Annotated in this window: 41 protein-coding genes; 24 read left to right on the top strand and 17 right to left on the bottom strand. The window is 48.5% G+C overall.

Going from position 1 to position 43,444, the window contains the following annotated elements; genetic code table 11:
• Positions 1–289 precede the first annotated feature (289 nt).
• On the top strand, positions 290–868 hold the full coding sequence (locus ACMQ5W_RS09195; RefSeq protein ID WP_419024920.1) for a manganese efflux pump: 579 nt from the start codon (positions 290–292) through the stop codon (positions 866–868).
• Between the two features lie 130 nt (positions 869–998).
• Here the strand turns inward: ACMQ5W_RS09195 and ACMQ5W_RS09190 are convergent, their stop codons facing one another.
• Positions 999–1,259, bottom strand: a complete 261-nt coding sequence (locus tag ACMQ5W_RS09190) for a TIGR04076 family protein (RefSeq protein ID WP_419024919.1) — start codon at positions 1,257–1,259, stop codon at positions 999–1,001.
• 118 nt (positions 1,260–1,377) lie between these two features.
• Here ACMQ5W_RS09190 and ACMQ5W_RS09185 point away from each other — a divergent pair, with 118 nt between their 5' ends.
• The 5 genes from ACMQ5W_RS09185 to asrC all read left to right on the top strand — a co-directional run bounded on the left by ACMQ5W_RS09185 (position 1,378) and on the right by asrC (position 5,673).
• On the top strand, positions 1,378–2,040 hold the full coding sequence (locus ACMQ5W_RS09185; RefSeq protein WP_419024918.1) for a Crp/Fnr family transcriptional regulator: 663 nt from the start codon (positions 1,378–1,380) through the stop codon (positions 2,038–2,040).
• 100 nt (positions 2,041–2,140) lie between these two features.
• The gene (locus ACMQ5W_RS09180) at positions 2,141–2,908 is read left to right on the top strand and encodes a formate/nitrite transporter family protein (protein ID WP_419024917.1); all 768 of its coding nucleotides are present in this window, start codon (positions 2,141–2,143) and stop codon (positions 2,906–2,908) included.
• Positions 2,909–2,910: 2 nt separating this feature from the next.
• Positions 2,911–3,924 (top strand): anaerobic sulfite reductase subunit AsrA, encoded by a 1,014-nt coding sequence (gene asrA / locus ACMQ5W_RS09175; RefSeq protein ID WP_419024916.1) that lies wholly within the window; start codon positions 2,911–2,913, stop codon positions 3,922–3,924.
• Entirely contained in the window at positions 3,917–4,711 is a 795-nt protein-coding gene (gene asrB, locus ACMQ5W_RS09170; RefSeq protein WP_419024915.1) for an anaerobic sulfite reductase subunit AsrB, read from the top strand. Before asrA ends, asrB begins: the two co-directional genes overlap by 8 nt.
• Complete coding sequence (asrC, locus tag ACMQ5W_RS09165) at positions 4,711–5,673, top strand: sulfite reductase subunit C (RefSeq protein ID WP_419024914.1); 963 nt, start codon at positions 4,711–4,713, stop codon at positions 5,671–5,673. The genes asrB and asrC overlap by 1 nt, the downstream gene beginning before the upstream one ends.
• 45 nt (positions 5,674–5,718) lie before the next feature.
• Here the strand turns inward: asrC and ACMQ5W_RS09160 are convergent, their stop codons facing one another.
• Positions 5,719–6,504, bottom strand: coding sequence for a hypothetical protein (locus ACMQ5W_RS09160; RefSeq protein WP_419024913.1), 786 nt, complete (start codon positions 6,502–6,504; stop codon positions 5,719–5,721).
• Between the two features lie 397 nt (positions 6,505–6,901).
• On the opposite strand from ACMQ5W_RS09160, the gene ACMQ5W_RS09155 reads away from it, so the two are divergent.
• Positions 6,902–7,402: an HD domain-containing protein gene (locus tag ACMQ5W_RS09155; protein WP_419024912.1), complete on the top strand. Its 501-nt coding sequence runs from the start codon at positions 6,902–6,904 to the stop codon at positions 7,400–7,402.
• 4 nt (positions 7,403–7,406) lie between these two features.
• On the top strand, positions 7,407–9,410 hold the full coding sequence (locus ACMQ5W_RS09150) for a hydantoinase/oxoprolinase family protein (RefSeq protein WP_419024911.1): 2,004 nt from the start codon (positions 7,407–7,409) through the stop codon (positions 9,408–9,410).
• Positions 9,411–9,500: 90 nt separating this feature from the next.
• Here ACMQ5W_RS09150 and ACMQ5W_RS09145 read toward each other — a convergent pair whose 3' ends face one another.
• Both ACMQ5W_RS09145 and ACMQ5W_RS09140 read right to left on the bottom strand, forming a co-directional pair.
• A complete protein-coding gene (locus ACMQ5W_RS09145; RefSeq protein WP_419024910.1) occupies positions 9,501–10,532 on the bottom strand; it encodes an ArsR/SmtB family transcription factor in 1,032 nt (343 codons plus the stop codon).
• Between the two features lie 217 nt (positions 10,533–10,749).
• Positions 10,750–12,426, bottom strand: coding sequence for an ABC transporter ATP-binding protein (locus ACMQ5W_RS09140; RefSeq protein WP_419024909.1), 1,677 nt, complete (start codon positions 12,424–12,426; stop codon positions 10,750–10,752).
• A gap of 156 nt (positions 12,427–12,582) precedes the next feature.
• Here ACMQ5W_RS09140 and ACMQ5W_RS09135 point away from each other — a divergent pair, with 156 nt between their 5' ends.
• A complete protein-coding gene (locus tag ACMQ5W_RS09135) occupies positions 12,583–13,056 on the top strand; it encodes an N-acetyltransferase family protein (protein ID WP_419024908.1) in 474 nt (157 codons plus the stop codon).
• Positions 13,057–13,071: 15 nt separating this feature from the next.
• Here ACMQ5W_RS09135 and tsaA read toward each other — a convergent pair whose 3' ends face one another.
• Positions 13,072–13,752 carry a tRNA (N6-threonylcarbamoyladenosine(37)-N6)-methyltransferase TrmO gene (gene tsaA / locus ACMQ5W_RS09130; protein ID WP_419024907.1) on the bottom strand — a complete coding sequence of 227 codons (681 nt, stop codon included), beginning with the start codon at positions 13,750–13,752 and terminating at the stop codon, positions 13,072–13,074.
• A 131-nt stretch (positions 13,753–13,883) separates the two neighbouring features.
• Between tsaA and ACMQ5W_RS09125 the strand changes: the two genes are divergently transcribed.
• Complete coding sequence (locus ACMQ5W_RS09125) at positions 13,884–17,537, top strand: response regulator (protein WP_419024906.1); 3,654 nt, start codon at positions 13,884–13,886, stop codon at positions 17,535–17,537.
• A 1-nt stretch (position 17,538) separates the two neighbouring features.
• Entirely contained in the window at positions 17,539–17,700 is a 162-nt protein-coding gene (locus ACMQ5W_RS09120) for a hypothetical protein (protein ID WP_419024905.1), read from the top strand.
• Positions 17,701–17,845: 145 nt separating this feature from the next.
• Here ACMQ5W_RS09120 and ACMQ5W_RS09115 read toward each other — a convergent pair whose 3' ends face one another.
• From ACMQ5W_RS09115 to ACMQ5W_RS09075, 9 genes are all read right to left on the bottom strand, one after another.
• On the bottom strand, positions 17,846–19,222 hold the full coding sequence (locus ACMQ5W_RS09115; protein ID WP_419024904.1) for a TrpB-like pyridoxal phosphate-dependent enzyme: 1,377 nt from the start codon (positions 19,220–19,222) through the stop codon (positions 17,846–17,848).
• A gap of 532 nt (positions 19,223–19,754) precedes the next feature.
• Positions 19,755–20,546: a ZIP family metal transporter gene (locus ACMQ5W_RS09110; RefSeq protein WP_148492573.1), complete on the bottom strand. Its 792-nt coding sequence runs from the start codon at positions 20,544–20,546 to the stop codon at positions 19,755–19,757.
• A gap of 60 nt (positions 20,547–20,606) precedes the next feature.
• Positions 20,607–21,848 carry a glutamate-5-semialdehyde dehydrogenase gene (locus ACMQ5W_RS09105; RefSeq protein ID WP_419024903.1) on the bottom strand — a complete coding sequence of 414 codons (1,242 nt, stop codon included), beginning with the start codon at positions 21,846–21,848 and terminating at the stop codon, positions 20,607–20,609.
• Positions 21,849–21,856: 8 nt separating this feature from the next.
• Positions 21,857–22,654 carry a glutamate 5-kinase gene (gene proB / locus ACMQ5W_RS09100; protein ID WP_148492575.1) on the bottom strand — a complete coding sequence of 266 codons (798 nt, stop codon included), beginning with the start codon at positions 22,652–22,654 and terminating at the stop codon, positions 21,857–21,859.
• Positions 22,647–23,876, bottom strand: a complete 1,230-nt coding sequence (gene hydF / locus ACMQ5W_RS09095; protein WP_419024902.1) for a [FeFe] hydrogenase H-cluster maturation GTPase HydF — start codon at positions 23,874–23,876, stop codon at positions 22,647–22,649. Before hydF ends, proB begins: the two co-directional genes overlap by 8 nt.
• Positions 23,851–25,281, bottom strand: coding sequence for a [FeFe] hydrogenase H-cluster radical SAM maturase HydG (gene hydG / locus ACMQ5W_RS09090; RefSeq protein ID WP_419024901.1), 1,431 nt, complete (start codon positions 25,279–25,281; stop codon positions 23,851–23,853). Before hydG ends, hydF begins: the two co-directional genes overlap by 26 nt.
• A gap of 58 nt (positions 25,282–25,339) precedes the next feature.
• Positions 25,340–26,380 (bottom strand): [FeFe] hydrogenase H-cluster radical SAM maturase HydE, encoded by a 1,041-nt coding sequence (hydE, locus tag ACMQ5W_RS09085; protein WP_419024900.1) that lies wholly within the window; start codon positions 26,378–26,380, stop codon positions 25,340–25,342.
• Positions 26,373–26,618: a TM1266 family iron-only hydrogenase system putative regulator gene (locus tag ACMQ5W_RS09080; protein ID WP_419024899.1), complete on the bottom strand. Its 246-nt coding sequence runs from the start codon at positions 26,616–26,618 to the stop codon at positions 26,373–26,375. The genes hydE and ACMQ5W_RS09080 overlap by 8 nt, the downstream gene beginning before the upstream one ends.
• A 76-nt stretch (positions 26,619–26,694) precedes the next feature.
• The gene (locus ACMQ5W_RS09075; RefSeq protein ID WP_419024898.1) at positions 26,695–28,092 is read right to left on the bottom strand and encodes a sigma-54 interaction domain-containing protein; all 1,398 of its coding nucleotides are present in this window, start codon (positions 28,090–28,092) and stop codon (positions 26,695–26,697) included.
• A 168-nt stretch (positions 28,093–28,260) separates the two neighbouring features.
• Between ACMQ5W_RS09075 and ACMQ5W_RS09070 the strand changes: the two genes are divergently transcribed.
• The 3 genes from ACMQ5W_RS09070 (at position 28,261) to ACMQ5W_RS09060 (ending at position 29,994) form a co-directional block, all read left to right on the top strand.
• A complete protein-coding gene (locus tag ACMQ5W_RS09070) occupies positions 28,261–29,064 on the top strand; it encodes a DAPG hydrolase family protein (RefSeq protein WP_419024897.1) in 804 nt (267 codons plus the stop codon).
• A gap of 17 nt (positions 29,065–29,081) precedes the next feature.
• Complete coding sequence (locus tag ACMQ5W_RS09065) at positions 29,082–29,291, top strand: hypothetical protein (protein ID WP_419024896.1); 210 nt, start codon at positions 29,082–29,084, stop codon at positions 29,289–29,291.
• Between the two features lie 100 nt (positions 29,292–29,391).
• Positions 29,392–29,994 (top strand): glycosyltransferase, encoded by a 603-nt coding sequence (locus ACMQ5W_RS09060; RefSeq protein ID WP_419024895.1) that lies wholly within the window; start codon positions 29,392–29,394, stop codon positions 29,992–29,994.
• 85 nt (positions 29,995–30,079) lie between these two features.
• Here the strand turns inward: ACMQ5W_RS09060 and ACMQ5W_RS09055 are convergent, their stop codons facing one another.
• Positions 30,080–32,497, bottom strand: a complete 2,418-nt coding sequence (locus ACMQ5W_RS09055) for a leucine-rich repeat protein (RefSeq protein WP_419024894.1) — start codon at positions 32,495–32,497, stop codon at positions 30,080–30,082.
• 216 nt (positions 32,498–32,713) lie between these two features.
• Between ACMQ5W_RS09055 and rihC the strand changes: the two genes are divergently transcribed.
• The 8 genes from rihC to ACMQ5W_RS09015 all read left to right on the top strand — a co-directional run bounded on the left by rihC (position 32,714) and on the right by ACMQ5W_RS09015 (position 40,372).
• Positions 32,714–33,631, top strand: coding sequence for a ribonucleoside hydrolase RihC (gene rihC / locus ACMQ5W_RS09050; RefSeq protein WP_419024893.1), 918 nt, complete (start codon positions 32,714–32,716; stop codon positions 33,629–33,631).
• A gap of 8 nt (positions 33,632–33,639) precedes the next feature.
• Complete coding sequence (locus ACMQ5W_RS09045; RefSeq protein WP_419024892.1) at positions 33,640–34,545, top strand: ribokinase; 906 nt, start codon at positions 33,640–33,642, stop codon at positions 34,543–34,545.
• A gap of 2 nt (positions 34,546–34,547) precedes the next feature.
• The gene (locus ACMQ5W_RS09040; RefSeq protein WP_419024891.1) at positions 34,548–35,081 is read left to right on the top strand and encodes a cysteine hydrolase family protein; all 534 of its coding nucleotides are present in this window, start codon (positions 34,548–34,550) and stop codon (positions 35,079–35,081) included.
• A gap of 12 nt (positions 35,082–35,093) precedes the next feature.
• The gene (nadE, locus tag ACMQ5W_RS09035; RefSeq protein WP_148492586.1) at positions 35,094–35,855 is read left to right on the top strand and encodes an NAD(+) synthase; all 762 of its coding nucleotides are present in this window, start codon (positions 35,094–35,096) and stop codon (positions 35,853–35,855) included.
• Positions 35,856–35,911: 56 nt separating this feature from the next.
• The gene (locus ACMQ5W_RS09030) at positions 35,912–36,841 is read left to right on the top strand and encodes a cation diffusion facilitator family transporter (RefSeq protein WP_419024890.1); all 930 of its coding nucleotides are present in this window, start codon (positions 35,912–35,914) and stop codon (positions 36,839–36,841) included.
• A 118-nt stretch (positions 36,842–36,959) separates the two neighbouring features.
• Positions 36,960–38,387 carry a UDP-N-acetylmuramoyl-L-alanyl-D-glutamate--2,6-diaminopimelate ligase gene (locus ACMQ5W_RS09025; RefSeq protein WP_419024889.1) on the top strand — a complete coding sequence of 476 codons (1,428 nt, stop codon included), beginning with the start codon at positions 36,960–36,962 and terminating at the stop codon, positions 38,385–38,387.
• A 58-nt stretch (positions 38,388–38,445) separates the two neighbouring features.
• On the top strand, positions 38,446–39,678 hold the full coding sequence (locus tag ACMQ5W_RS09020; RefSeq protein ID WP_419024888.1) for a BTAD domain-containing putative transcriptional regulator: 1,233 nt from the start codon (positions 38,446–38,448) through the stop codon (positions 39,676–39,678).
• 262 nt (positions 39,679–39,940) lie between these two features.
• A complete protein-coding gene (locus ACMQ5W_RS09015; protein WP_148492589.1) occupies positions 39,941–40,372 on the top strand; it encodes a DUF2383 domain-containing protein in 432 nt (143 codons plus the stop codon).
• Positions 40,373–40,378: 6 nt separating this feature from the next.
• On the opposite strand, the gene deoD is transcribed toward ACMQ5W_RS09015, so the two are convergent.
• Entirely contained in the window at positions 40,379–41,083 is a 705-nt protein-coding gene (gene deoD, locus ACMQ5W_RS09010; RefSeq protein WP_419024887.1) for a purine-nucleoside phosphorylase, read from the bottom strand.
• A 116-nt stretch (positions 41,084–41,199) separates the two neighbouring features.
• The gene (gene rpsT / locus ACMQ5W_RS09005) at positions 41,200–41,472 is read right to left on the bottom strand and encodes a 30S ribosomal protein S20 (RefSeq protein ID WP_419024886.1); all 273 of its coding nucleotides are present in this window, start codon (positions 41,470–41,472) and stop codon (positions 41,200–41,202) included.
• A 115-nt stretch (positions 41,473–41,587) separates the two neighbouring features.
• On the opposite strand from rpsT, the gene gpr reads away from it, so the two are divergent.
• Positions 41,588–42,475, top strand: coding sequence for a GPR endopeptidase (gene gpr / locus ACMQ5W_RS09000; RefSeq protein WP_148492592.1), 888 nt, complete (start codon positions 41,588–41,590; stop codon positions 42,473–42,475).
• A gap of 31 nt (positions 42,476–42,506) precedes the next feature.
• Positions 42,507–43,361, top strand: coding sequence for a stage II sporulation protein P (gene spoIIP / locus ACMQ5W_RS08995; protein ID WP_419024885.1), 855 nt, complete (start codon positions 42,507–42,509; stop codon positions 43,359–43,361).
• Positions 43,362–43,444 lie beyond the last annotated feature (83 nt).

The following is a 43,444-nucleotide window of genomic DNA, read 5'->3' as shown; positions in this document are numbered from 1 at the left end:
TGTGGTCCAAGCCGACTGAAGGAGGAGGCGCAGGACGGCGGATTGCGAAGCAAAACGCATAAATCCCACCGTCTCCGCCAAAAACAACAAATCCCCGCCTGGGGATTTGTTGTTTTTTTGATGGTGCAGGGATTCGAACCCGAAAGGGTACAGCCGCCAGGAAGCGGCAGTCAGTGATCTCCATTCACGCCTGCCCATCCCTTACATATCCAATAGGAACAGAGACATCCCCGTCAGCAATATAATAATTGATAAAAAGGAAATTCTCTTCCTTGTTGGAAAGGGTGTTATGATGCAAATACATTTTTTATCAACCCTGCTGTTCGGTGTATCCTCAAATGCGGATAATCTGGTAGTAGGGATGTCTTACGGTATCAAGAAAATGCCGATCAGGTGGAAGGAAAACTTGATTGTAGCATTGATTACTTTTACAGGGACTGTTCTGTCCATGATTATGGGCAAGAGTGTGCTGCTATTTTTACCACAGAAATTGGCAGGCATTTTGGGCAGCGTAATCATTATTTTGATCGGGGTAATCGGTCTGGTGCAATTCTTCATTAAAATCAGGAAGGCCAAAGAAGAAAGCGAGGAGGAGACCGAACTCGCCTTGCAGACGCTCACGCGGACAGAGGCTCTGATTCTCGGTCTAGCATTGACCTTGAACAACATCGGTCTGGGTATTGGTGCCAGCATTACAGGCCTGCCGGTGCTCTCTACAGCGCTTTGCTCCTTTCTCTTCAGTCTGGTTTTTCTCTACATAGGGAACTTGGTTGGGCGATCAAAGCTTGCAGACCTGGTCGGTGCGTTTGCAGAACCGTTGGCTGCACTTTTGATGATCGGCCTGGGCATATACGAGATTTTCATCTGACCTGAGACTTATCATTGAATACAGTAGAAGCCATAAAGTATTGAAAAAGATCCGGTACATAGGTCATCCCTAACCTTGTTTGTACCGGATTTGCAGGAACCACTGCTGCTCAATTGTCCAATCATCCGCGCTATTCTTCCACTTCCAGCTTGAAGATATTGATCACATCTGCATCTGGACAGCAGAAGCGGAAATCGCCTGCTTTCCCGGTTGGCAGAGTGCCGCCATAGCGCAGGATATCGATATAGGGGAAAGCTGCGTGCATGGCCATAGGGCAGAGCTGGCCTCTTTGGGTATCGAAATCAAAAGAATCGCCGACTTTGTGACCGCGGTGACAGCCGCAGGTTCCTTTCTGATCCACCAGGATAATTTTAATCTTCGGTTTTTTCATTGTATCGCCTCCATTACTTCTATAGTATACAGCATAGCAGCTAGAAAGAAAATAAGCTGTTGCCGTTGCAACACGTTCTGCAAAAGATTATAATACTAGTAGATTGTGAGGTGAGGCCATGAGAGATTACATAGACGAAATAAAAAACCTGCCGCTGTTTACAGGCATCAAGTACGACGATTTGGAACCGATGCTGACCTGTCTGGGCAGCTATATGAAAACTTATAAAAAAGGCGAGTTCATTTCTCTGGCAGAAGAGCCGCTGAAGTGTGTCGGGATTGTCCTTTCGGGCAAGGTCCACATGATCAAAGAGGATCTTTGGGGAAATAAGACAATCCTCGTATTGATTAAGAAGGGCGGCGTCTTTGGAGAAACTTTCGCCTGCGGCAGCGATATGGTTTCCACCGTAACTTTTGCAACAGCGTCAGAGTGCAAAATACTCTTTATGCCCTTTGACAGGATTTTGCACTCCTGCAATCTGTCCTGTGTATTCCACCACCGGCTCATAGAAAACATGGTCAGACTCATCGCCGACAAGAATGTGCAGTTTCTAGAGCGGCTGGAAGTGGCATCAAAGAAAAATCTGCGGGAAAAAATCTTGTCCTTTCTGTCGGCACAGGCAGAACTGCACGAGGGGAGGACATTTGAAATTCAGATGGGACGCCTGGAACTTGCAGATTATCTCTGCGTGGACCGCAGTGCACTGACCAGGGAGTTATCCAATATGAAAGCCGACGGTCTCATAGACTATGAGAAAAATAAATTCAATATCCTCAGATAAAAGTGCCCTTATGTTGCCAGTGCAACATAAGGGCACTTTTTTGTTTGTTAATATACAAACAAAGGTACCCTCAGTGAAGGGAAATACAGGAGGAAAACGTATGTACAGAGAAGAAATCATTGCAATCGGTAATGCTGCAAAAGCGAAGATCGAGTTTCTGAAGAAGAGTCCTTTGGGATATCTGCTGGCATCTGTTTTGGCAGGCATGTTCATCGGATTTGGAATCTTACTCATCTTCACCATCGGCGGACTGCTGGGAGGAGCGCCTTACACGAAAATCATCATGGGCGTGTCCTTCGGTATCGCTTTGAGCTTGGTGGTCATCGCCGGTGCAGAGCTTTTTACGGGCAACAATCTGGTTATGACCATCGGCATGCTTGAAAAACAGGTGAAAATCGGCGAAGCAGTCAAACTATGGGTCTTGTGTTGGATTGGGAATTTGGCAGGTTCCGTCGTACTGGCCTTGTTGTTCACCGGAGCAGGCTTTGCAGAGGGAGCCGTGGGAGAGTTTATCGCAGGCAGTGCCTTGACAAAGATGACCCTGCCGATTCTGCCCCTGTTTCTGCGGGGCGTACTGTGTAATATTTTGGTATGTCTGGCCGTGTGGTGTGGGTTCCGCTGCAAGAGCGAGAGTGGGAAATTGATTATGATTCTCTGGTGCCTCTTTGCATTCATCACCTGTGGATTTGAACACAGCATCGCCAACATGACGCTGCTGACTATATCGCTGCTGTCACCTTGCGGTGCGGCTGTAACTGTAGGCGGATATTTTTACAATTTGCTTGTTGTCACTTTAGGAAATATGGCCGGCGCTATTATTTTCTTAGGGATTCCATACTTCATCATGGCGAAGAAAAGAGAGGTGTAATCATGGGATTGAAACTATCAAAAGAAGACTTTGATGCTTGTCTGGCGCAGATGTCTGCGGACTACGACATCTACGCGCCAGTCAGAATGGCAGGCGGCAATCCTTTTTCTGATACGGACTGTATCAGATACGGCAAAATCGAGAGCATCGAAGAAGTGGTCTTCGAAGAGAAATCGAATTATTCCTACAAGGAAGTTCTGCTGCCCCTTTCAGAAACCTTGTTCTATTTTACAGAAAATCAGGTCAAAGAGGCTGACGGAAAGGAAAAGGGCGGAATCATCTTTTTGCGCAGCTGCGATCTGCATGCCGTGAAACGGATGGACGATATTTATTTAGAGAACGGCTTTGAGGACTATTATTACAAAAGACTTCGTGAAAAGGTGAAATTTGTTCTCATGGGCTGCAAGGAATCTTTCAAAAACTGCTTCTGCGTTTCCATGAACACCAATGCATGCAGTGATTATGACCTGGCCGTGGAGCCGGCAGAGGATGGATATCTGTTGGACTGCAAAGCAGACGCGTGGCAGGATATCTTTACTGCCACGGGAGAGCCGACCGCCTATGAGCCGTCCTGCGTGAAGGAAAACTCTGTCAAAGTGAGCATTCCTGACAGTCTTACTGCGGAAGTTGCAAAGTCGGAAATGTGGAGGGAATACGACGGCAGATGCGTGAACTGTGGAAGATGCAACTTTGCCTGTCCAACCTGCACCTGTTTTACTATGCAGGACATCTTCTATACCGATAACGGCAAAGCAGGAGAGCGGCGCAGAGTCCAGGCTTCCTGTATGGTTGACGGTTTTACCGATGTGGCAGGAGGAGGCTGTTACCGCAGCAAGAACGGCGACCGCATGCGCTTTAAAGTCCTGCACAAGGTTCTCGATTATAAACAGCGCTTCGGTTATCACATGTGTGTTGGCTGCGGCAGATGTGACGACATCTGTCCTGAATACATTTCTTTCTCAGGGATTGTGAACAAATTGGATCAGGCTATGACGGAGGTGGAAACAGATGAATAAAAACGAATATGTACCTTTTCTCTCTGAAATCAAAGCGGTCAAAAAGCATACGGAGATTGAATATACTTTTACGATGGATTATGACGGGCCAGTCCGACCGGGGCAGTTTTTCGAAGTTTCGCTGCCCAGATATGGGGAGGCTCCGATTTCTGTCAGTGGGATTGGCAAGGGTACTGTCGACTTTACCATCAGGAAAGTGGGAAAAGTGACAGGGGAAGTATTTGAACAGTATATCGGTAATAGGCTGTTTCTGAGAGGCCCTTACGGCAACGGCTTTGATGTGTCTGCTTATTGCGGCGGCGAATTGGTCATCGTAGCCGGCGGCACGGGACTTTCTCCAGTGCGGGGCGTGGTGGAGCATTTTTATGAGAATCCGTCAGAAACGGAGGGCCTGACCGTGATTACCGGCTTCAAATCACCGCAGGACGTTTTGTTCAAAGAGGATCTGGCAAAGTGGTCCCAGAAGATGAAGCTGATTGTCACTGTGGACAAGGCGGAGGGCAGTGAGACTTATCCACAGGGGCTGGTTACTGCGTACATCCCGGATTTGACAATCCGCGATTTTGACAGCGCAAAAGCAATCGTAGTGGGACCGCCGATGATGATGAAATTCTCTGTTAAGGCTTTGCTGGAACGGGGCTTTAAAGAAGAAAATATCTGGATTTCTCAGGAACGCAAGATGTGCTGCGGTATTGGCAAATGCGGGCATTGTAAAATAGGAGACAGTTACGTCTGCTTGGATGGTCCGGTGTTCAACTACACAAAGGGAAAGGAGCTGATTGACTGATGGATGTGAATACAAAAGCAATAAAGAAGAACGCATTTCGTGTAACAAAGGAACGGGGAATAACGGCTTCGAGAGTCAGGGTGCCTGGCGGTCATATGGATGCTCGTTTACTGGGGATGGTCCAGGGAATTGCAGAAAAGTACGGCAACGGAACGGTGCACATTACCAGCAGGCAGGGTTTTGAAATCCCCGGCATTCCTTTCGAAAAGATGGCTGCGGTGAATCAGGAACTACAGCCGGTCATAGAAGGACTTTCTATCAATCAGACTGCGCCGGGCAGTGGCTATCCAGCTTCTGGCACTCGCAACGTGACGGCCTGTGTAGGTAATCGGGTATGTCCATACGGCTGTTACGATACAACAGCGCTGGCGCAGAGAATTGAAAAGGCGATTTTCCCCAATGACCTGCATTTTAAAATCGCGCTCACAGGCTGTCCCAACGACTGCGCCAAAGTGCGCATGCACGATTTTGGCATCATGGGCATGACAGAACCGCAGCTTGAGCCTGACCGCTGTGTGAATTGTGGCGCCTGCGTCAAATACTGCCGGAAAAAGTCTGTGGAAGCCTTGCGGGAAGTCAATTACCGACCGCAGCGCAACACAGAGAAGTGCATTGGCTGCGGTGAATGCGTCATCAACTGCCCAACCCGGGCTTGGACCAGAAGTGAGGAAAAGTATTACCGCCTGACGCTGCTGGGCAGAACGGGCAAGAAAAATCCAAGACTTGGCGAGGACTTTATCAAATGGGTGGATGCGGACAGCATCGTCAAGATCATTCTCAATACTTATAAATATGTAGGGCGTTACATCGACAAAAACGCGCCGGGCGGCAAGGAACACATTGGCTATATCGTTGATCGTACAGGCTTCGAAGAATTCAAGAAGTGGGCCCTAGACGGTGTGGATCTGCCAGATAAAGCTGAAGTCTATACGCCAATTTACTGGAACGGCGTAAAATATTAGGTTATCGAAAGCGGAGGAAAATTTTTCTCCGCTTTTCATGTGGCCTTAAAAGCAGAATTGATCGATGATCCAGCCTATAGTCTGGGCATCGATACCTCCATCCTGCGCCTCAAAAGTAAAGATGATGTCGTCCCATGGGACGTATTTATGGCTGAAATATAACCGCAGTTTCCACAGACATTCCTCCAGATATTTGGAACTGCTGAGCATGCCAAAGTGTTCAAGCCTTCGAAACCTGCGCTGACTTGCCACTGCCACCTTGAAGTCGGGCGCAATGGTCTCAGCACCAAGGGTGAGATTTTCTTCGTAATGATATTCGACCCCTTTTAAAAACAAAATATCTGCGATGATGACTTCTGACTTTGATCTGACACGTTCACCCTTGAGTGTCCTGTGAATTAACTTTTCGGGATATTTGGTATTTTTATCGTATTTAGCGCGGCCCCAAGCCCGCGGATCAACCCAATCAGTGAAGTGATAATCGATTTTTTGTGAAAGCTGATAGGCCTTGGGAACTTTGCCGTTGATGATGTCTGGTTCAACACTTTCATACTCTTCCAGAAGATGGTGCAGCGCAATACAATTTTTTTCTATGCGCTTTAGGGCTTCGCTCAGATGCGCCCTGGTCTGCAGAAGCTTCACCTCTTCGCAATCGGCTTTTCCCAGATACAGCTTCTTGCCCTGGATTAATTTATAATAGTAGGCGGTGCCTTTTATGGTGGATGTAGACAGTTTTCCTTCCGGTAATTGCTGTAATCGGTAGCGATATTGCTTGGCAAGAGCTTCCTGGCTTTCTAAGTCGGCGAGGATATAGGCGATGCTGTTATACATTTTACTTCTCCTTCCTTTATTTACATTATTTTACAGTGAATTGGCGGAGAAAGCAAGCTTTTTTTGCATGTCACTTTGATTTGACCCATATAGGCGATGCGCAGTTACGCATATACAGGCTTCTAGCCGCAGACTGCTTAACAAAAACGGGCAAATCGAGCAAATCTGCGTAACACACCCTTTGCAAAGAGGGGGTCAGTTACGCATATACAGGCTTCTGGGCACGGACTGCTTAACAAAATCGGGCAAACCAGCCGAATCTGCGTAACCGTCCTCTAGATTCCGGCTCTTGGGGCCGGCAGCTCCAAATAAAAATACCAAGTTTTCTGTTGCTGGTGCAACAAATGAACGTAGTTCCTGTGCTATACTGATAACAAAGAAAAAAAGGAGTCTTCACATGAATCGGTTACATCAGTTATATATGGAAATGATTCGTTATTACCAAGGCGATGCCGCCCGCATCCAACACTTTGTCAAGGTTCATTCATTTGCTAAGTACATCGGTGAGGCGGAAGGGCTTACAGAAACGGTACAGATCACCTTGGAAGCAGCGGCGTTGGTACACGATATCGGCATCAGGGCAGCAGAGAAGAAATACGGATACAGCAACGGCAAACTGCAGGAACAGGAGGGTCCCCCTCTGGCTCTGGAAATGCTGGAAAACCTTGGTTTTGACGCGCCTGTTATCGAGAGGGTCTGTTATCTGGTGGCTCATCACCACACCTATGAACCGGTGGACGGACTGGACTACCGAATTTTGCTGGAGGCAGATGCTTTGGTGAATCTCTATGAGGATGCTGTCCATGAAGAAGGCGTCAAGGCCGCCTATGAGCATATTTTCAAGACCGAAACAGCCAGAAATATCTGCAGAATGATGTTTGAAATAGAAAAGAGGTAGACAAATGATCGGAATCGGAATTGATACAGGCGGAACCTGTACAGATGCTGTCATCTTTGATACGAAAAGCCATGAGGTATTGTCACAGAGCAAGACTCTGACCACCAAGCAGGACTTAAAAATCGGTATTTTGACCGCTTTGAGCGGATTAGACCAGGATTTGGCTCGCGACGCCGCCTACATTTCACTATCTACCACACTGGCTACCAACGCCTGTGTAGAACACAAAGGGGGCAGGGCAAAGCTGGTGTTTATCGGTGTTAATCCGGCAGCGGTCAAGAAGATGGGCAGCGAATATGGACTGCCGCCAATGGGGGATATTTATTTCATGCAAGGGGATGCAGGGCAGGAGGATAGCCAGCAGCCTGACTGGAAGAAATTCGAAGAAGATATAGAAAAGGACTTTTTGGAGTATGACAGTGTAGCTATCGTTCAGATGAACCCGAAATATAACGATGGGCAGTATGAGATCAAGGCGGAAAAGATGATCAAGAAAAAGCTGGGTCTGCCCTGTGTGCGTGGTTACGATCTTTATCAGGAACTGAACGTACAGAAACGAGGGGCGACGGCGCTGCTCAACGCCAGGCTTCTGCCTGTCATGGAGGACTTTTTTGACTCCATCGAGCGCTCTCTGACAGAACTGGGGTTGGATTTACCCATTGTCATTGTCAAAAGCGACGGCAGCATCATGAGCCGTGAATTTGCCATGAGCAGGCCGGTAGAAACTTTACTCTGCGGTCCTGCCGCCAGCATCATCGGCGCCATGGAATTGTCAAAATACCAAGATGCGCTGATTGTGGATATGGGCGGCACCACCAGCGATGTGGCCATGGTGAAAGACGGTATTCCTGTCACCAGCGAGTCCGGCATTTCCATCGGCGAATGGAAAACCATGGTCAAAGGCGTCTCCATAGATACCTTTGCTTTGGGCGGCGACAGTGCTGTAAAATACAAACGAGGGCAGCTTTATCTCGACAACAGACGCTGCGTACCGTTATGTATGGCAGCCAGCCAGTATCCGAAAATGCGGAAAGCGCTGAAGACGCTGGTACTGATGGATCGGCCTTTCGATTATCCTGCCCACGAGTTTTTTATGTTGGTGAACAGCCCGGCAAATCTGGACAAATACACACCGTCAGAACGGAAATTTATCAAAGCACTGGAGAACGGGCCGCTGATTTACAGAGATGCGGCTGCGGCCATTGGCACCAGTCCGCACATTTTAAACATGAAGCGGCTGGAGGATGAGGGCACCGTCATCCGCATTGGAATGACGCCTACCGATGTCATGCACGTTTATGGCGACTATGCGGAGTTTGACAGCGAGGTGTCTGAACTGGGAGCTGCATACTTGGCTACAGCGACAAAGGCGGCTCCTCAAGAAGTCTGCCGGGAAATTTACGATTTGACAAAATGCAGGCTTTACAGCAATCTGGTCCGCATCTTTATGAAATACGAGACGGGCAGAGATTTGAACCTTCAGGAGTGTGAAGATCTTGAAAAGCTGACTGCTTATACTTTCCGCCATGCCGGTCAAAGCCTGGCTGACTTTGCCATACGCCCCGGTTTCATTACTGCATCGAAGCTGATCGGTATCGGCGCCCCGACCAAGATCTTTCTAAAAGACGTGGCAGAGCTGCTGGGAACAGAGGCAGATTTTCCGCAGGACGGGAAAGTTGCTAACGCCATCGGCGCGGCAATGGGTAATATCAGCACGGAATGCATCGTCAAAATAGAACCGTATAAGGGCATCAAAAGTTCTTATCTGACCTACGTCATCAGCGGCGGTCACGAAACCTTTTCTCTGCCTGATTATGATGATGCTCTGGTGGAAGCGAAGAAAACGGCTCGCCAGGGTGCCATTGAACGTGCTCATCAGCAAGGAGCTGTAGGGGAAGTAGAAGTAGAAATCGAAGTGAAAGAGAACACTTATCAGAGAAACAAATATGCATCTGCCGAGATCATCGAGACTCTGGTCATCGCAAAAGCTGTATCAGAAAAAGAATAAATTACAAAAGGGTGGATCTGCTGATTTCGGCAGATCCACCCTTTGTTCATCATGCAGGGAAGGGCGACATGTGAAAATAAGAATCTTTAATTACATCAAAAACTGCTTTTCAAGCAGCTGAATCAATTGGCGGATTTTTTCTGGGATGAAGTGGTAGTAGACCTTGGCATCCTGTTTTTCGATGGTGACAAATCCATTTGACATCAGTAGATTCATGTGATGTGAAGCCGTTGGTGCACCCAATTGCAGTTCTTCTGCGATTTCCAAATTATATTTAGCACCCTTTTTGAGCAGGGCGAGGATTTCAAAACGGCTCTTATCAGAAAGCATTTTCAAGCTAGACAGCAGAGCGGCTTTTTCCTGTTCCTGCAGGCTGCCGTAGCCATAAGACTTATTGACGAAAACACCGTAAAACCCCACAGTGGAGAGACCCCATTCCAGCACTGGAGAGATGATGGATGGATAGATGGTCTCGATGCCGGGGAACTTGCTCATGATATCCTGAAAGGCGGCGTGCTGAAATCCTTCAACAGAGAGTCTTTCCACCAGTGCCTCGATCGCGGGCTGGTTTTTGGAGAAGGCATAGGAAAAAGCCGGCAGGTTTTGCTGATAAATTTCCACCATGGATTTGACATAGCGTTTCGGTTCGCCCAGCAACATCATGGTTTTCCACTTTGATGAATCAGAAATTTCTGGCTGGCGATTGAGAAAATCGATACGGCTTTCTAAAGTAGTAAGATCCGGCGCCATACCGTCCCCGTTCATCTCATCTGCGAACATCTCTGAGAAGGTTTGCAGAATCTGGTCTTCGCTGATCTGATCCACCTGGTCGATCCAATGGGGATTTTCGACGATGCTGGCCATGACGATGTAGGTCGTGTCCATGTCCATATCCATGGAACCGAACAAAGCTTCTTCATCTGCATGAGGCGTATATTTTGCAGCAAAGTCATCGGCATATTGATTGATCAGAGGGTAATTGTGATCGTAGAAAAGCTGTCCATCCACACCGAGGTGATTGAGGGCTTCGATGGTTTCTTCACGGATATCTTTCTTGTATTTGATATAGCAGCACAATCCGATTGTCTCAAAGACAGGATTGAGTTCTTTCTTAAGCTTCATGTTGCAGCTCCTTTCTTGCGTTAACTATACCATGACGCTTCTTTTGGACATAGAATCGAACGTCATGATTCAATGGACGCTTCCATGCGGCAACGCCGTTAGATCGATGCGTTCATTATACCATGACGCTTCCTTTGGACATAGAATCGAACGTCATGATTCAATGGACGCTTCCTCGCGGCAACGCCGTTAGATCGATGCGTTCATTATACCACAATTATACCCCACAGAAATTACGGAAGGAAGGATTATTTTCCAGTAGCTGCTCGTAAGCGGCCATGTCTTTTACAGCGCCATCTTCCATATAGATCACTTGATCGTATTGAGAAAGCAGGGCGGGATTCAGGGAATGGGTGATGGTGATCAAAGTCAGGTCCTGCCGTGTCAGTAAAGTGCTTTCAATTTCCAGCGCGGTTTTTGGATCCAGAGCGGAAGTCCCTTCGTCTAAAATGATGACTTTCGCCTTTCTGATCAAAGCTCTCGCCAGAGCCACTCTCTGCCGCTGGCCGCCGGAAAGACGATTGCCGTTTTCGCCGACTGGACTGTTCAGACCCTTTTCCAGCAGAGCCATGAACTGACTGACGCCGCTGGCTTCTAAGGCCTGCTCCCATGTGGCTTTATCAAAATCTCCTTCCAGAGCGATGTTGTTTCTGACCGTATCATTAAAGAGGTATACACTCTGATGGAGAATGGAGAGGATGGAACCCAGATTTTTTGTATCCAGCAGACTGAGAGGGTCTTCGTCATAAAAGATTTCTCCCTGATAGTCCTTGTAATAGCCAGATAGAACCTTGATCAAAGTGCTCTTGCCACAGCCGCTGTGGCCGACGACAGCGTATTTTTTTCCTTTTGCAAAACGCAGGCTGATGTGGTTCAAAGCGTTCAGACTTCCGTCATAAGAGAAGGTCAGGTCACTGACTGCGATCTCTCTGTCAAAGGACGGTACTTTGCCCTGTTCTGCTTCAATTTCTGTATCGGCTAAGCCACACAGGCGCTGTACAATGGGCTTGACACTTTTGATCTTCGGCAGATTTTCCATAATCAGCAGAACTGGCGTCAGAAAAGAACCACTGAGCTGAAGGAGCGCCATCAGGGTGCCCATGGTGATGGAACCTTTGATGACAAAGAACGCGGAAGTGAAGATGACGACCACGACGCAGAGATAGGACAGGGTGTCAGACAGACCTTCGTTGAGAGCAGTTACCTTGTCAGCGGCGAACTTACAGTCAGCTGTCCGCTTATTCTCTTCTTCAAATTTCACTCTCATGTTTGGCAGCAATTGGTAACTTCTGATTACCTCAAAACCTGAGAGAATATCTTTCGTCTTTTCTGTAAATTTGGCAAGCTGACGTGATACGGCATCCTGCCTTTTTTCTAACAGCTTTCCCATCAGAGCCGGCACGGCAAACATCAGCAGCAAGGTCACTAACAAAATACCAGTGACGGCGGGACTCAGAGCTAATAGCAGCACCAGAGTTGACACAAACATGACGACGACTTCAATGCTCTGCAAAAGTGGCAGTATGTAATTTTCCTCGATAATCTTCACATCATTTATTAAACTGGAGATGTAATCTGCTGTATTCGTCTTGTAAAATTCACCTGGATACTGGTGCATCACACCTTCATAAACATCGCTGCGTATCTGTCGGGTCATCCTCTGAACCAGAAGCTTAGACGCCAGCGAACCGAAGTAATTCATCAAACACAGCATGATCATATAGCTGACGGCAAAGAGCAGCAGTTTCTTGAAAAGCGCCATGTCACCAGAAACAGCGGTGTCAGTGACCTGTTGCAACAGCAGAGAGACAAAGGTAGTCATCAAAGCCGCTGCAGTGCAGAGCAGCAGGGTAACTGCCAGTATCAACTTATTTCTCTTCCAATACCTTTTCATCATTACCTCCTGAATTCTATATAAATCTAATAAGTTTTATTTTTATAGAATATACCATATAGTTCTATGAAAGTCAAATTAATTCTATGAATGACTAACTATATTTTTCTCCTGAGTGCAGAAAAATATGGTAAAATATAAAAAGGAGGCGCAGACATGAAGATAAGAACAGCAACGACGGCAGACATGGATTCCATATGCCGATTATACGATACGTTATTTTGTGAAATGGCTGATTTGCAGAGAGACTACTTTCAGATGACCAGCCAGAATCGTGATTTTCTCTCGTCTGTCATCGAGGGAGAAGCAGGAGATGTTCTATTGGCGGAAGAAGAGGACGGCTTGATCGGGTTTGCCTTAGTACAGGAAAGCAGTACGCCGCCTTTTGGCTGCCTTGTACCACATCGATATGCGTATTTGATGGATGCCTGTGTGGCAGAGGAACAGAGGAGCAGGGGCATCGGCAGACTGTTGATTGAGGCCGTAAAGACCTGGGCAGAAGAGAGAAAACTGGACTATGTAGAACTGAACGTGTTGAGCAACAATACCCGAGCCATCGCACTCTATGAGCGAGAAGGCTTTGCAGAAGAGATGCGAACAATGCGCTGCAAATTGAAAAAGGACGGCTGAGGCCGTCCTTCTGTGTCAGATGATTTCTACGACTTCCAGGTCTTTGCCGACAACGCGGAACTTAATTTCAAAGCCGGCAAAACCGAATCCGTAAATTCTATCAGGGTCTTCCTGATAAGAGGGTCTGGGGTCCTGGGACAAGATGGAGAAAAGCCCGTCTTGCAGAGCCTGGGGAATCTTTGACAGCAACAGGGGCGGAATCGTGACGGCCAAGCTGTACCCACGGGTTTGATCGGCAAAACCGCAGACAGCCTCGGGATGGCAGTCTGCAGGGATATACGGTTTGAGGTCGTAAATGGGTGTGCCGTCCATCAAATCGGCCCCGCAGACAGAAATGACAGGCCCCAGCACAGGGTCTTTTTTGATTGCCTCTATTTTCACGGAGGAGAGACCTAAGGGGTTCGGTCTGAAGGGTGACCTGGTAGCGAATACGCCCATTCGCTGATTGCCTCCCAGGCGAGGGGGTCTGACTGTAGGCGACCAACCGCTTTCTGCGTTTTCCGAAAATCCCCAGATGATCCAGAGATGGGAGAAATCAGATAATCCACGGAGAGCCTCCGGACTGCGAAACTCCTCTTCAAAGACGATTTCACTTTTCAACGTTTCTGTCAGTCCGCTTTGGCGGGGAATTCCAAACTTTGATGGAAAAACGCTGCGTATATGGGCAATGGGCCTCAGCTTAAGATCTGTTGTCATAGGGCACCTCTTTTCTGAAATGATAGGTACTATTATACTGAATCTCTATTGAAAATTCAAATCATTGTGTTAAACTGATAAGGAGAATTATGCGTACTTAGGCGTATTTATGTCACTGAAGAGGAGAACGAATGAAGAATTTGAAGGAACACAATGATATGCAGTCAGGGACACAAAGTCATCAGGAAGAAATAGAATATCTCAAAGAACTGGCAAAGCGAAAAGACAAGGAACTGGAAGGAATTATCGGTGCGGCGGCCGACGCAGTGGGTAAGTTTATCTGCAATCCTGAATTCACAATCTTGTACTATACAGAAGGCTTGGCGAATTTGGTGGGAACGACGAGAGGACGCATAGAAAAAGAAGGCTTTGACAGCAGTCGGTACATCCATCCTGACGATTTGGAATATGTCATGGGCAAGACTGCCAAAGCGATCGAAAATGGAAAACCCGTCACGCTGACGTATCGATTAAAGCATTTGAGTGGCAAGGATGTTTGGGTAAAGGCGAGAGTCATTTTTATGGAAGAACTTTATGAAGACAAATATCCGATCGCTTTTTTTGTCTATACGGATATCACAGAACTGAAGGAAGCCAATGCAAAAGCTGAGGAGCGATATCAGAGCTTGATTGAAACCTATGACGAACAGCTCTGCGGCATTATATGGTTCACCATAAGCCAGAGGCCGGTTTTACGATATATGAATCTGAAATCTTTAGAATGCCTGGGTTTTCAGTCTAAAGAGGACTTTGAGGAAAAGAATCAGTATGATGTACTTTCTTACATATTTGAAGAGGATCGAGACAAGTTTACTGGTGCTTTGATGACCTTGAAGGCGGAAGGCGATGTGACGAGCCTGGACGTGCGCTTTCAATCGTCTACAGGTAAGACTGTTTGGGCGGCCTGCAACATCATGATGAAACGTGCCATGTCCGGGACGCTCTTGTATTATATGGTGTTTACCGATATCACCCGTCAAAAGGAAGAGGAACTGAACCTGCGGGCGGAACAAGAGAAAATCAACATCGCCTTAGAAAATACAGATATGCTGATCTGGCAGTATGATATTGTGGAGAAAAAAATGCAGTATCAGAGAAACTCCGCCAGATATTTTGGCACGGAGGATATTGTCTATAATGTACCACAATCCTTTGTGGAAGCGGGTTATGTTCACGACGATTCCATCAGCGATTATTACAAACTTCATCAGGCTGTAATTGATGGAGAAGCATACGCCCAGGCGGATATTCACTTTCTGGACGAAAAGAACAATGATCTGTGGCTGCGAATTACGCTGAGAAGAATTAGTGACAGAGGCAGTGCTTTCAATCAGGTTATCGGCTGCGGTGTCAATATTACGGAAGAAAAGGTCAAAGAAGAACGATATGTAGAAGAACTGGTATATATGAGCGGCCTGCAGAGTGAAGACCTTTTGGCAAAGTTTCGCGCAAATCTGACACGCAATATCGTGGTGGATTATGTGGGCAGCAGTGATGTGCTCATCGCGGACGACTGCATGACTTATTCTGGTGTCATCGAAGAGGTTGCTTCCAATATGGTAGCAGAAGACATGAAAGAGAAATTCAGAGAAGTCCTGAGTATCGGCTCGCTGATGTCGCTCTATTATGAGGGAAAAAACGAGTATGCCATAGAGTACCAGAGACGTATGATGAACGGTACCCTCTGCTGGGTGAAAACTTATGTGAAGATATTTAAAAGCCCGGAGCAAAACGATATCATGTGCTTTTTATACACCTACAACATCAACGGCTCTATGCTGAGCCAGATTGCCTTGCAGGCCATTGTAAATACGACTTATGATTACGTGGGCATTATAGATCGGGAAATGAACCGGTTTTACTGTCTGGCTCGGTCTGATCAGGATTATCTGCCAGAGGAAAGCGACGACTACAATGCATCCAATGTCGCCTTTGCCGAAAAATATCGGGAATATTTCCCCAGCGAGGAAGAATACCTGATTGTCAGGGATAATGCGCAGATGGAGACGGTGGTTAAGGCGCTGGAGCAGAAGAAAGTCTACGAATTTAACGAAAAGATATGGAACAGAAAGAAAACGGTGCTTCATACCTATAGATTGAGCTACAGCTATATCGATGGGGAAAAATCCCAGATTTTGGTGCGGCGTGCCGACATCACAGATTCTATCTTAGAAGAGCAAAAGCAGCAGGATCTGCTGCGAAACGCTTTAGCGCAGGCAGAACAGGCCAGCAATGCCAAATCTGACTTTTTGTCCCGGATGAGTCACGAAATCAGAACCCCGATGAACGCCATCATCGGCATGTCCGCTCTGGCCGCACAATGTGTAAACGATCCGCAGCAGGTCGCCGACTGCATCTCAAAAGTAGGGATCTCTGCCAGATTTCTGCTGGCGCTGATTAACGACATATTGGATATGAGCCGCATTGAAAGCGGTAAGGTTGTCGTCAAGCGGGAAAAGATTCCTTTTGAAGAGTTTATCAATGGGATTAACACCATCTGCTATGAGCAGGCTGAGGAAAAGGGCATCGACTACGAGTCGATTTTGACCAGTTTTACAGAGGACTACTATATGGGCGACGCCATGAAGCTGCAGCAGGTACTGATTAACATCATTTCTAATGCTATTAAATTTACTCCTTCCGGCGGGAAAGTGCAGATGATCATTCATCAGGGAAAAATCAAAGACGGCAAAGCGAGGATGATCTTTACAATCAATGATACTGGCATCGGCATCAAAGAGGAATTCATGCCCCATCTCTTTGACCCTTTTGAGCAGGGGAATGACAATACGGCACGCTACAGTGGCACTGGTTTAGGCCTGGCCATTTGTAAGAATCTGACCAACATGATGGGCGGCCATATTTCAGTCAACAGCATCGAAGGGGTTGGTTCTGAATTTACGGTGGAAGTGGATTTGGAACTGTGTGAAGAAACAAAACGAATTAGCCGCGGCAAAACGAAAATCAATTTTGCGAAACTATCGGCTTTGATCGTGGACGATGAAATCACGGTCTGCGAGCACACGAAGAACATTTTGTCCGATATGGGCATGAAAGCGGAATGGGTTGACAGCGGGGAGTGCGCGGTTGATATTGTAAGGAGAAGGTGGGAAAAGAACACCTACTTTGATGTGATTTTCATCGATTGGAAGATGCCGGGCATGGACGGTATTGAAACAGCCAGAGAGATACGCAAGATCGTCGGACCAGAAGTGACAATCATCATCATGACCGCTTATGACTGGGTTTCCATCGAGCAGGAGGCCAGGAAAGCCGGCGTCAACATGCTCATATCAAAACCGCTGTTCAAAAAGTCTCTCACATCTACATTCCAGAAAATCTATACGGAAAGAGAACAGAAGCAGGAAGCAGCAAAACCGATAGAGTATGACTTTACGGGCAAGACCATTCTGCTGGTAGAAGACCATGTCCTCAACATAGAAGTTGCCAAACAATTGCTGATGAACAAAGGCGCCAAGGTGGAGGTTGCTGAAAACGGCCTGGTTGCCATCGAGATGTTCGCCACTTCAGCAGTGGATTATGACGCGATTCTCATGGATATCCGCATGCCGGTCATGAATGGCCTGACGGCTGCCAGATCCATCAGACAGCTGAAAAAGAAAAAAGCGAAGACGGTACCGATTATCGCTATGAGCGCCAACGCCTTCGATGAAGACGTGGAGAAATCCCGAGCTGCCGGCATGAACGCCCATCTGGCAAAACCGATCGAGCCCCAGCTGCTCTATGCAACACTGCAGGAATTCATATTTCCAGAAGAAGAATAAGATGAAAAAGAGAGAAACAAGCTTTCTCTCTTTTTTTATGCCCCGATTCGGTGTCTTCCTCCTCGATTTTTGCCAAAATGACGATTTTTTGCCGAATTGGAAAAAAGTTTTTGAGCAAGTGATTGCAAGGGTTGCAGAGGTTCTTTTGAAGAAATTCTGCTGAATTTTTGTCAGAAATGGCTGAATTCCAATGACTAAAAGAGTTTTTCCAAAATGGACTTTTTTGGTGATTTTAGCAAAAAACAGTGCAGCGCAGTAGCAGTGCAATAGGAAAGAGGAAGACGAAAAGCCTTCCCCTCTGCTTTGTATTATACTCTTGGCAGTCCGGCAAAACCGGCGGCAAGTTCCTCATCGGTAGGGATGTGGTCTGTCATCTGACCGTTGTTGAACTGCTCGTAAGCCTTCAGGTCGAAGTAGCCGGTGCCGGTCAGACCGAAGAGGATGGTCTTTTCTTCGCCTGTTTCCTTGCACTTCAGCGCCTCGTCCATGGCTGCCTTGATAGCATGGCTGCTCTCTGGTGCAGGAAGAATGCCTTCGATTCTGGCGAAATCCTCTGCCGCCTTGAAAACCTCGGTCTGTTCCACACTGCGTGCTTCCATCAGTCCCTGATCGTACAGTTCAGAAAGAACAGAACTCATGCCGTGGTATCTGAGACCGCCGGCGTGATTGGCACTCGGAATAAAACCGCTGCCCAGAGTGTACATCTTGGAGAGGGGGCAGACCATGCCGGTATCACAGAAGTCGTAAGCGTATTTCCCCCTGGTGAGACTCGGACAGGAAGCAGGTTCTACGGCGATAAAACGGTAGTCTTTTTCTCCGCGGAGTTTTTCACCCATGAATGGGGAAATCAGTCCGCCCAGGTTGGAACCGCCGCCGGCACAGCCGATGATGATGTCCGGCGTGATGCCGTATTTGTCCATGGCTGCCTTTGTCTCCAGGCCGATGATGCTCTGATGGAGCAGAACCTGTGACAGCACGCTGCCCAGCACATATCTATAACCTTCCCGACTGGTTGCGGCTTCAACAGCTTCCGAAATTGCGCAGCCCAGACTTCCCGTGGTGCCAGGATGGTCGGCGAGAATTTTACGACCGATTGCTGTCGTCTCAGAAGGAGAAGGGGTGACTTTCGCGCCGTAAGTCCTCATCACTTCACGTCTGAAAGGCTTCTGCTCATAAGAGACCTTCACCATGTAGACGTCACAATCAAGTCCCAGGTAAGCGCAGGCCATGGAAAGGGCAGTACCCCATTGGCCGGCGCCAGTTTCTGTGGTTACGCCTTTGAGACCCTGCTGCTTGGCATAATACGCCTGGGCGATAGCGGAGTTCAGTTTGTGGCTGCCGCTGGTATTGTTGCCTTCGAATTTATAGTAAATCTTTGCCGGTGTCTGCAGCCGCTCTTCCAGGCAGTATGCTCTGACCAGGGGCGCAGGACGGTACATCTTGTAGAAATCCTGAATTTCCTGTGGAATATCGAAATAAGCCGTGGTGTCGTCCAGTTCCTGTTTTACCAGTTCGTCGCAGAAGACGCCGCGCAGTTCCTCAAAGGTCATCGGTTCCAGCGTGCCTGGATTGAGCAGGGGCGCTGGCTTTTTTTTCATATCTGCCCGCACGTTGTAAAACTGGGTCGGCATTTCATGTTCCTCGAGATAGATTTTGTAAGGGATTTTTTTTGTTTCGTTGTTCATTTTGATGTGCTCCTTTCATTTTACGCGGACAGGAGCAAATTCGTCGTAAATTCCTGCCAGATCAGAGATTTGGGGAATTCTGACGGCTAAGGTCTTCCATCAATTTCTTTCAGAAATTGGAGCAAGACCATTAAAAAACTCCTGTCCCAGACAAACTTCTGCTGGGACAAGAGTAATAAGTTCTCTTGCGGTGCCACCCGGCTTGGCGTAACAAAACTACGCCCGCTCTGCGCATACTACCATATGCCGATTTTGTTAACGGAGTATCTTCTCCGGCGCCCCTACTAAAACGAATCTGTCGTTCGGTTTGCCCTCAGGAGTCCATTCGGCTCTGCCTTTCCATGCTGCAATCTCACCGCCTGCAGCTCTCTCCTATGTAAGTATCAAAGCTTACTACTCTCCCTCAATGGTTTGTCTGTGTTATTTAATTTTCTCTATAGTAACACGGCAGCTCAGGGCTGTCAATATAAAATTGTGAAAAAACACAATGTTTTTTATAAATGCATATGGAAACTTGACAAAAAACACAAGATCAGCCCAGGCTTACGTCTAAGATCATCATGATCAGAAATCCTGCTATGAAACCCAGGGTGGCGGTCTTGTCACCTTCGCAGCCTTGTGCTTCTGGAAGCAGTTCCTGCACGACCACATAGATCATGGTGCCGGCAGCAAAAGCTAGAAGCAGAGGCATGAAGGAGGTGATGAATGTCGTCACCACAGCTGCAAGAACACCGAAAATCGGCTCTACGATGGCGGACATACTGCCGATAAAGAAGGCCTTCTTCTTGCTCATGCCGTCTTTGATCAGGGGCAGAGCTACAGCGGTGCCTTCAGGATAGTTTTGAATGCCGATACCGAGAGCAAGGGCGGCAGCACCAGAAAACAGCGCGGGGTTGGATGTATCTGACATAGCCAGAGAAAAAGCAAGGCCAACGGCCATTCCCTCCGGGATGTTGTGTATCGTGATGGCCATCACCAGCATCAGTGTACTCTGTTTCAGCTTGGTCTGCTGGCCTGACTGCAGTCTTCTCATATACTGCTTTTTTAAAATCGCGTCGGCGAAAAGCAGCAGGATGACGCCCAGCAGGAATCCGCCAGTCATAACCAGCCAGCTGATCTGGCCGTTTTCTTCGGCTCTATCTATTCCTGGAAGCAGCAGGGACCAGACGGAGGCAGCAATCATGACGCCGCCGGCAAACCCGAGAAAGATACACTGGAAAGTATTGCTGACTTCTTTTTTTACCCAAAAAACATTTAAGGCACCCAGAGTGGTTACCGAGAAGGTAAACAGGGTGCCAATCAATGCCCATGTTATTCCATTCATATCAATTTATCATCTCCTTTGATATATCAATATGAATATCCTGAAATATTGTGCATATATTTATCTAATTTGACCATTTCCAGAAATCACATATTTGTAAGAGACAAGCTGGTTTACGCCCATAGGTCCTCTGGCGTGGAGTTTCTGGGTGGAAATGCCGATTTCTGCGCCCAGTCCCAATTCGCCGCCGTCGGTAAATCTGGTGGAGGCGTTGTGGTAGACAGCGGCAGAGTCCACAGCTGCGAGAAAACGATCTGCTGCAGACTGATCGGCGGTGACGATACAGTCGCTGTGGTGAGAGGAATATTTTTCAATATGGTCGATAGCCTCGTCGATACTGCCGACAATTTTAACGCCCATGACGTAGTCAAGATATTCCCGCCCCCAGTCATCAATGGCAGCAGGGTGAGCGTGAGGCAGGAGCTTACAGGCCCTTTCATCAGCCCGCAGTTCCACATCCTTTTCTGCCAGTTTTTCGGCCACAGCTGGTAAGAACGCAGAGGCAATATCTGCGTGAACCAAGAGTTTTTCTGCCGCATTGCAGACGGAAGGTCTGGAAGTTTTGGCGTTGAAAACGATGTCGATGGCCATTGGGATGTCCGCGGCTTTGTCCACATAGATGTGGCAGTTGCCTACACCGGTTTCGATGACAGGAACCTTGGCAGTGTCCACGACAGATCTGATCAGACCGGCGCCGCCTCTGGGGATGAGCACATCCAGATATTCTGTCATAGCCATCATTTCAGCAGCGGACTCCCTGGAGGTATCTTCGACCAGCTGGACGCAGGCCGCGTCTAACACCGAGGATGCCAATGCATCCTGCATCGCTTTGGTGATGGCCATATTGGAGTGAAAGGCCTCTTTCCCGCCTCTGAGGATGCAGGCGTTGCCCGCCTTGATACAGAGGGCGGCGCAGTCGCTGGTCACATTAGGACGGGCTTCAAAGATGATGCCGCAGACCCCTAAAGGAACCGCAGTCTTTTGTATATGTAGGCCGTTTAAAAGATTTCGCTCTTCCAAAATCTGACCGACCGGATCAGGCCACTTGGAGACGGCGATGACGGCATCAGCCATGGCTTCGATGCGTTCTTCGCTCAGAGTCAGCCTGTCGATCATAGAAGGGGACAATGCCCCTTGGGCAGCTTTCACGTCGAGAGCGTTGGCGGCTAAAATGTCTGTTTTTCTTTCCAGAAGGACGGCGGCAATCCGCTCCAGAGCCGCTGTCTTTTCTGATGGACTTTCCGTTCTCAGGGTTCTGGCTGCATTCTTTGCCAACGCACCCATTTGCTCTAATTTGGTCATAATTTTGTTTACCTCCCGGCTTTAAAAATAGTTCCGATATTCTGCCCGTCAAAGAGGGTGTAGAGATTGGCGGGACGATCTCCTTTAATGACACAGCAAGGAATTCCGGCTGAAGTGGAAACTTTTGCCGCGCTGACCTTGGTAGTCATGCCGCCGGTGCCAAAGGCTGAACCGGCGCCGCCGGCCAGTGCTTCAACTTCTGCATCGATTTTTTCTACTACGGCGATGCGTTTGGCATCACTGTATTTTCTCGGATCTCGGTCGTAAAGTCCGTCAATATCGGTGAGGATCACCAATAAATCTGCATCGATCAATTTGGCTACGATGGCGGAAAGATTATCGTTGTCGCCAAAATTATTTCCTTCCAGCTCGTCTGTTGCGACGGTGTCATTTTCATTGACGACAGGAATCATGCCCATGCCAATCAGTTCTCTGAAAGTGTTTTGTACATTTTGACGTCCGACCTGATTGTCCACTACGTCGGCTGTCAGCAAAACTTGAGCGACCGTGTGATTGTATTCGCCGAAGAATTTGTCGTACATGAACATCAATTCACATTGGCCGATGGCCGCCAGGGCCTGTTTTTTGCTGGTTTCACTGGGGCGTGATGCCAGATTCAGTTTTCCGACGCCGACGCCGATAGCACCGGATGAGACCAGGGTGATCTCTTTGCCGGCATTCTGCAGGTCGGCGATCACTTTGCAGAGATTTTCGATATGACGGATATTGATTTTTCCACTGGGATGGGTCAAAGTAGAAGTTCCCACTTTGATGACGATCCGTTTGCTTTCTGTGATACTATTCATAAAAAATCTCCAGGCTTCGATCTAAAATTCCATTGATGTGTGCAATCAAAGTGCCGTAATTGGTGAATGGCACACCTTGCTCCTCTGCCAGTCCCTGTCTGTAGACCATTTCTCTTTCATTGAGCATACAGCCGCCGCAGTGGACTACCAGAGCATACTTTGATAATTCCTGTGGAAATTGTCCGCCGCTGGTGAATTCAAAGAGCAGTTTCCTGCCGCTGTATTCTTCAATCCAGCCTGGCAGCTTGACGGTTCCGATGTCTTCGCACTGTCTGTGATGGGTGCAGCCTTCGGAAATCAAGACGATATCGCCGTCCTCCAGCTGGTTCAAATAACGGGCACCGTGCACAGCCGTGTCTAAAATACCCTTGAAGCGTGCAAAGAGGATGGAGAAAGACGTCAAAGGGATGCTGTCTGGCACGATTTCCTTTACTTGATGAAAAGCCTGGCTGTCGGTGATGATGAGAGCCGGCGGTTCTTTCAGGGCATTCAGGCAGCTGGTCAGTTCAGCAACCTGCGTGACCACAGAGATGGCATGGTTATCCAGAATGTCCCGTATGGTCTGCACTTGCGGCAGAATCATTCTGCCTTTGGGGGCGGAAGCGTCGATAGGCGTCACCAGAACGACGACATCTCTGTCCGTGATTTTGTCGCCAATCAGTCTCTTATCGGTCGAGAGCGGTTTGGCGATTTCTGCGATTTTCTCTTTCAGTTCTGTAATCCCCTGGCCAGTCAGGGCGCTGACGAGGACGGTCGGGAACTCGTATTGTTCCTCGCCATCCCCATCTTCGCCTGTCATGAGGGATTCCATGTCAAGATCCACTTTGTTCAAGGCTGCGATATAAGGGATATTTTTTTTCTTAAACAGATTTATCAGTTCCAGGTCTTCTGCGGCAGGTCCGACAAAGTTATCGATGACCAGGACTGCAACGTCGGTCTTGCTGAGAACCTGGTAAGATTTTGCCACCCGTTTATCGCCCACCTGGCCGTCGTCGTCGATGCCGGGGGTGTCGATGATTACCACCGGTCCCAGGGGCAGCAACTCCATCGCTTTCTTGACCGGATCGGTAGTGGTGCCTTTTACCTCAGATACGATAGATAAATCTTGTCCGGTGACAGCGTTGACAACGCTGGATTTTCCAGCGTTGCGTCTGCCAAAGAAACTGATATGCAGTCTGTTTGCATTTGGTGTCCCATTAAAATCTGAAGTCTCTTTTGCCATCTTCGATCTCCTTGATATATTCTTCCGCAATCTGGCGGACTTTTTCTTTCGGTATGTTGGAAAGTTCTCTGTCAATTAAGGCTTCGCCGACGGACCTGGTCTCAGAACTTGCGTAGTCTACCAGGTATTCCTTCAACGTCATCAGTGCATTGGGATGACAACAGTTCTGAATCTGGCCGTTTTTGCACAGAGTCATGAAGCGGTCTCCCGTTCTTCCCTCTCTGTAGCAGGCAGTGCAGAAGCTTGGAATGTAGTTCATGTCCATGAGCCATTTGACGACTTCGTCCAGGGTTCTCTTATCGTCGGTTTCAAACTGGGCAGAATTTTCGTCTTCCGGTTCTGGCTCGTCGTAGCCGCCGACACTGGTCTTTGAGGCACCGCTGATCTGAGAGATACCCAGGTGCAGTGCTCTTGCGCGCATTTCCTGGCTTTCTCTTGTAGACATGATCATGCCTGTGTAAGGAACGGCAATTCTGATGATGGCGATGATTTTGGCAAAGAGGTCGTCAGTGATGCCTCCCTCGACGCCGCCGTCAAAGTCATCTGGATCTACGTCGTCTGCTGGTCTCACTCTCGGTACACTGATGGTGTGTGGTCCCACGCCCTGGGCAGCTTCCAGATGTTCAGCGTGCATCAACAGTCCGGCCAGTTCGTAGCGGTACATGTCGAGACCGAATAAAACACCCAGGCCCACGTCATCGATACCGGCTTCCATGGCTCTGTCCATAGCCTCCGTGTGCCACGCGTAGTTATGCTTTGGTCCAGTCGGATGGAGTTTTTCGTAGCTGTCCTTGTGATAGGTTTCCTGGAAGAGGATATATGTACCGATGCCAGCGTCTTTGAGCATTTTGTACTCTTCAACAGTAGTAGCCGCAATATTGACGTTGACACGTCGGATGGCGCCATTTTTATGGTTGATGGAGTAGACTGTTTTGATGCACTCCAAAATATATTCGATTGGATTGTTTACCGGATCTTCTCCTGCCTCTAGAGCAAGTCTCTTGTGGCCCATATCCTGCAGGGCGATGACTTCTTTTCTGATTTCCTCTTGGGTCAGCTTTTTTCTGGCGATGTGCTTGTTCTGATGGTGGTATGGACAGTAGACACAGCCGTTAACGCAGTAATTGGACAGATACAGGGGCGCAAACATGACGATGCGGTTGCCGTAGAAGTCCTTCTTGATCTGTTCTGCCAGGCTGCAGATTTCCTTTGTGATCTCTTCGTCTTCGCAGGCCAGCAGGACAGAAGCTTCTCTGTGACTGATTCCTTTGCGCAGCGCTGCCTTGTCTAAGATCTGACGGATTACTTCCTTGTTATCTTTGTTTTCGTCAGCGTAAGCCAGTGAGTCCATGACTTCGTCGTGGCAGATGAATTCCTCTGCTTTTAGTGATTTTGGATTATACATATTTTTCTTTTCCTTTCTTTCGGGTCAGGTCCTGCAAGGGAACTTTCCCGTTAGTGATTTATACTATATAATCGCCGCGAGCGGTGACTATTTCATAACCAATTTTCTTCATAGAAGCGGTCAGGTGGCGGATACTTTCGGCGGCCTCGTCTCCAGTGGCAATTTTGCCGTCGTAGAGGAGATATTTTTCCCGTACTTCCAGGGGCGAGAGGTTCGGCATGATGACGTTGGCTCCAGCCAGGATGCCTCTCTCCCGACCATCGTGCTCTGCCGTTCCTAGGGCAGTGGTTGCAGGCAGCAAAACTCTCGGATGCAGGAGTCTGACTATGCTGAGCAGTTTGATTGTTAGCTCGCTGGAACCGGCAGGTTCACTTTCAAAAGGTGTATTTGCCGCAGGCAGAAATGGACCGATGCCAACCATCTGCGGTTTCAATTCTCTGATCAGACAGAGATCTTCAACCAGATGCTCTATGGTCTGATAAGGGGAACCGACCATAAACCCACAACCGGTTTGAAAGCCGATTTCCTTCAGTGCCTGCAGACAGGAAAGGCGATGTGACAGGGTCAGTTCCTGCGGATGAAGCTTGCTGTAATGATCGGAATTGGCAGTCTCGTGCCGCAATAAATAACGATCGGCACCTGCGTCAAAGAGCTGCTGATAGCTTTCTCTGTTCCGCTCCCCCATAGAGAGGGTGATGGCGCAGTCGGGATAACCTTGACGGATGGCACCGACGACTTGGCAGGTTCGCTCATCTGTCCAGTAAGGATCTTCGCCGCCCTGCAGTACGAAGGTACGGAATCCTAAGTCATACCCTTGTCGGCAGCAGTGCAAAATCTGCTCCAAAGTCAGGCGGTAGCGGCTGACCGCATCATTGCTTCTGCGGATACCGCAATAATAGCAGTCGTTTTTACAGTAGTTCGTAAATTCGATTAAACCGCGGATAAACACCTGGCGGCCATAAATCTGTTCCCTGACTGCATTTGCCCGTTCCGCCAGATAGGCAGAGGTCTCGGGGCTGTCGTCGGCAACTAAGGTCCTCAGTTCCTGGCGGGTGAGTTCTCTGCCGCCGGCCAGTTTGTCAATCAGATGTCTATTCATTGGCATAGGCCACCTTACTGCTGATTCCGCTGATTCTGCCGATCTTGCCGGAGAGGGCGTTGATCACATCGAGAGGCGCGTCCACTGCCACGCTGATGATGTGGATGTCCTTTTCACGATAAGGAATGCCCATCCGTCCGATGATATAATGACTGTATTGATGAAGAATATCATTGAGTTCTTCTACTGCGCCGGAATCTTTGAGGATGATAGAAATTAATGCAACTCTGCTGTCCATAGTCCTTCCTTTCTTCTCGTACTTGATGATATTGTAACACAGATTTTGGTATATTTATACACCAACTTTCCAGTGTTTAACCTTTCGGATCAAGTCCGTATTTTTTTAATTTATTATAAAGGGTACCGCGGCTGAGTCCCAGTTCTCTGGCAGCGGCGGAGATGTTGTTTTTCTGGTTGCGCATGGCAATCAAGATAGCGCTCCGCTCACTATTTTCTATGACAGACAAAGGCGTGGTTTCGTCATCCTTTGTGAAACCAAACGCTTCGTTATAGGTGCGCTGACCCACGCGCAGCTCCTGGGCGATATCTTCCTCGGTAATCTGCTTGTTTTCGTAGAAGATTGCCAGCCTCTGGGTTAGATTCCTCAGCTGCCGTACGTTTCCCGGCCAGACATAACCGGTCAGAAGCCTGAGGGCGCTTTGCGTCAGGTTTAGCTTTGTTTCCAGTTCATCACAGAAGTAGTCCAGCAGAAGGGGGATATCTTTGGAGCGCCTGCGCAGGGGCGGTATGAAAAGTTCTATTGTATTCAGCCTATAATAGAGGTCAGAACGAAATTTCTTCTCTTCACTGAGGAGAAAGAGGTTCTTGTTGGTGGAGGCGATGATGCCGGCCTGCAGAGGGATGATCTTGCTGCCGCCGACCCGCTCAAACTCTTTGGATTCCAGTACACGCAGCAATTTGGACTGCATGAACAGATTCATATCTCCGATCTCATCCAGGAGGAGGTCGCCGCCTGCCGCCACTTCAAATTTGCCCGGTTTAGCTGCGTCGGCACCAGTAAAGGCGCCTTTTTCATGACCAAAAAGTTCTGATTCCAACAGGTTCTCGGGGATGGCCGTGCAGTTGATGGTCACGAAAGGGGCATAACGTTCATTATATCTTCTGTTGTGGATAGCGCCGGCGATGATTTCTTTGCCAGTGCCTGTCTCGCCGATGATCAAAATAGGCAGATGACTGCCAGCGGCTTTTTTTGATTTTTCAATCAGATCTTTGACAGTTGGGTCCTCGCCGATAAAATCGTAGAAGGTGTAACCGTTCTCAATGCGGGAGATATTGTTGTAGATTTCTCCAAAGCTGCCCGGTTCTGCGCTGTCACTGCCAGCGAACATGCGCTTGACCCTCTGCAGATTGCGGAAGACAATGGTGCCGATGGCACCGATAATCTGCCCGTCCTCTTCAATGGGAAAAATATTGGAGACACACTTTCGCCCGTAAATTTCTAACAGCAGGCCAGTAAAAGCCCTGCCTGTTTTTATCACCTCCCGAAAAGGAGAGATGTTGTCCAAAAAAGTGATATCCTGACCGATGACATTGGTGCCTTTGGGCATATCCTTGGAAGAACTTTCACTGATGTGTACGATTTTGCAGTCTGCATCGATGAGAATGGAAACGTCGAAGAGATTGTTCATCAATTCGTCCAGGATGCCGCCGCGGGTATGCATTTCTTTTTTTGTCAGATGGATCTTGTTCATAGAAACCTCACTGTACAATTTTTATTAGGTGTTATTTTAACATGTGTTCAAATAATACACAATATGTCATTGGCAGAAAATTAAAAACATTGAATTTCTGCAGTTTTTGTTTTTGGCATGGTCTTTGCTTTAGTATGTTGCATCAGAAAACGAAAGGAAGTAATGATTATGAGTCAGAGACCTGTTCTAACAGCAGAAGAGAGAAAGCTTTCTTATGCCAAATATTATGATTTACCGATTACACCAATTCCAGCAGAAAAGATCGCTGTCCTTGAAGCGGGACCAATTGATCCAGCCCTTGCCCTGAAAATTGAAGACAGAAACAAACTCTTTGAACCTGGATATCTGCCTTGTGAAATCGGCTACTGTGTTTTGGAAGACGGTTCTGCCTATCTTGCCAACAAGACAGAGATGCCGGGGGTGACGCCGGAAATGCTCGAATGGTGGTTTGCATGGCATGGTCTTGAGGATATGAGGTACAGAATCTGGGATCCGGAGGATCACTTCTATGCCAGACAGCAGATGCGATCAAAGGTTTTGGATCCGAAGGTGCCGATGAGAGAGAAAACCTGGGGCACCGTACATATCGTTCGCGAAGACATCGGGGCAGGACCCGACGATTTGATCTTGGAATTCAGATACCCTCATGAGCTGGGGTATGACGAGTCAAAGGTCGGCACGCCAGCCTGTGCAGCCATGATGTGCGCCAACGGACACGGTCCTGTACCTGGTCAAGGGGTAGCGGCGGTGATGACTCACATGGTCAGAGAAATCGAAGGCGGCATTGAGCTCCGCAGCAGATTCTGGATCGGCTGGGGACTGGTGAACGGCAAGGTGGTCAAGCTGGTACCCGATGGCGTCAGAGTGCCAGAGGAGGTGCCAATGGGATTGTTTGCCCACAATTTAAAAGAGTTTGGACATCTGGCGACGATTTTGCCGGATTTATATAAAGAAGAAAAAGATCATTTTTAAAAACGGAGGAAGAGAAAATGGGAAAAGACGCAATTAAGAATTTTGTTATCGGCGCAATCGCCAGTGCAGTGCTGACCGCTTTAGTCATCGGTCTGATTATCGGAGAAAAAGGCGTACCTGATTCTGTAGGGGGCAATGTGATAGGCAACGTGGTGACGGCCATCATCTGCGGCGGATTATCCGGCGTAGCGACGACAATCACCCTGTACAAGAAATTAGCGAAATAGAGATGAATTTTCATTCACACTGCCTCCACAAAACGTTCAAGAAAAAGGTGTATGGTATACCTGTCGGCTGATGAAGCTGACCAAAAGGGAGGTAGACATCATGAAGATAGGGATTATTATTCCTTCGGACTGCCCCGACGAAAAGCTGGTGAAGTTTGCAGGGGAACTGGTACAGAGGGAAGATACAATGGTCGTCGTCGTCGATGACGGTTGTGAGGAAGATATCGTCTATACGAGGATTTTTCAGATGCTTGAGGAAAGGGGAACTACGGTACTGCATCACAAGCATAGACTGGGCAGAGGCATGGCAATCAAGACGGGCATGCGCTACGCCATAAAACAGTGCGGGCAGCTGGCTGCTGTCGTCACGGTAGATGAGGACGGATGGTACAGTCCTGAGGATGTATTCCGGGTTTGCAATCAACTGGAAAAGAAGCGTGACAGCATCATACTGGGAACCAGAAACCTGAAAGCGGGAGGCGTCCCGTGGATCTATCGGGCAAAAAATGCAGTTGCGTCCTTTCAATTCCGGCTGGCTACGGGCATTACGTGCAGCGATGTGCTGACCAGGCTGTGTGGAATTCCGCGAAAATATCTGGACATAGCCCTTGCCACCGAAAACGACAGCGGCCGCTATGAACGGCTGTTTCTGACAGAGGCGGCAAAGACAAAGATTCCGCTGGAGTTTACGATGAATGCATAAGACTTGCAGATTTTTCGCATCAAAATCGGACTTTGATAAAACAAAAGCCGGCGCTTTCAAGGCGTCGGCTTTTGTTTTATATTTGTTATCTTGTCGTAATTTTCTTGACTGCGCTGTAAGTGCCGTAGACCTTTTTCCCATTGACGGTGCGGTAGGCACGGATCTTGTAGTAGTAGGTGCGTCCCCGTTTCAGGTTGGTACTGGTATAGCTCCTGCTGCTGCCTTTGGCATCGCGGACCAGGCGGAACTTCCCATTTCTAGCGGCGGCCCGGTAGATGCGGTAGCCCGTGGCCCCGCTGACGCCCTTCCAGCTGGCAGTGATCCTGCCCTTCCCGGCCCTGAGGGTGAAGGACGGGGCGGACGGCCGCGGCGTCACCTTTGCAGGCGCGGTGTAGGCGCTGTAGATCTTCCTCCCATCGACAGTGCGGTAGGCACGGACCTTGTAGTAGTATGCCTTCCCGGCAGAGAGGCCGGTGTTGACGGTGGACGTCTTCTTGGTGGAGTAGCGCAGCCTGTAGGCGCCGTTTTTGGAGGTGGAGCGCCAGATCTGGTAGCCCTCGGCGCGGTCCGCCTTCTTCCAGGAGAGGACGGCTGCGCGGTAGCTCTTTGAAGAGGCCGTCAGCTTCGCCGGCGCGGCCTGCACCGCCTCTGTCACGGTCAGGGTGAGGCCGGCCTTCGCGGTGCGTCCGTAGCCGTAGGTGACGGTGACCGTGGCGGTGTAGGTTCCGGGAGCAAGTCCCGCCTTTGGCGTGATGCGGTAGGAGGTGTTGGCGGTTCCCGGGGATACCTGAGGGCTGGCCGCCGCAGCGTCAACGAGGAAGCTGGCGCTGTCCGTCTCCACCCTGCTGATGGAAGCCGTGGCGTTGCCGGTGCAGCGGATGGTCAGCGGCAGGGACTGGGGGCTGTCGCCGTATTGCAGGTCAGGGAATGCCAGGTCCTCCGCTGTCAGACTGTAGTAGATGGCAGGCGGGACGTAGACGGGGGTGATTGTGACGGCGGCCTTCCTGCCGCCTGCGTCGATGGTCAGGGTGCCCGTCTCGTCAGAGGCGGTGTGGAGGACGCCTGCTGCGTCGATGTGGGTACCTGCCGAGGTGTTCCCCGATAGGGTGAAGGGCAGGGTTATGCCTGTTGCAGGTGAGCCGCCGCTTGTGCCTTCATAGACCGTGTCGGTGATGTCCATCTCTTTGACCAGGTCGCAGGTGGAACCCTGGACCAGGGACAGGGCGAGATCGCCCGTATTGCCGAACTGGCGCCAGCCGCGGTAGAATTCGGGGCTGCTAGGGGCGGAGAGTGCACCGATAATTTTAGAATTTATCGCTTTGCCGCTTGGATCACTGGCGAAGAGGACGAAGACGGAGGTGAGGTCGGAGCAGTCTTGAAACGCATAATTCTCGATGGAGGTGACGCTGTCCGGGATGATGATGGACCTGAGGCTGGAGCAACCCTGAAACGCCCGTATCTCGATGGAGGTGACGCTGCCCGGGATGATGACGGAAGTGAGGCCGGTGCAGTCAGAAAACGCCTGTATCCCGATGGAGATGACGCTGCCCGGGATGATGATGGACCTGAGGCCGGAACAGCCAGTAAACGCATCTGTCCCGATGGAGGTGACGCTGTCCGGGATGATGACGGACCTGAGGCCGGTGCAGCCATAAAACATGGTCCTCCCGATGGAGGTGACGCTGTCCGGGATGGTGACGGAAGTGAGGCCGGTGCAGCCACCAAACGCGCCATCCCCGATGGAGTTGACGCTGTCCGGGATGGTGACGGAGGTGAGGCCGGTGCAGTCAGAAAACGCATTCATCCCGATGGAGATGACGCTGTCCGGGATGGTGACGGACCTGAGGCTGGTGCAGCCATAAAACATGGCACTCCCGATGGAGGTGACGCCGTCCAGGATGGTGACGGAGGTGAGGCCGGTGCAGCCCTGAAACGCCTGCTCCCCGATGAAGGTGACGCTGTCCGGGATGGTGAGGGAAGTGAGGCCGGTGCAGCCATAAAACGCCTGCTTCGCGATGGAGTCGACGCCATTCCCAATGATGACAGAAGTGAGGCCGGTGCAGCCACTAAACGCACCAGACACGATGGAGGTGACGCTGTCCGGGATGGTGACGGACTTGAGGCCGGTGCAGCCAAGAAACGCAGACCCCCCGATGGAGGTGACGCTGTCCGGGATGGTGACGGAAGTGAGGCCGGTGCAGTCAGTAAACGCATTCGTCCCGATGGAGGTGACGGTGTATTCCGTACCGCTATTGTCCTTCTTCACCTTATCAGGAATCGTGACGTCGCCGGAGATGGCATTCTCATAGCCGCTGATTTTGACCGTATGACTGTCAGAATCATCAGCAGTGATCGTATACTTGATGCCGTCAACAGTAAAAGTATCACCGACACCTGCCCAGGCATCTTCGGGCAGCGCGGCGGCGGACATGGTGAGGACCATCAGGACTGCGGTCAGCAGGCTGACGGTGCGTTTTTTCTTGGAGATATGGGTGCTATACATAATTTTTTCCTCCCTTTCTGGATCGCAATCGTATTGCTGCCTATAGTGTACCAAATCGTCGGGGGGGGGGCAAGGGTATTAGCACAAAACGTGCTTTATCGACCTGAACCGTATAGCAGGGCATCTGCTGCCGCGCCGAAAAAAAGGGATAGTATTGCCCAAATTGATACAAAATGGTACAATAAACGCAGAAACATGCGAGAAGAGAAGGAGATTATGATGAAACCAAGAAATATCATTATCGATACAGATCCAGGCATTGACGATGCAGCAGCGATTACCATCGCCGTGCGCAACGCGGCTCTCAATGTGAAGCTGATCAGCACGGTAGCTGCCAATGTAGAAGTAGAGAAGACGACAGAGAACGCATTGAAACTGATGGAGTTTTTAGACGCAGATATTCCTGTAGCCAGGGGCTGTGACGCGCCATTGCTGAAGAAACTGGAACCTTGCCCCGAAATTCACGGTGTCAGCGGCATGGACGGATATGATTTTCCGAAGGTAAAGAGACAGCCTTTACGAAAGCATTCCGTCGAGGCCATGCGGGAAGTCATTATGGACAGCGATGAGAAAATCACCCTTGCGGCCCTTGCTACCCACACAAATATCGCGATTTTGCTCCGAATGTATCCAGAAGTAAAAGAAAAGATTGACGAAATCGTCATGATGGGCGGCGGCCTTTCGGGAGGCAATACCAACACAGTAGCCGAGTTCAATCTTTATAATGATCCCCATGCTGCCTACATGGTCTTTGAGTCGGGACTTCCCATCACAATGCTGGGGCTAGATGTGACGAATAAAGCCATACTGCATAAGAATACGGCTTTGAAGATAAGAGAAAGCGGTAAAGAGGGCGATATGCTGTATTCTCTGTTTGAGCATTATCGCGGCGGAACCTTTGAGGAGGGACTCAGGATACACGATGCCTGTGTGATGGCGTATATGTTGAGGCCGGAACTTTTCAAGACCGAGAAGATGTATGTCGGCATGGTGACAGAAGGGTATGCCCAAGGTGCAACTGTAGCAGGGAAAGTAAATCCCATTGCACCAGGACGCGAGCCCAATGTGAACGTCTGTGTCCATGTAGATGAAGCAGCTTTCGAAGAATGGTTTGCAGGTGAATTCTGCCGATGAGGGGTGAAATGATGAAAATATTGAACTTTGGATCGCTGAATCTGGATTATGTTTATGGAGTGGATCACATGGTGCGGCCGGGAGAAACTCTGGCAGCTTCAGCGATGGAGGTCTTTTGCGGAGGAAAGGGACTCAATCAGTCTATCGCCCTGGCACGAGCAGGCGCAGAAGTTTACCATGCGGGGTTGATTGGCGAAGAAGGAGAAGTGCTGCGAGAGGCTGTTGCCAGAAGCGGTGCAGACACCTCCTGCATCAAAACCATCGCCGGCAAATCGGGTCATACGATCATCCAGGTGGACAAAGACGGTCAGAACTGTATCCTGCTCTATGGGGGAGCTAACAGGAGCGTGACCAAAGCTTTCGTTGACCAGGTACTGTCCAATTTTGAAAAAGACGATATTTTGCTCCTGCAAAACGAAATCAATGAACTCCCTTATATCATCGACAGGGCTTATGAGAAAGGCATGAAAATCATCTTAAACCCATCACCTTATGATCAAAATCTGGATAGCTGCGATTTTCACAAGATTTCCATGTTCTTGCTCAACGAGATTGAAGGAGAACAGATCACGGGCGTTTCTGACCCTGAGGAGATTCTGAGGCGACTGAAAGAAAGATTTACCGGGCTGAAAGTGGTGCTGACCTTGGGCAGCCAGGGCGCTGTCTATCAGGATCAGGAGCAGTGCTGCCGCCAGGGGATCTATCATGTGGAAGCAGTAGATACGACAGGCGCAGGAGATACTTTTACAGGCTATTTTATTGCTTCCATGATACGAGGGGAAGAACCGCAGAAGTGCCTTGCCCTTGCGGCAAAAGCGTCAGCTATCGCAGTTTCGCGGGCAGGTGCGGCGCCATCCATCCCTGAAAGAGAAGAAGTGCTGAAGATAAAATTGACGGAGAAAAAGGAGATTTGACAATGAATAGAGAAAAACTGCTTCTGGTAATCGACATGCAGAACGACTTTGTCACCGGCACCCTTGCCAACAGAGAGGCGGAGGGTATCATCGAGGCTATCGCTGAAAAGATCGAATCCTATCAGAGGGATGATCACCCCGTCTTTTTTACGAGAGATACCCATGGTGACGATTATATGGAAACCCAGGAGGGCAAATTGCTGCCTGTAATCCACTGTCTGAAAGGATCGCCGGGCTGGCAGATTGTAGATCAGCTGAGGGCGTATGCAGAGGAAAAAGAGATACTGGATAAACCGGTCTTTGGCAGTCTGCAGCTTCCAGAATGGATTGTAGAAAAGCTGGGCTGCGCACCGAAGGAAATTGTGCTATGCGGAGTCTGTACGGATATCTGCGTGATATCAAACGCGATGATTCTAAAAGCTGCTTTCCCAGAAACCGTCGTATCTGTAGAAGGCGCCTTATGCGCTGGTGTAACACCTGAGAGCCATCAAACTGCCCTTGCGGCGATGCAGGCTTGTCAGATTCATGTAAAGTAGAGGTGATGATAGATGTACGAATTTGATGCAAGAAAAGTCAAGGAAGATCTGGTGGAGTGGATCAGAGACTTCTTTGCAGTGAACGGAAAAGACTGTACAGCAGTGGTAGCTATCAGCGGAGGAAAAGACAGTTCTGTCGTAGCAGGGCTCTGTGTAGAGGCGCTGGGCAAAGATCGCGTTTTCGGCGTATTGCTTCCTAACGGAGAACAAGCCGATATCGATGCTTCCAAACATCTTGTGGCGCATTTGGAAATTGATTCTGTTATTATCAATATCAAAGAGAGTTTTGACGGCATGTTGGGCGAAATAGAAAAGAAACTGCCTAAGGACGTATCAAAACAGACCGTGACCAATCTTCCGGCCAGGCTGCGCATGGCGGCGACCTATGCCGTCGCTCAGTCCATGAACGGCCGCGTCGCCAATACCTGTAATCTGTCAGAAGATTGGGTGGGCTATGCGACTAGATATGGAGATGCGGCGGGAGACTTCAGTCCACTTTCGCGCTTAACCGTGCAGGAGGTCAAAGCCGTGGGCATGGAACTGGGGCTGCCGGAGAAGCTGGTCCATAAGACCCCGATCGACGGCCTATCTGGACTGACAGACGAAGAAAACTTGGGATTTACCTATGCGGTACTCGATAATTACATTCGCACCGGTATCTGTGAAGATGCGGAAGTGAAAGCAAAGATCGACCAGAAACGGAGAATGAATAAGTTCAAACTGGAACTGATGCCTGCCTTCAAATATGACGGACCGATCAAGGCAGCAGATTAACAGCCTTTTGTAACGAAATTCCCCCTGCATGAATAGGATAATTATGGGGGAATGTAATGGTGAAAAACAGAGCAAAGATTTACGATGCAGCGGAAGCCCATCAGCTTGTGATGAGCGTTTCTGCCATCAGCATCGTTGTGAATATTTTATTATCCGTAATGAAGCTTCTTGCCGGAATCATAGCCAGATCCGGTGCGATGATTTCAGATGCCGTGCATTCGGCGTCAGACGTATTCAGCACAATTATCGTTATGATCGGCGTCAGCCTGTCGGGCAGAAAACCTGATAGGGAACACCAATATGGGCATGAAAGAATGGAGTGCGTGGCGGCCATGGTACTGGCAGTCGTCCTTGCGGCCACAGGCTTTGGCATCGGCTATACAGGCGTTGTAAAAATCCTCCACTTCAGTGAAGACGGGATAGAAATCCCCGGCAGACTAGCCCTGGGAGCAGCCGTAATTTCTATCATCGTGAAAGAGTGGATGTATTGGTTTACCAGAAAAGCGGCCGAACGGATTAATTCAGGCGCTTTGATGGCGGATGCCTGGCATCACAGATCCGATTCTCTATCATCAGCAGGCGCTTTTGTAGGTATTTTAGGAGCCAGGCTAGGCTATCCGGTGCTGGACCCTTTGGCCAGTATCGTCATCTGCATTTTAATCGAAAAAGCAGCCTTCGATATTTTTCGAGACGCGATGGATAAGATGGTCGACAAATCCGTACCGGAAGCAGTGGTAAGGGATATGAAAGTTGTCATCGCCGGTCAAAAGGGTGTTGCAAGAGTTGACGAAATCAAGACCCGCCTCTTCGGGGCAAAGATTTATGTAGATGTAGAAATCGCTGCTGATGGCAATCAGCCACTGACTGAAGGCCATAGAATTGCAGAGAACGTGCATCACGCGGTGGAAGAAAGCTTTCCGGCTGTCAAGCATTGTATGGTACACGTCAACCCTTTGCTGCCAACAGAGAAAACAAAAAGATCATAATTTTGCAGCTGCAATCTGTTGAACGCATAACAGATTGCAGTTTTATTTTGACATGTGGTGGGGAAAATACTATAATGAAAACAGTTGTAGAACTTTAAAAAATATTAGGAGGCGGGATATGCTTTTATCAGAGATGTTTGCCGGAAAGCCAGAGATTGAAATTCAGGGGCTTTGTATAGATTCAAGAAAAGCGAAGAAGGGGGATTTATTTTTTTGTCTGAAAGGACTGGAAGCAGACGGCCATCGCTTTGCTGAAAACGCATGCAGGGCCGGAGCTGTTGCGGTAGTTCATTCTGAGGATTTGGAACAGTGTGACGGCGTATCATATATAAAGGTAGAGGACGTGAACCGGGAACTGAATCGAATCTGTGACCTGTTTAACGGACATCCCAGCCGCAAGATGACCGTCTTTGGCGTTACGGGCACCAACGGCAAGACGACCACCACCAGTATTATCAGTGACGTTTATCATAAACCCTGTGGATATATGGGGACCATTGCTGTCAGATATGGAGATGTGAGTAAAACACCAAACCTGACCACACCAGACGCCTTGGAGATTCACGAAAACTTGAAAGCCATGGCGGATTACGGCATGGAAAGCGTGGCAATGGAAGTCAGTTCTCACGGTCTTGCCATGGGCAGAGTGGATGCGGTAGATTTTGATGTGGCGATTTTCACTAATCTGACCTACGACCATCTGGATTACCACAAAACGATGGAAAATTATTTTGAAGCGAAGAAAATCCTGTTCAAAAATATGAAGAAAGACGGTGTGGCGGTGCTCAATGCCGATGACATCAGCTTTGAGGGTCTGGCAGAATGCGTCAGCTGCAGATACGTTTCCTATGGCGTAAATGCTGATGCCGACTACAGGGCGGAGAATGTGAAGCTGGCTCCTGACGGCTCGGCTTTTGATTTACTGCACGCAGGAAAGCGCTACGCTGTCAAAACCAACCTGGTGGCCTTGTATAACCTCTATAATCTTCTGGGCGCCATGGCGGGAATGCACCAGATGGGGATGGCCATTGAAGAAATGCTGCCGCTCTTGACGAAGATTTCCCAAATTGACGGCAGAATGGAAATCATCGATGAGGGACAGGATTTTCATGTCATCGTGGATTATGCCCATACCCCTGACGGATTTGAAAAAGTATTCCAGTACGGACAGGAAATCAGCAATGGTAAAAAGATTTACGCTGTCTTCGGCTGTGCGGGAAAAAGAGACAAGGTGAAGCGTAAGGTTTTGGGACAGATTGCGGGAAAATATTGTGACAAAGTCTTCGTTACGGAAGAGGACCCTAGAGACGAAAGGGCAGAAGACATTGCTGAGATGATCATGTCCGGCATTCCAGAAGGCAAGGCTCTCTTCATAGGCGACAGATATGAGGCCATAGAAACGGCGGTGAATACGGCAGAAGCAGGTGACTGTCTTATGATTCTAGGAAAAGGCGACGAGTCTTATATGTATTATGAACATGGCAGAGGGCCGTGGATGGGTGATCATGAAGCGGCAAAAAAAGCGCTGGCAAAAAGATTGAAATAATATGTGTGATAATTAATTGGTGATGTTGTGTAGTTGATGGAGGAGGAGCAGAAATAGAATGGCCGGAAGTGAAAAGTTTGAGATTAAGGTTCTGGGTGGCCTTGAGATACGATATGGAGAGAAGGTAATCGGTGTAAATGAGTCAAAGACAAAGTCCAATAAGATGTGGGTACTCTTTGAATACATTCTTTTAAACCGCAGCCGTAAGCTTTCGCAGGATGAATTGATCGAAATGCTCTGGCCTGATATGGAGGTTTCGAATCCGGCCAATTCTTTGAAAGGGCTGATTTTTAAGCTTCGAAAGGAAATCGATTCCTTGGGGTTTCTGCCTGGCAAACAGGTCATCCTCAGTGTCAGCGGCTCTTATGCATTTAATGACGATATGCCTTATACTGTAGACGTCTATGAATTTGAGAAATATCTGGAATTGGCACAGGAGCAGGGTCTCTCTGACGATAAGAAACTGGATTATCTTCTGCAGGCAGTAGAATGCTATAAGGGGAATCTGCATCACGATGCCCGCAGGGATCCTTGGGCCGCATCGATCCAAACTCACTATGGAGATATGTACCTGTCTGTCGTGCGATCCTGCACAGATCTGTTAAGTAAAGAAGGCAATCACCAGAAGATTGTCGAGATATGCAGAAATGCGCTTTTAATCCAGCCCTATACGGAAGATTACTATTATTATATGATCAGGGCTTATACAGCTCTGGAGAACTACAGTGCGGCGTCTGACATGTACTTAAGGGTCAAAGAACTGATGCAGCAGGAATATGGTACGGTACCGGATACAAAATTCGAACAAGCATACAAAGAACTGATGAAGCAGCGGCCGAAGAAAAATTTGAGTGCAGAGGAGCTGACGGAAGGTTTCACCGAGATTCGGAATTATATGGCTACCTTCTATGTGGAATATGGGGAGTTTAAACAGATTTACAGGCTCACCGCAAGACGCCTTGAACGAATACAAAAAGATGCTTTTCTGTGCGTCTACACCTTGGGTGCCAGAAGGGGCGTTACTGTTGATTTAAAAGAGAGAAAAAAGCACATGCGAATCTTAGGAGAAGCCTTGTCTTTCGGCCTCAGGCAGGGTGACGTCTTTGCCAGAGTCTCGCCTTGGCAGTTTGCTGTAATCTTTGAAGATGTGACGGAAGAAAACACTCTGACTATAGCAGAAAGAATTAAAAAGTATTTCGAAAAAAATAAGCGGGGAGAAGCCTTTGGCATCATACATAAAGCGGTGAGAATCGAACCATCAGATTTTGAAGCAAGACATGGAGCCGTATGACTGTGAGATAACTGAAAAATAACCGCCGTAGTCTATAATGCAGTTAAATAATTCGCAATGAGTTATTTACACACGACACACAACACACACACAACATACTGCAAAGCAATTTTAATTTGATTAAACTTGCTAATCCCCCTTACAGTGGGAGCCTTCCCGGCTCCCTGTAATCCTTTTTTGAGCAAAATGCTGTTTCGGCAAGGCCGGAGCAGTATTTTTTTGTTTTTCAATGCGCATACTAAGAAAAAAGGAGGGAAAACTGATGAATGAAGATAGTGTCAGACTTTTGAAAGAAGTCAATTCAGGATGTAAGAATGCAACAGACAGCTTCGGTCAAGTGATGGATTTTATCAAAGACGAGAAGCTGAAAGCCCTAATTGATAAATACAATAAGAAGCATGTCAAGGTCGGGGACGAATGTCACCAATTACTCAACGACCATGGCCGGGACGAGAAAGACCCGCCGACAATGGCCAAAGCGATGATGTGGTTCACCACGGAAGTGAAAATGATGATGGATGACGACGACAGCCACATCGCTAAGCTGCTGGCCGACGGGTGTAATATGGGCATCCAGTCCTTGAATAAGTATATGAACGAATACGAACAAGCCGGTCAGGAAGAAGTGGATCTTGCCAGCCGGCTTGTTGATATTGAATCTGAGCTCTATGATAAGCTGATGCCGTTCATGTAGAAGCAGCTATTGGACAGCAGCTTCCAGCGCCAGTTTCATCATATCGGTAAATTTATTTTGACGTTCTGCCACGGTGGCTTTTTCGCCGGTTACAAAGTGATCGCTGATGGTCATCATGGCTAGAGCGTTTTTTCCTTTGTAGGCGGCATTCATGTAGAGTGCCGCTGCTTCCATCTCTACGGCGAGTACATCCATAGATGCCCACTGCTTCCACCACTGGCCGCCCAGTTCGTAGAACACGTCACAGGAAACCGTATTGCCGGCTTTGAAAGGAATACCTGTATCGCGGCCTGCATCCATGACTTTTGTCAGCAGCTCAAAGCTGACGGAAGGAGAATACTGTCCGGGAATCTGAAATGCATGCTGATAGTTTGAATCTGTGGAAGTGGCAAGGGTGACCAGGATGTCTCCCACGCTGATACTTTCGTGGAAAGCGCCGGCAGTGCCGATCCTGATGATGTTTTCTACTTCATATTCTGAGAAGAGTTCCCAGGAATAGATGCCCATAGACGGCATGCCCATGCCGCTGCCCTGGACGGATACTGGTACCCCTTTGTAAGTACCGGTGTAACCGTACATATTGCGTATTTCAGAATACCGAACGGCGTTTTCTAAAAAATTTTCCGCGATAAACTGCGCCCGCAGTGGATCGCCAGGCATTAAGACAGTTTTTGCAATTTGTCCTTTAGAGGCTCCGATATGTAATGACATAAAATCAGTCCTTTCTGATTATTTTTGGTAAAGAAAAAACGATGGGAGACACATCCATCGTTTTTGTAGCTCTCGCTTGTGTATTTAACTTATACACCGGTGGGGACGGGTGAGACTTAGTTAGCTGCTTTTGCAGCGTTGAATCTTTTTGCCAGTCTGGAAATTTTTCTAGAAGCAGCTTTTTTGTTGATCGTTCCTTTGGCAGCAGCCTGCATTAACTTCTTTTCTGCTAAAGTAAGTTTTTCTGCAGCCAATTCGAAGTTTTTCTCTTCTAATGCGTTGTCAAAGTTCTTAAGAACTGACTTAAGATGATCTTTTACTCTTCTGTTTCTAGCTGTTTTCTTGTCGATGACTTTGATTCTTTTTTTTGCGGATTTAATGTTTGCCATAATTGTTCACCCCACTATATAAATTTTTAGCATTTTTTTAGCTAAATTCGCACATCTTAGTATATACGAAGACAAGTTGTTTTGCAAGGGAATTTTTGAAAAAGGAGAGAGAAAAATGAAATATAGGACAGACCTTGCCGTTGAAGGCGTAGAAAATCTTTCAGAGGCGGGAAAAAAACCGAAAATGGACGACGGCATCGTGGTGAATAAAGAGGAAATTGATGAAGACATCAGAGTGACCACCATAGATATCGTCAATCCAAAGGGTGAGATCATATTGGGAAAGCCCTGCGGCAGATATGTGACCATGGAAGTGGATGGCGTCATCGACGAAAAAGACGGCATCATAGAACGGGCTGCAAAGGCTTTGGCCGGCGAGTTGTCAAAGCTTGTCAAGCACAACTACTATCTGAAGGTTCTGGTCGTCGGCCTCGGCAATGAAAAAGTGACACCGGACAGCCTTGGACCGAATACCGTATCGAAGGTGAAGATTACCAGTCATCTGTTTAAAATCTTTGACAGAGATGGTGATCAGGAACTGTCAAATGTCTGCGGTCTGGCTCCCGGCGTCACAGCTACCACCGGAATGGAGACCGCAGAACTGATTGAAAAGACTGTGGATATGACGAAACCCGACGTAGTGATCGCCATAGATTCCCTGGCGGCCCGAAACATCAACAGGGTCAGCACCACCATTCAGATCAGCGATACGGGTATCTCTCCAGGAGCAGGCATGGGTAATATGAGAAAGCAGCTCAATGAAGAGACTTTGGGCACCAAGGTGATCGCCATCGGTGTGCCTACAGTGATCGATTCCAAGACCGTGATTATGGAAGCGATGGATCAGATTCACGTGCCTGAGAACCAGGTCAGTAATTATCTGTCCGGCAGGGATTTCGACATGGTTGTCACATCTACGGATATCGATATCGTCATAAAATATTTCTCGGACATTATCGCAAAAGCCATTAATATCACTCTTCACCCTGGCATATACTCTTAAAGGATTATTTGAAGATCTGCCAGGGGGGAGTATGAGTAAGAAAAATTTAATTGTTTTTTTCGTGTTTATATATCTTGTGACAGTAGCGCTGCTGATCAAGGACATGGCAGGCACAGCGGTCAGTGGGGACAATCTTACTGCCATGTGCCTGGAAAGCAGCCTGCCGTGTATGGATATCGTCGCAGATGACGACCAGAAATCCGAACCGGCGGGGAATGCCGTGACCACGGATTCCAAGGATAAGGCGAAAACCGAAGAACCGGTCACAAAGTCGACCAAAAAGGGGAAAAATGGCGATCCAAAGGTTTTGATTTACCACACCCATGCGACAGAAAGCTATCTGCCTTCATCTCAGGGGAACTTCCATATTTTGCAGGAAGAAAATACGGTTCGTGACGCAGGAAACGTGCTGGAGGCCACTTTGGAGGATGCGGGAATCGCCGTCATTCACGATAAGACGCTCCATGATAACCCGTCCTATGATAATTCTTATACGCGAAGTTTTGAGACGGTAAAAGCACTTTTGAAAAAGTACCCGTCTATCGAATGTATCATAGATTTACATAGGGACGCGACGCCGGGAACGGAGGCAGGTCCGGTACAGACGGTAAACGGCAAAACCTGCGCTGTCTATTCTTATGTCATCAGCAACACGACAGAGACCTACAGCGCCAACAGCAGCTTCCTCGGAAAGCTGAACGGTATTGCAAAGGATTTTGACGGATACACGGGAGAAATACTGGAACGGCCGTATTGGTATAATCAAGAGCTCTCTGGAAAATCCATACTTATAGAAATGGGCAATAACAGGAATAATATAAAGGAAGTCAGAAATTGTGCCGAGGTTTACGGCAAAATTCTGGCAAAAGCACTGAAGGGGAGTTGATTAGCTTGAAGACCTTTGGAAAATCCATTGTTTTGTTTGTTGTCTTTCTGCTGGGGACCGCATCGCTGGTCCATGTAGACAGA

Origin of the sequence: Emergencia sp. (assembly GCF_048465375.1) — a bacterium.
Taxonomy (GTDB): Bacteria; Bacillota; Clostridia; order Peptostreptococcales; family Anaerovoracaceae; genus Senimuribacter.
This window is presented reverse-complemented; position numbering and strand designations above follow the sequence as displayed.

What these genes read in the sequence shown, in the direction of transcription:
- ACMQ5W_RS09075 (WP_419024898.1), bottom strand. Translation starts at nt 28,092, where the DNA reads ATGAACAAGATCCATCTGACAAAAAAAGAAATGCATACCCGCGGCGGC.
- proB (WP_148492575.1), bottom strand. Translation starts at nt 22,654, where the DNA reads ATGAATAGTATCACAGAAAGCAAACGGATCGTCATCAAAGTGGGAACT.
- ACMQ5W_RS09105 (WP_419024903.1), bottom strand. Translation starts at nt 21,848, where the DNA reads ATGACCAAATTAGAGCAAATGGGTGCGTTGGCAAAGAATGCAGCCAGA.
- asrC (WP_419024914.1), top strand. Translation starts at nt 4,711, where the DNA reads ATGGATGTGAATACAAAAGCAATAAAGAAGAACGCATTTCGTGTAACA.
- ACMQ5W_RS09055 (WP_419024894.1), bottom strand. Translation starts at nt 32,497, where the DNA reads ATGTATAGCACCCATATCTCCAAGAAAAAACGCACCGTCAGCCTGCTG.
- nadE (WP_148492586.1), top strand. Translation starts at nt 35,094, where the DNA reads ATGTACGAATTTGATGCAAGAAAAGTCAAGGAAGATCTGGTGGAGTGG.
- asrA (WP_419024916.1), top strand. Translation starts at nt 2,911, where the DNA reads ATGGGATTGAAACTATCAAAAGAAGACTTTGATGCTTGTCTGGCGCAG.
- ACMQ5W_RS09065 (WP_419024896.1), top strand. Translation starts at nt 29,082, where the DNA reads ATGGGAAAAGACGCAATTAAGAATTTTGTTATCGGCGCAATCGCCAGT.
- ACMQ5W_RS09155 (WP_419024912.1), top strand. Translation starts at nt 6,902, where the DNA reads ATGAATCGGTTACATCAGTTATATATGGAAATGATTCGTTATTACCAA.
- tsaA (WP_419024907.1), bottom strand. Translation starts at nt 13,752, where the DNA reads ATGACAACAGATCTTAAGCTGAGGCCCATTGCCCATATACGCAGCGTT.
- ACMQ5W_RS09070 (WP_419024897.1), top strand. Translation starts at nt 28,261, where the DNA reads ATGAGTCAGAGACCTGTTCTAACAGCAGAAGAGAGAAAGCTTTCTTAT.
- ACMQ5W_RS09185 (WP_419024918.1), top strand. Translation starts at nt 1,378, where the DNA reads ATGAGAGATTACATAGACGAAATAAAAAACCTGCCGCTGTTTACAGGC.
- ACMQ5W_RS09030 (WP_419024890.1), top strand. Translation starts at nt 35,912, where the DNA reads ATGGTGAAAAACAGAGCAAAGATTTACGATGCAGCGGAAGCCCATCAG.
- ACMQ5W_RS09180 (WP_419024917.1), top strand. Translation starts at nt 2,141, where the DNA reads ATGTACAGAGAAGAAATCATTGCAATCGGTAATGCTGCAAAAGCGAAG.
- ACMQ5W_RS09020 (WP_419024888.1), top strand. Translation starts at nt 38,446, where the DNA reads ATGGCCGGAAGTGAAAAGTTTGAGATTAAGGTTCTGGGTGGCCTTGAG.
- ACMQ5W_RS09115 (WP_419024904.1), bottom strand. Translation starts at nt 19,222, where the DNA reads ATGAACAACGAAACAAAAAAAATCCCTTACAAAATCTATCTCGAGGAA.
- ACMQ5W_RS09195 (WP_419024920.1), top strand. Translation starts at nt 290, where the DNA reads ATGATGCAAATACATTTTTTATCAACCCTGCTGTTCGGTGTATCCTCA.
- ACMQ5W_RS09135 (WP_419024908.1), top strand. Translation starts at nt 12,583, where the DNA reads ATGAAGATAAGAACAGCAACGACGGCAGACATGGATTCCATATGCCGA.
- ACMQ5W_RS09015 (WP_148492589.1), top strand. Translation starts at nt 39,941, where the DNA reads ATGAATGAAGATAGTGTCAGACTTTTGAAAGAAGTCAATTCAGGATGT.
- ACMQ5W_RS09045 (WP_419024892.1), top strand. Translation starts at nt 33,640, where the DNA reads ATGATGAAAATATTGAACTTTGGATCGCTGAATCTGGATTATGTTTAT.
- spoIIP (WP_419024885.1), top strand. Translation starts at nt 42,507, where the DNA reads ATGAGTAAGAAAAATTTAATTGTTTTTTTCGTGTTTATATATCTTGTG.
- ACMQ5W_RS09080 (WP_419024899.1), bottom strand. Translation starts at nt 26,618, where the DNA reads ATGGACAGCAGAGTTGCATTAATTTCTATCATCCTCAAAGATTCCGGC.
- ACMQ5W_RS09145 (WP_419024910.1), bottom strand. Translation starts at nt 10,532, where the DNA reads ATGAAGCTTAAGAAAGAACTCAATCCTGTCTTTGAGACAATCGGATTG.
- asrB (WP_419024915.1), top strand. Translation starts at nt 3,917, where the DNA reads ATGAATAAAAACGAATATGTACCTTTTCTCTCTGAAATCAAAGCGGTC.
- rihC (WP_419024893.1), top strand. Translation starts at nt 32,714, where the DNA reads ATGATGAAACCAAGAAATATCATTATCGATACAGATCCAGGCATTGAC.
- ACMQ5W_RS09120 (WP_419024905.1), top strand. Translation starts at nt 17,539, where the DNA reads ATGAAAAAGAGAGAAACAAGCTTTCTCTCTTTTTTTATGCCCCGATTC.
- ACMQ5W_RS09125 (WP_419024906.1), top strand. Translation starts at nt 13,884, where the DNA reads ATGAAGAATTTGAAGGAACACAATGATATGCAGTCAGGGACACAAAGT.
- ACMQ5W_RS09025 (WP_419024889.1), top strand. Translation starts at nt 36,960, where the DNA reads ATGCTTTTATCAGAGATGTTTGCCGGAAAGCCAGAGATTGAAATTCAG.
- gpr (WP_148492592.1), top strand. Translation starts at nt 41,588, where the DNA reads ATGAAATATAGGACAGACCTTGCCGTTGAAGGCGTAGAAAATCTTTCA.
- ACMQ5W_RS09190 (WP_419024919.1), bottom strand. Translation starts at nt 1,259, where the DNA reads ATGAAAAAACCGAAGATTAAAATTATCCTGGTGGATCAGAAAGGAACC.
- hydF (WP_419024902.1), bottom strand. Translation starts at nt 23,876, where the DNA reads ATGGCAAAAGAGACTTCAGATTTTAATGGGACACCAAATGCAAACAGA.
- ACMQ5W_RS09110 (WP_148492573.1), bottom strand. Translation starts at nt 20,546, where the DNA reads ATGAATGGAATAACATGGGCATTGATTGGCACCCTGTTTACCTTCTCG.
- ACMQ5W_RS09040 (WP_419024891.1), top strand. Translation starts at nt 34,548, where the DNA reads ATGAATAGAGAAAAACTGCTTCTGGTAATCGACATGCAGAACGACTTT.
- hydE (WP_419024900.1), bottom strand. Translation starts at nt 26,380, where the DNA reads ATGAATAGACATCTGATTGACAAACTGGCCGGCGGCAGAGAACTCACC.
- rpsT (WP_419024886.1), bottom strand. Translation starts at nt 41,472, where the DNA reads ATGGCAAACATTAAATCCGCAAAAAAAAGAATCAAAGTCATCGACAAG.
- ACMQ5W_RS09140 (WP_419024909.1), bottom strand. Translation starts at nt 12,426, where the DNA reads ATGAAAAGGTATTGGAAGAGAAATAAGTTGATACTGGCAGTTACCCTG.
- deoD (WP_419024887.1), bottom strand. Translation starts at nt 41,083, where the DNA reads ATGTCATTACATATCGGAGCCTCTAAAGGACAAATTGCAAAAACTGTC.
- ACMQ5W_RS09150 (WP_419024911.1), top strand. Translation starts at nt 7,407, where the DNA reads ATGATCGGAATCGGAATTGATACAGGCGGAACCTGTACAGATGCTGTC.
- ACMQ5W_RS09060 (WP_419024895.1), top strand. Translation starts at nt 29,392, where the DNA reads ATGAAGATAGGGATTATTATTCCTTCGGACTGCCCCGACGAAAAGCTG.
- ACMQ5W_RS09160 (WP_419024913.1), bottom strand. Translation starts at nt 6,504, where the DNA reads ATGTATAACAGCATCGCCTATATCCTCGCCGACTTAGAAAGCCAGGAA.
- hydG (WP_419024901.1), bottom strand. Translation starts at nt 25,281, where the DNA reads ATGTATAATCCAAAATCACTAAAAGCAGAGGAATTCATCTGCCACGAC.